Source organism: Xanthomonas prunicola, from assembly GCF_002846205.1.
Taxonomy (GTDB): Bacteria; Pseudomonadota; Gammaproteobacteria; order Xanthomonadales; family Xanthomonadaceae; genus Xanthomonas; species Xanthomonas prunicola.
Genome location: NZ_PHKV01000012.1, coordinates 1 through 57,448, shown reverse-complemented (window position 1 = coordinate 57,448; position 57,448 = coordinate 1). Strand labels below are relative to the sequence as shown.

The following is a 57,448-nucleotide window of genomic DNA, read 5'->3' as shown; positions in this document are numbered from 1 at the left end:
CGCCGCTGCCAGCGCCCGCACCGAACCCGGCCGCGCGCGCGGCACCGGCTTCGTGTCCGGCCCGGTCAGCGCCCCGGTGGACCTGGACCCCGCGCTGTCGGCGCCCGGCCAGTACGCCACCATCCTGACCCAGGAACAGCTCGACAGCTGGATCGCGCGCCTGCGCGCCGCCGGCCAGTTCGCCTTCGATACCGAAACCGACAGCCTGGACCCGCTGCAGGCCGATCTGATCGGCCTTAGCGTGGCCGCCGAGCCTGGCGAGGCGGCATATCTGCCGTTCGGCCATAACTTTCCCGGCGCCCCGATTCAGCTCGACCGCAGCCAGGCGCTGGCGCAACTGGCGCCGCTGCTCACCGATCCCGCCGTGCGCAAACTCGGCCAGCATGGCAAGTACGACCTGCACGTGATGCGCCGACATGGTGTGGAGCTGGCCGGCTACGCCGACGACACCCTGCTGGAGAGCTTCGTGCTCAATTCCGGCAGCGCCCGCCACGACATGGACAGCCTGGCCAAGCGTTACCTGGGCTATGACACGGTCAAATACGAGGACGTCTGCGGCAAGGGCGCCAAGCAGATCCCGTTCGCCCAGATCAGCCTGGACGACGCCACCCGCTACGCCGCCGAGGACGCCGACATCACCCTGCGCCTGCACCAGGTGCTCGGCCCCAGGCTGGCTGCCGAACCGGGCCTGGAGCGCGTTTACCGCGGGATCGAGATGCCGCTGGTGGAAGTGCTGGCCCGCATCGAAGCCAACGGCGTGTGCGTGGACGCGGCCGAACTGCGCCGCCAGAGCGCAGACCTGTCCAAGCGCATGCTCGCCGCCCAGCAGAAGGCCACCGAGCTGGCCGGGCGCAGCTTCAACCTGGATTCGCCCAAGCAGCTGCAGGCGCTGCTGTTCGACGAGCTCAAGCTCCCCGCCGTGGTCAAGACGCCCAAGGGCCAGCCCTCGACCAACGAAGAGGCGCTGGAAGCCATCGCCGACCAGCACGAGCTGCCGCGGGTGATCCTGGAGTACCGCGGCCTGGCCAAGCTGCGCAGCACCTATACCGACAAGCTGCCGGAGATGATCCACCCGCAGTCCGGGCGCGTGCACACCAGCTACCACCAGGCCGGCGCCGCCACCGGGCGCTTGTCATCGTCCGATCCCAACCTGCAGAACATCCCGATCCGCACCGAGGACGGCCGCCGCATCCGCCGCGCTTTCGTCGCACCGCCCGGACGCAAGCTGATCGCCTGCGACTACTCGCAGATCGAGCTGCGCATCATGGCCCACCTGTCCGGCGACCCCGGCCTGGTGGGCGCGTTCGAATCCGGCGCCGACGTGCACCGCGCCACCGCCGCCGAGGTGTTCGGCCGCACCATCGACACCGTCAGCGGCGACGAGCGCCGCGCCGCCAAGGCGATCAACTTCGGCCTGATGTACGGCATGAGCGCGTTCGGTCTGGCCCGCCAGCTCGGCATTGGCCGTGGCGAAGCGCAGGACTACATCGCGCTGTACTTCAGCCGCTACCCCGGCGTGCGCGACTTCATGGAAACCACCCGCCAGCAGGCGCGCGACAAGGGCTACGTGGAAACCGTGTTCGGCCGTCGGCTGTATCTGGACTTCATCAACGCCGGCAGCCAGGGCCAGCGTGCCGGCGCCGAGCGCGCCGCGATCAACGCGCCGATGCAGGGCACTGCCGCCGACATCATCAAGCGCGCCATGGTCAGCGTGGATGGCTGGATCGCCGACCACGCACAACGCGCGAAGATGATTTTGCAGGTGCACGACGAACTGGTATTCGAAGCCGATGTCGATTTCGTCGACACACTGCTGAGCGAAGTCACCACGCGCATGGCCGCTGCGGCTGAATTACGCGTGCCGCTGGTGGTGGATTCGGGCGTGGGCGATAACTGGGATGAGGCGCACTGACGGAGCCAATGCCGCTGCTATGCTGAATACGTAGATCAGCAATAATCCGTGTGGACATAATCCGAATTCAGCTGATTTGACGGAATGAATAAGCGCTAAATTCTACATTTTTTTAACAGTTATCTTCACGATCTATCAATGTGGAAAATGGTGTTATGTCCCTCGACGGGCGCAACGCCTGTCGGCAGATCTCTCCCATCCCCTGGAGCAGATCTCGGAGCGGAAACTCCTCCCCAAGTTTCCGTTCCCTGGCCCCGCCGACCTCCCCCTGGTCTGCGGGGCTTTTTATTTGTGTCTTCCCGGTTGTGCGCAAGCGCTGCAGCATGACGTGCGATGCTGCATGTGAGTCGGCATGCGCCGGCGCGCGGCATGCATGGAAACAGCGAGAGGCACACGCAGGCAACGCACTCGCCTGCAGCGCGCGCCAAACGGCATACCGCGTTGCAGGATAAATGCCCGCTCAATTTGCAGCGCGCGGCCATGCAGACGTCATGCTGCGATGGCGGTATGGTGGCCATATTACTCATTCAGGTTATGGCTCGTGCCGCCGCGCGCATTCGTCGATCGCCCTGCCGTCGTTGCGTTGCGATATGCCTCTGCGAGGCGCCCGACATGCGGGTGCTGATTGCCGAGGACGAACCGTCGATCGCCGACGCGGTGGTTGCGACGCTGCGCCAGCATGGCCACGTAGTGGATCACGTCGACGATGGCAGCCAGGCCGATGCGGCGCTGCGGGGCACCGACTACCAGCTGCTGGTGCTGGACTTGGGCCTGCTTGGCGACATGGATGGCGTGCGCGTGTTGCAGCGTTTGCGCGAGCGCGGGGCCACCACGCCAGTGCTGGTGATCAGTGCGCGCGAAGCCCTGCATGAACGCGTGCGCGTGCTGGATCTGGGCGCAGACGATTACCTGGTCAAGCCGTTCGCGTTGGAGGAGTTCCAGGCGCGGGTGCGCTCGGTGTTGCGGCGGGCCATCAGCCAGGGGACGCCGGAGTTGCGCCTGGGGCGCCTGCGCTTGGACCTGACTGGACGCCGCGCCTGGATCGATACGCAGGCGCTGGAGTTGACCGCACGCGAATACGGGCTGCTCGGTGCACTGGCCACGCGCGCTGATCGTGTGACCAACCGCGCCCAGTTGGTGGAAGCGCTGTGCGGTTGGGACGAAGAGATCAGCGACAACGGCCTGGATATCGCAATGCACCGACTCCGCCGCAAGCTGCACGGCAGCGGCGTGGGTATCCGCACCATCCGCGGCTTGGGGTATCTGTTGCAGGAGCGCCAGGACGGCGACGATGAGGGCTAAGCGGACCCTGGCGCGGCCCAGCCTGCGCCGACGCCTGCTGCTGTTCCTGGCGGTGCCGATGCTGGTGCTGCTGGCGATCGATGCGGCGGTGACCTATCGCATGGCGCTGGGCTATGCCAATCGCGTGCACGACAAGAATCTGGCCGACGACCTGCAGGCGCTCACTGCGCTGCTGCGGCAGTCGCCCGAACGGCGCAGCCTGTCGGCGCAAGCGCAGTTCCTGCTGCGTTACGACCCGGACGGGGCGAATTATTTCGCGGTCTTCAGCCGCCGCGAAGGGTGGCACTACGGGGATACCGGGCTGCACGGCATGCGCCAGCCGGCGCTGGGCAAACCGCCGGTGCTGTACTCGGTCGACGACGGCGTGCGCAGGCTGCGCGCGGCATCGGTGGCGATGCCTTCGCCCTACGATGCCGGCGACGTGCTGACGGTGACCATCGCCGAGTCGTTGATCGATCGCCAGCGCAGTGCGCGCAATGTGCTGTGGCTGACCTTGCCCGTGCAGACAGTGCTGATCATCGCGGTGATGGCGCTGGTGTGGCTGGGCGTCAACCATGGTCTGCGGGTGCTGCGTCCGCTGACCGAGCGCCTGGCCGCGCGCGAACAGGCATTGGCGCCGGTCAGCGGGCCGGACGTCCCGCAGGAAATCCTGCCGCTCACCCTGACCCTGGACGCGCTGTTCGTGCGCGTGCGCGATACCGTGCAGTTGCACGAGCGTTTCATCGCCGATGCCGCGCATCAGTTGCGGACTCCGCTGGCGGGGCTGCAACTGCATGCCGAGCGCGCGATGGGTGCCGATCCAGAGCAAACCCATGCGGCGCTGTTGCAGATCCAGCAGTTGACCGCGCGCGCGGCGCGCGCCGCCAGCCAGCTGCTGGCATTGAGCCGCGCGCAATCGCCGCACCATCGCGATGAGGCCTCGATGCCGGTGCCGTTGTACCGGTTGATCCCCGAGGCGGTGGCCGCGCGCGTGCCCGATGCGCTGGCCGCCGACGTGGACCTGGGCTATCAGGCCGACAGCGAAGACGCCGCTCTGGTGGTGATCGGCGATCCGCTGGGGCTGCAGGAACTGCTGGATAACCTGATCGACAACGCACTGCGGTATGCCGGCCGCGGCTGCAGCGTCACCGTGGGCCTGGTCGCGCTGGCCCACGCAGTGGTGTTGAGCGTGGAGGACGACGGCCCCGGCGTCCCGGACGTGCTGCTGGGCCGGCTGGGCGAGCGTTTCTTTCGTGTGCCGGGCATGCGCGGCGACGGTTGCGGACTGGGCCTGGCGATCGTGCAGGGCGTCGCTCAGCGCCACAGCGCGAAGCTGGTGTTCTGCCATGGGGCGCATGGCGGATTGCGCGTGGAGATCCGGTTTCCGCCGCCGCAGCGGTGAGTGCGCACTGAATGTCGCGGTCCTGGCATGGCGGCAACGAAAGCTTCAGGAAAACCTCGGATGGGATCGTGCGGTCTACGCCAGAGGGCATGTAGATGATCCATCCCAACAACGAATTCTTTCTCAGTGGCGGCCGCAGCGGTGTGCTGCTGGTCCACGGGCTGACCGGCACCCCGGCGGAAATGCGCCGTCTTGGGATCGGCTTGCACCGCGCCGGGTTCACCGTGCATGGCGTGCAGCTGGCCGGCCATTGCGGCGACATGGACGACTTGCTGGCCACCGGCTGGCGCGATTGGTATGGCAGTGTCGAACGCGCGGCCGAGGCGCTGGCGACGCAGGTGGACCAGGTGTTCGTGGCCGGGTTGTCGATGGGGGCATTGCTGGCGCTGGAGCTGGCGATCGAACGGCCGGAGCTGGTGGCCGGGGTCGGCGTCTACGGCGTCACGTTCCGCTACGACGGCTGGAATATTCCCTGGACCCGGCACCTGTCGTTCCTGCTGCCGGCGTTCAAGCTGTTCGGCATCGGGCGTCGCCGCATGTTCCTGGAGGAATCGCCGTACGGGTTGCGCGACGAGCGCCTGCGCGCGCGCATCGCGGCGGCGATGCAGGGCGGCGACAGCAGCGTCGCTGGCCTGCCTGGCAACCCCTGGCACTCGCTGGCCGAATTGCGCGCGTTGTCGGCGCGGGTGCGGCGACGCTTGCCGAAGGTGATTGCGCCCTGCCTGGTGGCGCATGCCGCCGAAGACGACGTGGCAAGCCTGCGTAACGCGCGGATGGTGCTGGACGGCGTCTCCGGCGCGACCGAGTTTCTGTTGATGGAGGATAGCTACCACATGCTGACCTTGGACCGACAACGCGGCTTGTTGACCACTGCCAGCGCGAGTTTCTTCGAGCGAGTGGTCGGCAGCGACCTGCAGCCTCAGCCGGCCACGGCATGGCGGCAACCGGCGCTGGAAGCCTCATGACGCCGGTGGCGGTGACGCTGTGGGCGGTGACGGTGGTGGTCGACACGCTGGGGCAATTGGCATTCAAGCAGGCCGCCTTCGAGCCTATCGAGGGTGACTTGCTGACGCGTTGGCGTGCCCGTTTCGCGCGTCCATGGCTGTGGATCGGGCTGGCCTGCTATGTGGTCGAATTCATGGGCTGGATCGCATTCCTCTCGTTGGTGCCGCTGTCGCAAGGGGTGCTGCTCGGGTCAATCAATATCCTGGCGCTGATGCTGGCCGGGCGGCTGCTGTACGGCGAACGCCTGACCCCGCTACGCGTGGCCGGCATGAGCTTGATCGGCCTGGGCGTGGTCATCGTGGGAGCCGGTGGATGAGGCGGCTGTATTGGATTGGCTTTCCGCTGCTGCTGTGCGTGGACAGCATGGCGCACCTGTGCTTCAAGCTGGCCGGTGCGCGCGCCCTGCCGCTGGATTTCAGCCTTGCCTGGTTGCAGCGTTTGTTCGCGCAGCCGTTTCTCTACGGCGCGGTGCTCGGTTATGTCGGGGCGTTCTTTATCTGGATGACACTGCTGGAGCGCGCTCCGATCGGGCCGGCGTTTGCCGCCTCGCATCTGGACGTGGTCGGTGTGCTGGTGTTGTCGGCGTGGTGGCTGGGTGAACCGCTGACGGCGGTGCATCTGCTTGGCGCGGCGCTGATCCTGGCCGGCGTGGCCTGCCTGGCGCGCGCTGAAGCACGGCTCCCCGCCGACGGGGACTGACGATCGCCCGCGCATCGCCAGCGCACCTCCGCAGCCGAGCATGCTTGGGCAGCGCGGACATGCGCGCAGGGCACCGGCGCATTGCCAGGCGAACGGCGCGACGATCGATGCGACATGCGGCGACCCAGGCTAACGTGATTCGCAGACGACCAAGCACCGCCGTGTGCACGCACATGCACGTTTACCTGCAGCACAGCATGTCGGCAGTGTGGTGCACGCCGGGTAGGCGTATCCCCGCTATCGCTGCGTGGAACGCACCGGCGACGCCGAGGATGTGGTCAGGCGGGGATAGGCGTCGAGCAGGGCGAGCAGGCGGCGGTTGAGTGCATTCTGGCCGGCCTGCCAGGACTGCAGCTGGGCTGGATCCGGCGGGCGCTGCCCATCGAGCGCGGAGAGCAGACGTTTGAAGCGGCTGCGGTAGCGATAGTGCGAGATCTCGCCGGTGATGTCGCTGCCAATCAGTGGGCCGGTGAGCGCATCCATGAAGCGGAGCAGTGCGGTCATGTTGAAACGCCCCTGATCCCAGTTGGTGCGCACCACGTGTTCTGCAAAGACGTCTTTGTCGATGGAGAGATAAACAGGCAAGGCGGCATCTGCGCGCGCAGCGAAGGCTGCCAGTAGCGCATCGGTTTCCTCGAAACAATGCACGGCATCTGCACAGCCGAGCAGGCGCGCCCAGCGTGTGTCCACCCCCAGGCACCAGTAATGCAGCTTGCCCTGGCGCAACGGCGACAGGTGATGTTCCAGGCAATGCTTGCTGCTGACATCGCTCGAACACATGCCCACCATATGCATGCGCGCAACCTGCGGCAGCGCGGCGACCGCGTGCACCCACGAGCCGCAATGCACGCCGAAGGGGTAGCGCATGTTGTCCGGATGGTTGTCCAGCACCACCACTTGCAGCGGTTGGCTACTGCGCTCGGCCACCCGTTGAATCAACGGCCAGCTCAGATGATGGAAGTCGCCGCTGCCCAGCAACACGGTGCCATGCGAGATCGCCAGGGCTGGCTGCAGTTGCTGTGCGAACTGACGCAGCGTGGCGTGCCTGCAGCCAAGTCGCACACGCTCCTGCCAATGCTGCAGCGGCACGATGCGTGCATCAGGCGTTGTATTGGCCGAGCCGTCCAGGTCCAGCACCAGGGGCGTGGTCATCCCAGCGCCTCGATCTGCGGCATATCCTCGACCGGGTTTTCAAAGCGATGCACGTGCCGACGCACCAGCATCCGCAGCAGTGCATTGCGCGGATATACCGCGTGCCGCATCGGACTCAGGTGCGCACCGAGTTCGCGTTTGACCTCCGGATCATCCCAGCCGGCCACGTAATGACTCAGGCCGGCACGGCGTGCGTATGCAAGATTGTGCATCCAGCTGACCGCGTAGAGGTTGTGTGCGCGCGCCTGCGGGTAAGCAAAGCCGATGAACTTGTCCACCAACATGCCGGCATGTTCGTAACAGAGGTTCCAGCCGATCAGCGCATCCTGATGATAGTAGGCGAACACGCAGCCGCCGCTGGCCGCATCGCGCAGCAGCGTGGAAAGGAAATCCGCCTCCAGCAGGTCGAAGTGCATCTGGCTCTGGGCGTAGACATTGCGGTACAGCGCATAGAACTGCGCGCACACCGATGCATCGTCGAAGCAGTCTGCGCCGGTTGGCAGCGTCTCCACGCGCAGCACCTGGCGTGAGCGCAGCTTGCGCCGGATGTTGCGTCGCCGGCCAGAGGACAGCCGTGCGAGGTAGTCGTCCTCGCTGTCGAAATCGATCGGCACCCAGGCCAACGACATGCCTTGCATCAGTACAAAACCACGTTCGGCCAAGGCTTGCGCGAACGCGGCAGCGCGCTGATTGCTTTGCAGGTCCAATAGCGGCGATTCGTACGGCAGATCCTTGACGATCAGCAGCGGCGCTCTATGCGCCTGGGCCAGCACCTCGTCGGCCAACGCATCGATGCTGACGGTCATCGGCAGCGGGGTGTACTCGGTGACGGTGGAGCCGATGAAACACGCCTGCCACTGCAGCCAGCGCTGCCAATACCGATACCCAGGCAGCGCAGCGACCTTGTCGCGCAATGCCTGGTCAGCGGTGGTGAGCAGATTCAAGTGGGTGCGGAAGAGCGGCAGTCCGCTCTCCAGCCGCTCGGCCTGGAAGCCGTGCGGAGGATGCGCAATGAAGCCGCGCAAGAGCGCCTCGGGTTCGAGTTGAGTGCAGTACTGCATGCGGCCTCCGTGAGGGATCTCTTCGCCTCAGCTGGCCTTGGCCTTGCTCAGGAGTTGATCGAGCAAGGAGATCGCCAGATCGATCTCGCCATGGGTGATGTCCAGCGATGGCGCCAGCGTGATGACGTTTTTGTACCAACCGCCGACGTCGAGCACCAAGCCGATCGGCTTGCCCTGATGGCGCAGGTCGCCGGCCAGGCCGATGTCGACCATGCGATCGAGTAGCGCCCTGTTGGGCGTGAAGCCATCGGCCTGGCAAATTTCCGCACGCAGCGCCAAGCCCAGCCCATCCACATCGCCGATCTCTGGGTGGCGTTGCTGCAGATCGCGCAAGCCGGCGAGAAAATGCGCGCCCTTCAACGGCACGGTGCGCTCATAGTCCATCTCGTAGCCCATGCGGATCACTTCCAGTCCCAGCGAGGTCCCCAAGGGATTGGAGTTGAACGTGGAGTGGGTGGAGCCGGGCGGAAAGACGGTTGGATTGATCAGTTCCTCGCGCGCCCACAAACCCGACAGCGGATTGAGGCCGTTGGTCAGCGCCTTGCCGAAGACCAGGATGTCCGGGGTCACACCGAAGTGCTCGATCGACCACAGCTTGCCGGTGCGCCAGAACCCCATCTGGATTTCATCGACCACCATCAAGATGCCGTACTGATCCAGCACCTTCTTCAGATCGCGGAAGAAGTTCGGCGGCGGAATCACGTAGCCGCCGGTGCCTTGAATCGGCTCGACATAGAACGCGGCGTATTCGGCCTGACCGACCTTGGGATCCCACACGCCGTTGTATTCGGTCTCGAACAGGCGCGCGAACTGATGCACGCAGTGGTCCGAATACTCTTCCGGGGTCATGCCCTTGGGACGCCGGAACGGGTACGGAAACGGAATGAACATCGCGCGCTCGCCGAAGTGGCCGAAACGGCGGCGGTAGCGGTAGCTGGAGGTGATGGACGAGGCGCCGAGCGTGCGGCCGTGGTAACCGCCCTCGAAAGCGAACATCAGGCTCTTGCCGTTGCGTGCATTGCGCACCAACTTCAGCGAATCCTCGATCGCCTGCGCACCGCCGACATTGAAATGCACGCGGCCATCCAAGCCGAACTTACCCTTGACGTCCTGCGCGATGGTCTTGGCCAACTGGATGCGGGTCGGGTGCAGGTACTGGCTGGCCACCTGCGGCAGCGTGTCGATCTGGTGCTTGAGGGCATTGTTCAACCGTTGGTTGGCATAGCCGAAGTTGCACGCCGAGTACCACATCTGCAGGTCCAGATACGGCACCTCGGCGGCGTCGAACATGTAGCTGCCGGCGCAGCGATGAAAGATCTTCGGCGGATCGACGTAGTGCACGGTGTCGCCGAAGGAGCTGTAGCGTGCTTCGTCGGCGAGCAGTTGGGCGTCGGCGTCGAGCGCCAGTTCGGGAGTACGCATCAGGTTCATCGCAGGATCCGTTGTTCGGGTGAAGGCGGAAGAAGAGGGAGTGCTTAGCTGCACAGCAGGGCCGGTTCGCTGAACGCCGCAGGTTCGGGGGCGAGATCGCCGTCGAGCAGGGCTGGCAGCAGCTCCAGCGCATCGGCAAAGTCGGCGATGGGGCGATGCGCGATGCCGTGCAGCCGGCAGTGGTCGATCAGACGATGTTTGGCAAAGACGTAGTCGGCGCGGCTGGCACCGCAAAAATCCGAGGTGCCGTCGCCGATCAACAGCACGCGCTGCTGCGTTCGTTCGCGCGCGCGGCAGATCTGCGCGCATTTGCAGGTGCCGGCGTTGCAACCCTGAGCTTGATAGGGCGATTGCAACGTCCATCGCCGCGGATGCTCAGTGATGCACAGGCGGTTGGCCGCGACCGGTAAATGATCGAGCGCGTGGCGTGCCAGCAGCAGTTGGATCGGATGGTCCAGGCCGTCGCTGACGATCTGCAGCGGCAAGCCGCGCGCGGCCACAGCTGCGGCAAAGCGCGCGAACGCCGGGTCGATCTGCAACCCGTCCAGATGCTGCTGCAACTGCAGCGCGCTCATGTCCAACAGCGCGACCTGACCACGCATGCATTCGGCCGAGCCGATCAAGCCCGCCTGCCAGCGCGCCTCCAGCACTTCCCATCCGGTCAGCCCAAAACGCTCCAGCAAGCTGTCGATCACATCCTGCAGTCCGATGGTCCCATCGAAATCGCACAGAACGCTCCAGGACACTCCAGCGGAAGAGGACATGCAGACACCGACAGCAGCACAAGATGGGTGCCACGGTAGGCAAGCGACCTTTCGGCCCCCTTTCCGCAAGCGAACCAAATGCGCGATGCCTGATTGGCTTCAGCAGCGGTTGGGGGCGTGCTGCCAGCCCGTGCACCGACGGCGGTGCCGTGACGGCAGACCTACGCGAGATCGATGGGCACTCGGCGCGGCTGCTTGCACTGGCCGGAGCGTGCATTCTGCTAAGGAGCACAGCGCTGTGGCGTCGAGCGATCCGCCACGGCGCCGCGCAGGCGCCAAGCAATTTGGCGCATCGATGATGCACGGTTGATCAAGCCGTCGGCAGGCAGCGCAGTTGCCCAGGACGCGCGCTGCAACGTGTCCGCCATTGCCACCGCCCTGCGTCGACGTCCGCAGCGACGTCGCGCCTGAGAGCGGCGTTGGAATCAACCCAGCCAGTCGCGTGGGATCAGGTAATCGGCCAGGCGCGCTTCGGCGCTGCCCGGCTCTGGCGTAAAGCCATACTCCCAGCGCACACGCGGCGGCAAACTCATCAGGATGCTCTCGGCGCGGCCACCGCTCTGCAATCCAAACAAGGTGCCACGGTCGTAGACCAGATTGAATTCCACATAGCGCCCGCGACGGTACAGTTGAAACTCGCGTTCGCGCTCGCCGTACGGTGTGTCCTTGCGACGCTGCACGATTGGCATGTAGGCATCCAGGAAGCCATTGCCCACCGCTTGCTGATAGGCGAAGTCGCGTTCGAACTCCTTGCCCAGGTCGTCGAAAAACAGTCCGCCCACGCCACGCGTCTCGTTGCGGTGGCGCAAGAAAAAGTACTCGTCGCACCAACGCTTGTGCGCGGCATAGCGCTCTTGGCCAAACGGCTCGCACAGCGCCTGCGCAACGCGGTGCCAGTGCTGCACGTCTTCATCGAAGGGATAGAACGGGGTCAGGTCGAAGCCGCCGCCGAACCATGCGGCCACCACCTCGCCATCGCGCTCGGCGCGGAAGTAGCGCACGTTCATGTGCGTGGTCGGGATGTACGGATTGTGTGGATGAAACACCAGCGAGACACCGCATGCACGCCAGGTTGCCCCGGCAAGCTCGGGCCGGTGCGCACTGGCCGACGGCGGCAAACGCGTGCCGGACACATCGGAAAAGCCGATACCGGCCTGCTCGAACACCGCGCCGTCGCGCAGGATGCGGGTACGGCCACCGCCGCCCTCCTCGCGCTTCCAGAGATCCTCGGCGAACCGCGCTTTCCCGTCGGCAGCTTCCACAGCAGCGCAGATCCGGTCCTGCAGGTCGGTCAGATAATCGCGTACACGGTCGAATTCGTTCATGGACCAATTCTAAGCGGTGTGCTGTACGTGGTGCATCCGCGCCAGCGCGCCCGTTTGTCGCAGTGCGATGCGGGAAATGGATGAAGGCGCTGCGATTCCTAGCGGCCCAGGAGCAGTCAAACTGGTTGGTGCGCAAAATTCAAGCGCGGCAACTAGCAATCACCCAACCGCGCGAGGCGGTGTTTTCGTTCTTTAGCAAAACCACGCGTCAATTGTCTGGTGCGGTGTTCTCGCCGCTTGCGGCATGGATGCCGCCATCGAGCCCGCAGGGACGGGTTCACGGCGTGTCCGGCGAGCGCGCAAGGAGCAGTCGAGAGGATCGGTGTGCCAGTGCAACCGACCGGCCTCATGCCCAGGGCACTAACAGCTAAGAAAACTCCGCGCGGACAGCAGGTGTGCAGAGCCGCCATGCCAATGCTGCGTGCACGCAGCCGATCGCCAGTGCACCCAGGCCGGTGAGGACCAGCGCCATCTGCTGGGTGGCCTGCAAACGCGCCTGCATTTGTGGCCACTCCGGGCTTTGCAGCACATCGGCGGGCAACAGCGTTTGTAAGCCGTCGAACAATGGCCCGATCAACGCCAGCCCGCCAAAATTAAGGAGTCCGGTCACCAGCAACACCGCCACGAAGCCCACCCGTGCCCACTCGCGCCGCCGTAGCAGCGCCCAACTCAACCAGGAGAAGGCCGCTGAGAGCACCACGCCGGCGACAGAGAGCGACATCGCGTGGTCGATCAGCCATTGCCACGAGTGGGGCAGGGTGATGCCTTCGGGCAGTCCTAACGCTGCTGCATCCGGCGTCAGCGCGATCATCGCGATCTGCACCAGATTGGCCAGCACACTGACCACTCCCAGCAACAACGAGACCCACGCCAAGGGGGTGACCAGGCCGCCGCGCTGCCGTGCCGAGGTTGGTTGCATGGCGCTCATTGCAGCGATGCGATGTGGGCGGCCACCATCGCCTGGCCGTGAGGATCCAGCGCAGGTTGCAGTTGCGCGTACCACTCAGGCACTGCGTCGGCTGGCAGGCATTCGCGCAACAGGGGGGTGCTGCGCTCAAGAAAGGCGTCGAGAAACGGCAGCCCGCGCACGTACAGGAAGTGGCTGTCGGTAATCGACATGCCGGCATACGCTTCGCGCAACCATTCCAGGTGCGGCAGCGCGTGCGCACCGTGGCCGGCGCGGGTGAGTGCGGTGAGGAAGCTGGTGCGCGCGGTGGCAGGCGAGGTCGATCGCTCCTGCGCGTTGAGGTCGTCGAAAGTCAGCAACCACTGCTCACCACGATCGATCTCGTTGCACATCACCGAGGTGGTCGCCAGCTGCAGTGCGTTGTGTGCGGTGGGCTCCAGCTCGTAGAGCGCCAGCCAGTGCGGGTAGGCCTCGCGATAGCGGTCCAGTGCGCTCAACGACAGGGCGCACAGGCGCTGCGCGTCCGCACCAAGGTGGAGCTGCGCCTGCGCAGCGTTATAGGCACCCACATGGTCGCCACGCTGAAATGCAGTCAGTGCCGGTTGCAGCGCGGGGTCGATCTCGGCCGCCGCCTCCGACGCGTCTGTGGCAGCGACAGGGGCTGCCGTCGGTTCTGTGCGCGGCGTGTTTGCCGCTGCGCTCTTGCGTCCAAATAACCGGTCCCACAGACCCATCGCGTGTCCCTTCCCTGCGCCAGTGGTGAGTGGAAGCGCCGCCATGCCGGCGGCGCACCGGTCATGTGGCGGACCGATGCAGCGGCGCACGCGCAGCAATGGCGCGTTACCGATCCTGCCCCAAGCTTAGAGCCACTTGCGTAGCAACAGGTGAGTGCAGAGCAACCAAGCTGCGTGCGTTGGCTTGCGTGTCGTGTCGCTGCGGGCTCTGTTCCTGATTGCGCAGCCGCGGCGACGGACACGTGCAACGCCTGAGCGCTGCGCGTGTGGCCCACATCCATCTGGGAGCCGACACGCGCCGTTTCACCGGGTTTAAGGCTTCACTTGCTCGTTGAACAGCTTGAGGATGCGCTTGTACTCGTCCAGCCACGAATCGGCACGTGTAAAGCCGTGGCGTTCCAATGGGTACGGCGCTACCTGCCAGTTGTCCTTGTGCAGCTCCATCAATTTCTGCGTCATGTCGACCGAGTCCTTGAAGAACACGTTGTCGTCGATCATGCCGTGGGCGATCAGCAGATGGTCGCGCAAGCCCTCGGCGTAGTTGATCGGCGAAGAGGTCTTGTAGGCCTCCGGATCGAGCTCGGGCGTGTTGAGGATGTTGGAGGTGTACTCGTGGTTGTACTGCATCCAGTCGCCGACCGGTCGCAGCGCCGCGCCGGCCTTGAAGGTGCCGGGGCTGCGGAACAGCGCCATATACGTCATGAAGCCGCCGTACGAGCCGCCATAGATGCCGACGCGTGAGCGATCGCCCTGCTTGGTGGAGACCAGCCAGTCCAACCCGTCCAGATAATCGTCCAGCTCCGGGTGGCCCATGTTGCGATAGATCGCGGTGCGCCAATCGCGGCCGTAGCCTTCGGAGGCGCGGTAGTCCAGATCCAACACGATGTAGCCCTGCTGCACCAGCAGGTTGTGGAACATCTGCTCGCGGAAATACGGCGTGTAGCGCTCGGAGACGTTCTGCAGGTACCCGGCGCCGTGCACGAACATCACGATCGGATACTGCTTGCCCGGCTCGGGATTGGTCGGCCCGTAATACTTGCCCCAGACCGTGCCGGCGCCATGTTTGGACGGCACTTGCACGTACTGCGGCGCAATCCACGGCTGCGCCTTGAATGCGGGCGTGCGCGTGTCGGTGAGCACGCTGGCCTGGCCACCGGTGGCCGGTACCACCGCCAGCTGCGGCGGCAGGTAACTGCCCGAGTAACTCACCAGCAACTGCTGCCCGTTCGGCGACAGGCTGAAGCCTTCCACGCCGTTCAATGCAGTCACTTCGGTGAGCTGGTCGTTGCGCAGGTCGAGCTTGCAGACCTCGTAATCGCCCGGCCATTTCTGGTTGCACAGGAAGAACATGCCGTTGCCATCGGCGCTGGGCACCGGCATCGACACCTCCCACTTGCCGCGCGTGCGCTGGCGCGGTTTGCCGTTGCCTTCCACGGTGTACAGCTGCGAATAGCCGGATTCTTCCGAGAGCAGCCACAGCGTGCGGTTGTCGGGCAGCCAGCCGAAATCGTTGAACTCCCAGTTGATCCAGGCGCTATCGCTCAGGCGGTGACGCGGCTGCAGCGTGGCCTTGTCCAGGTCCACGCTGGCGATCCAGCGGTCCTTGTTGTCCACCGCACGAATTTCCACCGCCACGTTGCGGCCGTCCTCGCTCCAGTGCACCGCCGGCCCGCTGCCGTCGCCATCGCTTTCCACACGTACCGCGCGGTTGCCCTTGAGTGCGTCGCGCTTGGCGGCCTTGCGCAAGGCCGCCAGCGGGTCGGTGGCAATGCCCGGCAGGGGGTCGAAGGACAGCGACTTGGCCGTGCCGGCACTGACATCCACCAGCCACAGCGCATGCGCCACCGGTGCATTGCGGCCGACGCGGGTGCGCACTTCCTGGAATTCTTCGTAACCGGATTCGGTCACGTATTTAGGCATCTTGCCGGCCTGGCCTTCTTCGGCGTTCTTGGCCTGGGTCACCACCAGCAGATGACGGCCGTCCGGCGACAACGCGCTGTCGACGATCTCCACCTCATCGCCCAGATACACCGGCGCTGCCGCACGCGTGGTATCGGCGCGTCGCCAGGCGTCTTCCTGCGTGCGCAGCGCGTCGCGTTGCTCCTTGTCGCGGCGCAAGGTCGCCAGCGTGGCCAGTTGCTGCTCGCGCAGCACATCGGCCTTGGGGGCGGCGTTGGGGTCGCGCTCGGCCTTGACCACCGCGACCTGCGCGGTGCCGCCATCGGCACGCCAGTGGTACCAGTTGTTGCCCGCGCGCCAGATCGCACCGCCGTCGCTAGCGAACTGCGGACGCGATTCGATCTCGTTGCTGCGGGTCAGCTGAGTCAGCGCGCCCGAGCGCAGATCGCGCAGGAAGATGTCGCCATTACGCGCGAACAACATGCGCTGACGGGTGGCGTCGTAACTGGGGTTTGCCGCATCCAGGCCGGCGCGCGCGGAGTCGGCCACACGTTCGGCAGTGCCGCCGCCAGTGCTCTGGCGATAGGTGTCGCGGACCGGGCTGCCGTTGCGCTTGAGCAGGTATTGCACCTGTTTGCCGTCCCATTGCCACCAGGCCTGGTCCACCGACGGCCCGATCCAGTCCGGATCGGCCATCGCCTGTTCGATGGTGAGTGGGGCGGCAGACTGCGCATGCACAGTGACGGCCAGCAGCAGAAGGGTCAACGGCAACAATCTGGGCATCGGACACGGCTGGACGCAAAGGAGAGCGCGCAAGCCTAGCAGTTCGCCTCCGTGGCGGGCCTGGGCCACAGGTCATACGTGCGTGGCTGCAGGCAGCGCGAGCCAACAACCAATTTCTCGCGATTAGCGGCCGCGACCAGGTCGAGCGCTGCGCAAGGCACGCAGCTGCAGGCGACAGCGGCGCGTGGCATCAGCCAGGCGCGAGACGACAGCGAAAAAATGAACTCCTCAACTCTACTGGGCTGGCGACGCCATGCGTGCGTGCCGGGCTGGCACAAGCGCAGACCAATCCGGGGGAACTGTCGCAGGAATATGGCAAACGTACCTGTGCAGAGGTATCGCACCACAGCCGTCCACGCCCGAAGCGAATCGACGCATCGCAGCGCCTGGCGCTGCCACGCCGATGCAGGATCCCGACCGGCGAGCAGAGGATGTGCCGTACCGCACAAGGCACGCGCCGCGCACGCAATTGCGCAAGCCATCGGCATAGCACGCGCTCGGGTCGATCAACGCGGCTTGCCGCAGAGGGAACCTCCCGACTTGCCAGCAGCGCGGGTGGCGGCCAAGCTAGCGCGCTTTTGCGACCGTCGGTTTTCATGTCCAGCCAGCCCGCTCCCGCTATTTCCCATCCGATGGCTGTTGGTGCGCTGGACCGGCCGCTGGCCTGGCGCGCGGGGCAGTCAGTCGATCTGGCCACCTTCATCGCGCATGTGCACGGTCTGGCGCAGCAGCTGCCCGCGGGCAGTCACGCGGTGAATCTGTGCGAGGACCGCTACCGTTTCATGGTGGCGTTCTATGCGTGTGCGCTGCGCGGTCAGGTGTCGCTGCTGCCATCGTCGCGCGCACCCGCCGTAGTGGGCGAAGTGCAGGCGCGCCACGTCGACGCGTATTGCCTGGGCGATCTGGAGTTGGAGCTCGCGCCGCCGCGGTATTGGCAGCTGCCGGCCGAATTGCCGCAGGCCGAGGGCCCGATTCCGCAACTGGCCGACGATGCACTGGTGGCGATCGGTTTCACCTCCGGCAGCACCGGCAGTCCGCAACCCAATCCGAAGACCTGGGGCAGTTTCCTGACCAGCACGCGCCAGGATCTGGTCGCGCTGGAAAGCCTGTGGGCGCACACCGACGCCGTGCCGCACGTGGTCGCCACGGTGCCGCCGCAGCACATGTATGGCATGGAGTTGTCGGTGCTGTTGCCGATGGTGACCACCCTGGCAGTGCACGCCGGGCGGCCGTTCTTTCCGGACGATGTGGCACGTGCGCTGGCCGATATTCCCGCGCCGCGTGTCTTGGTGACCACGCCGGTGCATCTGCGTGCATTGGTCGAATCGGGTGTGGCATTGCCGCCGCTGGCCGGCATCGTGTCGGCCACTGCACCGCTGGCGCCGGAAATTGCCGCTGCCGCCGAAGCGCGTTTCGGCGGTGAAGTGCGCGAGATGTTCGGCTCCACCGAAACGTGCGTGTTCGCCGTGCGTCGCACGGCATTGGAAGCGGCGTGGACGCCCTTGCCCGGCGTGCGGTTGGAAACGCAGGCTGCGGGCACGCTGGTGCATGCGCCGCATCTGGCCGCACCGGTGTTGCTGGCCGACATGATGGACGTGGCAGACGACGGCCGTTTTCAGGTGCGCGGCCGTCAGGCCGATCTGCTGGAAATCGCCGGAAAACGCGCATCGCTGGCCGATCTCACTCGGCGCCTGCTCGCCATTCCCGGCGTGGTCGATGGCATCATCGTGCAACTCGCGCCCGACCCCGGCCAGGCCGTCGGCCGCATCGCCGCGCTGGTGGTCGCACCCACGCTGGACGAAGCCCAGGTGCTGGCCGCACTGCGCGTCAGCGTGGATCCCGTCTTTCTGCCGCGCCGCCTGCGCAAAGTCGCCGCATTGCCACGCAACGAAACCGGCAAACTGCCGCGCGATGTGGTGCTTGGGTTGCTCAACGGCTGAGCGACCCAAGCGCGTGCGTGCAGCAGTCAGGCGAATGACGTGACGGTCAGTTTGGCGCTGACTGTCTGCAGACAGCGCGCGAAAAACGCGCAAGCAGGCGTGTTTGACGCAGGGCACTGAGCGTTGCCTCAACGTGGCAGCTCAGTCCGTGTGGGAGACGTCAGCTTAAAAGCAGTGGTGTCCCACCATTTGTCAGCAACTGTCTGATGCCTTCGGTGCTGTGCTGGAGACGCATGGCGCAAAAAACTCCCACGTCACGTCCTCCCGCATCGCCTGCTCAGTCATTGCTGCTCAACCGACTGCCGCAGATGGCCTCCGCGGCAAGGAGGTTTACCCATGCACCCCATCGATCTCCACTGCCAGCTCATCGCGGCAGATCACCGCGTGCAGCAGCAGGCGCGGGACCGCAGCGCCGAAGCGGGCGTCCAGTGCTTGCGCAACCTTGGGCAGGTCGTCGCGCTCGCGCACATAGACTTTCAGGCGGGTGCCAGCACCGAACTGCGCAGGCAGCGCAGTTGCATGCTGGCGCGCGGCGCCGAGCAACGCGTCGAAGTTGGCAAAGGTTTCTTCCAGCTGCGCCAGCAACTGGCCGGTGTGCATCGAGGCGTGGCCCACCACGGCAGCGGTGCCTGACAACAGCAATGGCATGTCGCTGCCGGCCGGCGGCAGCATGGCGCGGGCGAAGCTGGGCGGTTGCGGGCCGTACTGGCGCGGGTAGTTGTAGGCGCTGACCTGGCGCGGGTTTTCCAGCGGCGTACCGGCATTGGCGGCCGCCAGCCAGTAGATCTGGATGATGCGCTCGGCGTCGCAACGGCCCACCGCGGTGGCGGCCGGCAACTGCGCGGTGTCGAATGCGCCCAACCCGCGTGCGCGGCCCACGCAGAATTGCCGGTAACGTTCGCGGTCGCCGCTACCCAGGGTGATGGCGTCGAGGTAATTCCAGATCCGCAGTAACCGCGGCGTCTGGCTGTTGCTGACGAAGGCGGTGATTTCCGCATACGCCCTTGCGGCGGCTTCTTCGATATCGACATTCTGCTCGTCGATCTCGATCACGCCGAACTGCAGGTGCCCATCGCTGGACCAGGCGATGTTGCCATGGCGCCCGCTGCGCACCGGCGCATCGGTCCGCCACACCTCCAGCACCTCGGCCTGATACGGCTGCAACGGCACGCGCAGGTAGCGCGGGTCGTCCAGGCGCGGCGCCGCGGTGCCGAAGCCGAATACGGCCAGCACCTGCGGGTCGGCCAGCAGCACGGCAGGGTCGGTCTGGTCGACATAGTCGACCTGCAGCCGGTGATGGCGCACGGCGTGCGTGGTCTGGGCCTGGGAAGCGGTCATTGAGCGTCTCGTTGTTGCGTGTCGCGTTGCAAGGTGTCGCCCTCGAAGCCAAGCTTGGCCTGGCGTCGGCGCTGGCGCCACGACTGCCAGGCGCGCGGCATCATCGACAAAGTGGTGAGCGCGTACAGGGCGCGGAAGGCGCGCAGGCGGATGCGGACTTTGGGGCTGTCGAACACGTCGCCGGCCAGCATCGCCACCACCGCCTGTTCCACCTGCCAGGTATTTTGCGGCTGTGCGAACAAGGCGCGCATGGTGGGCGAGGTGAAGCGGTAGATGAACCACTTGAATTCATCCACGCCGCGCGTCAGTTCGCGTTGTAAGGCGCGCTGCAGTTTTGCTTCCGACTGTGGCGCGCGCAGTGCGGCATCCACCATTGCTGCGCCGCGCTCGGCGCTGTGCATGGCCAAAAACACGCCGGAGGAGAACATCGGGTCGACGAAGGTGTAGGCATCGCCCAGCATCAACCAGCGCGGCCCGGCCATGCGCGTGCATTCGTAGGCGTAATTGCCGGTGGCATGCACCGGTGCCACGCGCTCTGCACCGAGCATGCGCGCATTGAGCTCCGGATTGAGCGCCAGCGTGCGCATCAAAAAGCCCTCGCTGTCGCCCTTGCGGGTCTTCATGTACTCGGGGTAGCAGACTGCGCCCACGCTCATGATGTCGTCCGGCAGGGGAATCAGCCACATCCAGCCATGCGCATGCCGGTAGATGCTGATGTTGCCGGCATCCTCGCCCGGGCGGCGTGTCACGCCGCGGAAGTGGCTGAACAACGCGGCCGATTGGTGCTTGGCATTGGCACGTTTGAGCTTGAGGCGGGTGCCCAGAAAGGTATCGCGGCCGCTGGCATCAAGCAGATAGCGCGGGCGGAAGTGCTGCACGCCACCATCTGCCGTGCGTGCCTGCAGTACGGGCTGTTCGCCGTCGAAGACGACCTGCTCCATGCAGACCTGTTCGCGTGCATCCACGCCCACCGCACGCGCACGCTGGAACAGCACCTGGTCGAATTGCGCACGTGGCACCTGGAAGGCGAAATCGGCCTTGGCATCGAGCGCGTGCGAAAAACGGAACGTGTTGTAGCCGCCGCTGTCGTTCGGAAAATCCGCGCCACGCTTGAGCACGCTGATGGCGCGCACATCTTCGAGCACGCCCAGGCGTTCGAGAATCGGCATGTTCATCGGCAGCAACGATTCGCCGATATGAAAGCGCGGATGCTGCTCCTTCTCGAGCAGGGTGACGGACCAGCCGAGCTCGGCAAGCGCGATGGCCGCAGCGCAGCCAGCCGGGCCGCCGCCGACGATCAAGACATCCGGACACTCCGGTCCGGGAGCCGGCCCGGCTGCCGGCATGGCGGTCGGCGTGTGGCGAACAGCGTTGGAAGTCATCCTGGAACGAACCTGCAGCGGGCGAGCGTCATGCAGTCATGATAGCCTGCTCGGCCGCCCAGACAGCCTGCGGGCCGCCGGTCCATGTGTGAAGAACGCCGGCAGCACGTGCAGGTGCCGGCCGGACCGCGCGGCAGATGCTCGGATTGGCCGCGACGGCAACGTACACTACGGTCCGGCGCGACGCCCACGCACTCCGATGGTCGCCCGCGCTGCCGTCGCTTGTTCTCACTCTTGTTGCCCGACCCTGACCTGTGGAAATCCTGGATGTCCTCGCAAACCGCTGCCGAACGTGAACTGGCCGAACTCCTGGTCGAGAGTCTGAACCTGGAAGACGTCCAACCCGCCGACATCGATCCGGAGGCGCCGTTGTTCAACACCGGGCTGGGGTTGGACTCGATCGATGCGCTGGAACTGGCGCTGGCGATCAGCAAGCGCTACGGCTTCCAGCTGCGTTCGGACAACGACGAGAACCGTCGCATCTTCGCGTCGCTGCGCGCATTGTCGGCGCATGTCCAAGCCAACAAGACCGTCTGATCTGCCGACTGCGCAATCCCCCGACGCACCCGCGTGGGTGCTGGGGCTAGGCGTTCTGCTGGCGGTGGCGTATTCGCCGTTGGCCCATTGGGCCAATGCCAGCCATCGCCCGGAGGTGGCCGTCGTCGCCGGCGGTTTGCTGGTGCTGATGGTGTTGATCGAACCGATGGTTGCGCGTCGGGCCTGGGCCTGGGCGCTGGCACTGCTGCTCCTTGCCGGACTGGGCGCGTTGTGGCATTCGCCGTATGCGATGTTGGTGCTGGCGGCGCCGCCGGTGGTGTTTACCGGTTGGGTCGCCTGGTTCTTCGGGCGCAGCCTGCGGGCCGGACGCACGCCGCTGATCACGCGCATTGTGGAAGGCCTGTACGGCCAGGCCGGCATGCCGATCACCCCCGAGCAACGCCGCTACACGCGCCGCCTCACGCTGGCCTGGGCACTGCTGCTCTGCGGCCTGACCCTGGCGAATCTGGTGCTGGGCCTGTGCGCCGAACCCAGCGGCGTGCTGGCGCAGTTGGGCGATGCCTCGCCGCTGCCGATCAGCGACGCGCGCGCCTCGTTGTTCGCCAATCTGCTCTGCTATGGCGTGATTGGTGGCTTCTTCATTGGGGAATATCTATTGCGCGGCCGCTGGTTTCCGCAGCGTCCCTATCGTAATCTGCCAGACTTCTTGCGTCAGATGGCGCGGCTCGGGCCGGACTTCTGGCGCGATCTGCTGCGCTGAGTGCGTGGCCAGGGGTAGCGACGTACGTGCATATTTTCGGGGACAAGACAAAGATGCCGTTGGCAAGGATGCCGTCGCGCCTGGCGTGGACTGTGTTCAACCTGTTGCAATTGGCGTTCACGCTGGCCTTTACCGCTGGCGGGATCGTCTACGCGTTGGTATTGCTGGCGATCACGCGCGATGCCGACCGGATGCTGCGCATGGGCGGCTGGATGTGGTCGCCGGTGCTGTTCCGCGGTGCGGGCGCCAAGGTCATCGTGGAAGGGCGCGAGCGGGTGGATTGGTCCAAGAACTATCTGTTCGTGAGCAACCACCAGTCGATCATCGACATTTGCGCGCTGTTCTATGCCCTGCCGGTGCCGCTGCGCTTCTTGCTCAAGGAAGAAATGCTCAAGGTGCCGTTCGTGAACTGGTATGCGCGCGCCACCGGCATGCTGTTTCTGGACCGCGACAGCCGCAGGGCGGGGGCGCTGGTGCGCCGTCAGGCCGCCGCGCTGTTGCGCGAGGGCAAACAGTTGTGTCTGTTTCCCGAAGGCACCCGCAGCCGCACCGGCGCATTATTGCCATTCAAGGCCGGGCTACTGCAGGCCGCTATCGATGCTGGCGTGCAGGTGGTTCCGGTGGCGCTGGACGGCTGCGGCAAGGTATTGCCGGTCGATGGCCTGTTCAGGGTGCGCCCCGGCATCATCCGCGTGCGGATCGGTACGCCGATCGCGGTAACCGGGCCGGATGCGCCGGATCGCCAACAATTGACCGAGCAGGCACACAAGGCCGTGGCTGCAATGCTTCAACCCAGGATCTGAGTTCTGCGCTTATGGATTTCGTCGTGCCGCATGATCATCCCTGCCTGCCCGGGCACTTTCCGGGTCGCCCCGTGGTGCCTGGCGTGGTCGTGCTCGACCATGTGCTGCAGGCCGTGGAAGCACTGCATGGTCCGCGCGCAGCCGCACGCCTGCCGCAGGTGAAGTTCGTGCAGCCGTTGCTGCCCGGGCAGACCGCCTCGGTCACGCTGGAAGGCGATGGCCCGCGCTGGCGCTTCCGCGTGCAGCGCGACGGTGCACTGCTGGTCAGCGGCGAACTGGTGGCGGAGGCGGCGGCATGAGCAAGCACTGGAAACAGCGTCCGGAAGGCGGTGGGCGCTTTGCGTTGTGGCTGATCCGCGGTATCGCCCAGCACGGCGGGCGTAACGTGGGGCGCGCGCTGCTGTATCCGATCACGCTGTATTTCCTGCTGGTGCGTGCGCCTGAACGCGCGGCCTCGCGTGCCTATCTGGCGCGGGTGCTGGGCCGTCCGGCCACGCTGCGCGATGTGGCGCGCCACATCCACACCTTTGCGTCGACCATCCTGGACCGGGTCTACATGCTGTGCGGGCAGATGCAGCGCTTCCGCGTGGACATCAGCGGCCTGGATCAACTGCACACGCAAATGGATCGCGGTCGCGGCGTGCTGATCTTCGGCTCGCACCTGGGCAGCTTCGATGCGCTGCGCGTGCTGGCCACCGAGCGTCCGGACGTGCAGGTCAAGGTGGTGCTGGACAAGGCGCACAACCGCGCCATGACCGACCTGCTGGGTGCGCTCAACCCGCAGCTGGCTGCCAACATCATCGACGCCGGCATGGATGCAACCTCGATCGTCATGGCGATCAAGGACGCCACCGATGCAGGTGCGCTGGTGGCGCTGCTCATCGACCGCCCGCGCGAAGGCGACCCGGCGCTGCCGGCGATGTTCCTCGGCCGCAACGCGATGTTCCCGACCTCGCCCTGGCTGATCGCCGCTGCGCTCAAGGTGCCGGTGGTGCTGGCGTTCGGCTTGTATCGTGGTGGCAATCATTACGAGCTGGCATTCGAAACCTTCAGCGAAGGTCTGGACGTGCCGCGTCGTCAGCGCGCCCCCGTGCTTGCGGTACTCATGCGCGATTACGCTGCCAGGCTGGAACATTACACCTGCTACGCGCCGTACAACTGGTTCAACTTCTACGATTTCTGGAACACCCACCATGCCGATGTGCCGCACCCTGCCGTGGATGCTGATACTGCTGTTCAGCGCCGCACCGCTATGCGCCGCACCGCCTGAGACGCTGGACGTCGGGCAGGTGCTGCAGCGCCTGGCTCGCCCCGCACCAGTCAGCACCGAATTCGTCGAACTGCGGGGTTCTGCCTTGCTGAAAACGCCGTTGCGCGTGGAGGGGCACTACCGTCGCCCGGATGCGCAGACGCTGGTGCGCGAGGTGAGTGCGCCCTACCACGAAACCACCACGCTGACCGGCGACGAAGGCGTGCTGGAACGCGAAGGCAAATCGCCACGCCGTTTTTCGTTGAGCCGCGTGCCCGAACTGGCCGGCTTGAAGTCCGGCTTCGGCGCGTTGCTGTCGGGTGACCGGACGCTGCTGGAGCAGCACTATAGCGTCAACGGGCAGGGCCAGCCGCAGGCCTGGCAGCTGACGTTGCAGCCCAAGGACGCCGCCGTGGCCAAGCAGGTGCGCGAATTGCGTCTGTACGGACGCAACGACGAACTGCGCTGTATCGAAAGCGTTCCGGCCAAGGGGGACGTGCAGCGCACGCTGCTGGCCGGCGCGGCGCGCGCGGCGGCCGGCGTGACCGATACCGCCGCGCTGACCACGCTCTGCCACGGTTCGGGCGCGTGACCGCGCGCGGGATGGTTGCGCCGGTCGTCTCTGAAAACATCTCACCATTGGCAACTGGAAAGCGCATCTCGCCGATAACCGCCGATGCCGTGCGCACGGCCGGTGGGCGTTCGGCCGCTGTAGCAGGACACGCATACCATGGCGCTTGAATTGAACGCAAACCGCCGCATCGGCCTGGCGCTGCTGTGGCTGGCATTGCTGGCAGTGGCCGGATTCTGGCTGAGCGAGACGCTCAAGGTCACTGGCGACCTGCGTAAATTCATGCCCGCCCCGCGCACGCCGGCGCAAAAACTGTTGATCGAAGAGCTCGGCGAAGGCCCTGGGTCGCGGCTGCTGCTGATGGCGTTGTCCAATAGCGACCCCGTCACCTTGGCCGAGCAGTCGCAGCAACTGCAGAAAGCGCTGGCCGCACAGCCGGACCTGTTCGAACTGGTCGGCAACGGTGGCAGCGCTGGGTTGGAGGCGATTCCCAAGCGCTTGCTGCCGTATCGCTACCTGCTCAGCGACAGCTTCGACACGACCCCGCTCGACGCGCCGACGCTGCAAACCGCGTTGCAGGCACGCGTGCAGGATCTGGGCTCGCCGGCGGCGGCCATGGTGGAACCGTTGCTGCCGCGCGACCCCACGATGGAAATCCTGCATCTGGCCGAAACCCTGCAGCCGGCAACGATGCCGCAGACGCGCAATGACGTGTGGTTCGATCGTGCCGGCACCTCGGCGCTGTTGATCGTGCAGACACGCGCGGCCGGTTTCGACCCTACCGGCCAGCAACTGGCCTATGACGCCGTGCAAGCGGCTTTCGCGAAAGTCAGCAAAGGCACGTCCACGCAGTTGACGCTGACCGGGCCGGGCGCATTCGCCGTGGAAATCACCGCGCGCACCCAAGGCGAGGCGCAGTGGATCGGCACCCTGGATACGGTGGGTCTGGTGCTGTTGCTGCTGGTGGCCTACCGCAGCTGGAAGATTCCGGTCCTTGGCGTGTTGCCGCTGGCCAGCGCCGGTCTGGCCGGTTTGGGTGCTGTCGCACTGCTATTCGACGGCGTGCACGGCATCACCGTGGCGTTCGGGTTCACGCTGATCGGCGTGGTGCAGGATTATCCGATTCACCTGTTCAGCCATCAGCGCCCCGGTCTGGATCCACGCGAAAACGCGCGGCATCTGTGGCCGACGCTGGCCACCGGGGTGGTCTCCACCTGCATTGCCTATGTGACCTTCCTGTTTTCCGGTGTGGATGGCTTGCGGCAGCTGGCGGTGTTCACCATCGCCGGCCTTGCCACCGCCGCGGTCACCACGCGGTGGATGCTTCCGGCCCTGATCGATCCGGCCCCGCGCGACTATGCCGATTCGCGCCTGCTGGCTGTGCTGTGGCGGGGCGTGGCGCGCTTGCCGCGGCCACGCATCAGCCTGGCGGTGATGGCCATGGTTGGCCTTGCGGTGATCGTGTTTGCGCCGGGGCAGTTCTGGCAGAACGATCTGTCGAAGCTGACGCCGGTGCCGCCCAAGGCATTGGCGCAGGACATGCATCTGCGTCAGGAACTGGGCGCGCCGGATGTGCGTTACGTGCTGGCACTGCCGGCAGCGAACGATGAGGCGGCGTTGCAGGCCAGCGAGCAATTGCGCCCGCGCCTGGATGCATTGGTGCGCGATGGTGCGTTGCTCGGTTACGACATGGCGGCACGCTATCTGCCCAGCGCCAAGACCCAGCATGCGCGGCAGGCGGCATTGCCCGACGCCGCGCAGGCGCGTGCGTTGACCGAGACTGCCGTCGCCACCACGCCGTTCCGCAGCGATGCATTTGCGCCGTTCCTGCAGGATCTGAATGAAGCCAAGCACGCCGCACCGCTGCTGCCGAAGGATCTGATCGGCTCGCCGCTGGCGACGTCGGTCGGTGGCCTGTTGCTGGGCCGTGGCGATCGCAGCACCGCGTTGGTGTCGTTGACCGGCCTGCGCGATCCGGCGGTCCTGGCAGCTGCCGTGCAAGGCAGCGGCGCGCAATTGCTGGATCTGAAGGACGCCTCCGAATCGCTGGTGGCCGCCTATCGTGGACGCGTGCTCGGTGCGCTGGTACTGGCCGCATTGTTGCTTGCGGTGACCGTGGCGATCGCACTGCGCAGCCCGCGCCGCATCGTACGCGTGCTGCTGCCGATGGCGCTGACCACGGTGCTGATCTTGGCCATCCTTCGCGGCACCGGGGTGGAGCTCAATCTGTTCCATCTGATTGCGCTGATCCTGGCTGCCGGTCTGGGCCTGGACTACGCACTGTTCTTCGATCACGCCGGCGACGATCATGCCGACCAGCTACGCACGCTGCACGCATTGATCGTATGCAGCCTGATGACGCTGCTGGTGTTCGCGTTGTTGGCCGCTTCCAGCATTCCGGTATTGCGTGCCATCGGCAGCACGGTGGCGCTGGGCGTGTTGTTCAATTTCATTCTGGCCTTGCTGGTGTCGCGCGAACCAGCGCTGGAACGCACTGCCAATGGAGAGCCGCATGCAGGGACGTGACGCGATTGCCACGCTGATTCCGCACCAGGGCAGCATGTGCCTGTGGGAAGAAGTGATCGAGTGGGATGCGCAGCGCATCGTGCTGCGCAGTCACGCGCATCGCAGCGATGCGCATCCGTTGCGGTCCAACGGGCGCCTGCGTGCGCTACATCTGTGCGAATACGGCGCGCAGGCCATGGCCGTGCATGGTGGTCTGCTGGGCCGCGCGTCTGGCAAGCCGGTACGCCCGGGCATGCTGGTGGCGCTGCGTGGCGTGGAGTTGCACGTGAGCTATCTGGAAACGCTGCCGGAGGCGATCGACTGCCAAGCACAGGTGCTGATGCAGGGCGAGGATAGCCAGCAATACAGTTTTCGCCTGACGCATGGCGAGCACGTGCTTGCCGAAGGGCGTGCCACGGTGATGCTGGGGGCCGCGCAGTCGTAGCGCGTTTGATCCTTGTATTGGCTCGGCGTCGGCGCGATGTCCGGCTGATCTGGGGGTGGCGTTGGTGCACAACCGCATGCCCGCATCACCGCGTGATGTGCCTTCGTTTTCTCAGTCGCGCAGCGTTATCAGTCTTGAGCAGATTGCTGGCATCTGGCCCGTATGACTGGTTAGGATGATGCCCTCTTTTGTTCCCGCCGCCGCATATGCGGCTCCATCGAGACGTTCATGAGCACATCCATTCCACAACGTCGCGCACTCGTCACCGGCGGCAGCGGCGATCTTGGCGGTGCGATCTGCCGTCACCTGGCTGCGCAGGGCCGGCATGTGATCGTGCATGCCAATCGCAATTTGGCGCGTGCGCAAGAGGTGGTTGCTGCGATCGTGGCCGATGGCGGTAGCGCACAGGCAGTGACCTTCGATGTGGCTGACGCGCAGGCAAGTTCGGTGGCGTTGGAGCGCTTGCTGGAAGCCGGTCCGATCCAGATCGTGGTCAACAACGCGGGCATCCATGACGACGCGCCGATGGCGGGTATGAACGTAGAGCAGTGGCATCGCGTGATCGATGTCTCCCTGCACGGTTTCTTCCACGTGACCCAGCCGTTGTTGCTGCCGATGGCGCGCACGCGTTGGGGCCGCATCGTCAGTGTGTCGTCGGTGGCGGCCGTGTTGGGCAATCGCGGACAGACCAACTACGCCGCCGCCAAGGCAGCGTTGCACGGTGCCAGCAAGTCGCTCGCGCGCGAAATGGCCAGCCGCGGTATCGCAGTGAATGTTGTCGCGCCCGGCGTCATCGAAAGCGACATGGTCGGCGACAGTTTTGCACCGGAGGTGATCAAGCAATTGGTACCGGCCGGCCGCGTCGGCACGCCCGATGAAGTGGCTGCGCTGGTCGCCTTTCTGTGCTCGGAAGCGGCCGGCTACATCAATGGCCAAGTCATTGGCGTCAACGGTGGGATGGGCTGAGGGCGACTAACAAAACTACTGCGTAGCCGCCAGGCGGGCGCGGCCGGTGCTCGAATCCTCATGTACAACTCGTACATTCCGGTTCTGAGTGCGCCGTCCACGCCCACCTGACGACTGCTCGCTACGTTTTGGTAGCCGCCCTAAATTGCGTCGAAGTTGATGTAGCGACACTGCCCACGCATCACGGATGCCTTGGTAATGAGGACGTCATCACCAGCACGACTAAGCGTGTGGATGTATTCCAGTTTTCCTGAGGATGTCTTGAGAAAGGTGTAAACCTCGGCGGTCTTCCCCGGATAAATAACCAGAACGGATAGCGAAGTGATGCCCCGGCTCAGAAGCATTATTCGTGCTCCTTCCTCGCGAGCTGACACTATCTCCTGGCGAACATCTACATAAATCAGATCGTAATCGTCCCCATGCTTTGAGAGCTTGGTCAGACCGCCTGTGATCCTTTCATCGTTCCAGCCACTGTCTTTGGCTGTAATGACGCCTGTCTCGGCGTAATGGCCTTTTCCCTCAGGATTTGAGCACGAGGCAAGCTCTGCTGCATACGTCGGTATGTTGATTGCAACTAATGTAGCGAAACAGGCGAATTTCATTCGCGCACCCTACGTATGGCAGGTCTCACGCCGCGTCGGCATACCAGGGGGCAGTAAGAATCGGATCGCCGTTGGCATTGGCAGTCAACGCATCCAGACCGTGGTCGGGAAGGTCCGGGTAGCGTTGACGTGCCTGCTGCAGGATCTCGCGTGCCAATACCGCCATCTGCGCGACGTTGCGATGAATGCGCGCGACAAACGCGTCGTCGTCCAGCGTGTCGTTCAATGCGCCATTGAGCTCGTTGAACCAGCCGATCAGGTATTGGTCCAGCAGCCGTCCGGTGCCGGTGGTGATGCCCTGGTCAGTATTGCGCATGCCCCAGTCGTGCAGCACCTGCTGCATTGCCAGATTCATATCGCGCGCAGACAGAAAGTCGTTTTTCATGCGCGAGAGCAAACTGAGATTGGCGATGCGCCCGCTGCAGAACAGCGGTGCCAGCAACGACCAGTAGTAGGTGTAATCCCAGATCACCTTGACCGGCATGACCTGCTCGTCGCCGAACAGCGCGTACTGGTCTTGATACAGGGTCAAGGTGTTTTCGTAGAACGAGAAATACAGCTGCTCGTACAGTTCCACATACGGGCTGAGCGATTTGCCGGCACGGTCGCGGCCGATCAATTCGCAGATGTAGGTGTTGGAGATCGCGATGAAGTCGCTGCCGGGCGAATAGAACGGATCCAGGAACACGCCCGCTTCGCCGGTCAGTGCCCAGCGCTGCGGCGAGAACACCTGCTTGCAGCCGTAAGAGAAGTTGCGCAGGAACAGAAAGTCCTGCAGCTGGTAGTCGGCCTGGTCGAGCGTGGCGGCGACCCGGGGCTGATGCGTGCGCAGCCAGGTCATCGCCTTCTCATGGGTATTCATGCTCTCCATCGGATGCATGGCTGCATCGCAGACGATGCCCAGCGAATGCGCGCCCGAAGACAGCGGAATCAGCCAGAACCAGTAACCCGGCCCGCACATGTGATTGGTCGAACGCCAGCGGTCCGGCGGTGTGCAGCGCTGTAGCCAGCTGCTGTCCTGCGACCAGCCATTGGGGTCGATCAGACCTTCCACCCGCCACCACACCGCGTTGGCGTTGTGGTCGTTGTCCTGCGCCAGGCCGAGCTTGCGCTTGAGCAGGCCAGCGCGGCCGCTGGCATCCACCACCCAGCGTGCGCTCAGCGTGCCGGGCGTGCCGTCGCGTTCGAAGCGCACCGCATGGTCGGTGTCGTCTTCGGACAACTCGATGCCTTTGACGCTGCAACTGTCGACAAAGGCGATGCCCTGCGCACGCGCACGTTCACCGAGGAAATTCTCGAAGCGGCCGCGGTCGATCTGCCACGACGGCGTCGGCAGGATCTGGCTGACGCCCAGCTCGGTGCAGCGGTCGATGTCCTCGCGCTTGTCGGAGAAGAAAAAGCGGAAACCGAACTTGCGGATCTGCTCGGTCTCCAGATGCTCGCGCAGGCCCAGCACGTCGGCAAAATAATGCGCGCCGATTTCCACCGTGGATTCGCCCACCTTGAACGCCGCCTCGCGCACCGGGTGCGCACGGCGCTCCAGCACGGTGATCGCAAGCTCCGGGTCGCGTTGACGCAGCTGCAAGGCCAGACTCAGGCCGGCCAGACCACCACCGGTGATCACGACATCGGCACGCTGTGCATTCATGGGGATGGCTTGCTCTTGGTAACCGCAGGCACAGTAGCAAATTCGGCGTCGGCATCGTCGATGAGCACCGGGTTGGCGCGCACGTTGCGGTACTCGCGCCAGATGTGGCCATAAGCCCACACCTGCTTGACCACATGCGAGGTGATGTTCCACAGGTCGCGCACCAGCCGGAAATGGCTCTTGCGGAAGGTGCCCGGCGAGGTGCCGGCATAGCGGGTTTCGATCGGCACCGCGACCACGCGCGCGCCGGCCTGGCGTGCGGCTGAAATCAGCAGCTGGGCTTCGAACACGAAGCCTTCGCCGGGCACATTCGGCAGGGTGAACACCGAGGCCGGATACAGCCGCTGGCCGCTCTGGCTGTCCACCAGGCGAAAGCCGCAACCCCAGGCAATGCCCCAGTCACCAAAATCGTTGCCGATGCGGCGGATGGTGGGCTGGGTGGCGCGCTTGCGCATGCGCGCACCGACGATCACGCAGCCGGGGTGGCGGTTGGCCGCGGCCAACAAGCGCGGGAAGTCGGCCGCCTTGTGCTGCCCGTCGCCGTCCATGGTCATCACTGCGCGCATGCCCATCTGCTGCGCCTGCGCAAAGCCGCTGCGCAACGCGGCGCCCTTGCCCATGCGCTGCGGGTGACGGATCAGCGTGACCGGCATGCCGGCGATGCACTCGGCGGTGCCGTCGTCGGAGCCGTCGTCGATCACGATGACGTGCGAGCAATAGGTCAGCGCGTCGGTGACCACTTCGCGGATGCGCAGCGCCTCGTTCAACGCCGGCACCAGAATGGCGGTGTCGTCGCGGCTCAGCGGTTGCCGGCTCATCGTTGAATCTCCACGCGCAATACCCGGCCCGGGGCGGCATACAGCGCCACGCTGTGGCCATTGCCGGCCAGCAGGTCGAACAGCGGCAGCATCGGCGCCATCGCATTGCTGGCGACGTGACATGCCAGCGCGCCATCGCCAGGCGAGGGCGCACCGTCTTCCAACTGCGCGCGCAGCTGCGGCTTGCCGGCCTGGCCGGGCGTGCCCAGCACCAGCGCGCTACCGAGCAGCCCTTGGCTGGGCGCGACCCGACCCAGCGGCCCGACCGAGCGGGCGTCGTAGCTGGCCAGCAGCACTGCTTCCGCGCCGGCGGCGCGTTGTACCAGCGCTTCCAGCAGGCCCTGCGCGAAGCTGCCCAGGCTGGCGCTCATCGCGGTCGCCGGGGTCATCGCGCCGGCGCCGATGGTCCAGTAGCCGGCCGCGGCGTTATGCACCGAGTTGTGGAACTTGGTCGGCGAGATCGCCAATGGGTCGCTGGCCAGGGTGGTGCACATGTAGTCGGAGATGGCCAGATCGCCGTAGGTGGAGGTAAAGATGGACGGCAGGCTGGCCGGGTCGCGGCCAGCGGCGCTGCAGGCGGCCAGCGCCGCTTCCAGCGACACCGCCACGGTGTCCGGCGCACGGCGGCGTTCGTTGGCGGCCAGCAATTGCGGCGCCGGGCGAGCGGGGGTTTCCTGCAGCGCGCCGCCGCGCGCGAATGCGCTGGCAGCCTCCCAGTTGGGCAGCCCCTGGGTCCAGAAGCCGATGCCTTCGATGGTTGCGGTCAGCATCAGCGGGCCCGCCCGAACAGCAGCGAACAGTTGTTGCCGCCAAAGCCGAAAGAGTTGTTCATGGCGTAGTCGATCCGGGCATGGGCGTTGTCAAAGCGGATCTGCGGGCCGCAGGCCGGGTCGGGCACCTCGCTGTTGAGCGTGCCCGGCAGCACGCCGTCGCGCAGCGCCAGCAGGGCGATCACCGATTCAACGATGCCGGCCGCGCCCAGGGTGTGGCCGGTCCAGGCCTTGGTCGAGCTGGCGTGCAAGGTGCCGGGGAAGATCGCTGCCACGGCGGCGGCTTCCACGCTGTCGTTGGCCGGCGTGGCGGTGCCGTGCAGATTCAGATAGCCCACCGCAGCCGGCTCCAGACCGCCGCGGTCGAGCGCGCCACGCATTGCCAACTGCGCGCCCAGACCTTGCGGATGCGGTGCCGACATATGATGCGCGTCGCTGGATTCGCCATAGCCGTACAGCCACAGCGCTGCATCCGGGGCGGCAGCCGGGCGTTCGAGCAGCGCAAAGCCGCCGGCCTCGCCCAGGCTCAGGCCGACCCGGCGTGCGTCGAAGGGCTGGCACATTTCCGGCGCCACCACCTGCAGCGAGTTGAAGCCAAACAGCACGCTGCCGCACAAGGTGTCCACGCCGCCGACCAGCGCGGCGTCGATGACCCCGGCATCCATCAGCCGCGCCGCCTGGGCGAACACCTTGGCGCTGGACGAACACGCCGTGGCGACGGTGACGCACGGACCCCGCAAGCCGGTGGCGTGCTGCACGAAGTCGCCCAGCGAATGCGGGGTGTGCACGATCGGGCGATTCAGATCTTCGGGGAAGCGCGCGCCGTCGGCGTGTTCGACCAGCCGCGTATAGGCCTCTTCGCTGGCGCCGATGCTGGAGGTGGACGTGCCGATGATCACCGCCACGCGCTCGGCGCCGTATCGCTGCGCGGCAGCCTGCACCGCTTGCGCCATGCTGTCTTGCTGCAGGGCCAGCCAGGCCAGGCGGTTGTTGCGGCAATCCCACGCTTGCAGGGCATCGGGCAGCACCACCGCTTCTACGCCGTCGACGCGGCCGACCCAGCAGGGCAGCAGCGGCTGCGGGCCGAAATCGTTGCGACGCAGGCCGCTGCGGCGGGCGTTCAACGCGGCGGCCTGGGCGGCAAGCCCGGCGCCGAGCGCGGTGGTGGAAGTGAACGCGGTGACGGCAACCGGGGCCATCTGGGACGAATGCTGCGCTTGGCTCACGATGGTCTGGCTGGCAAAAAGTGCGGTCAGTATATCGATGGCGTGCGCCCGCCCTGTGGACAGCGCAACTGAACGTCACAGTCATGTCGCTGACGCGGCTGGGATTTTTCGCGCAAGTCGCGCTTTCGCCGTCGCCGCAATTGCGACACAATCGACGCGACACACCTCTCTTCGAGCGCGACCACGCGCGCATGCACGCCTACGTCTATAAAAGCCAACGCAAGCAGGACACCTTCGTCTATCTCGCCACGCGTGACGATTTCTCCGGTCTTCCTGCTGCCGTGCAGGCACAGCTGGCACCGTTTACGTTCGTGCTGGAGGTGGCGTTGACGCCCGAGCGCCGGCTGGCCCAGGCCGACGTAGCCACGGTGCGCGAGGCGCTGGGCAAGCACGGGTTCTATCTGCAATTGCCGAAAACGCTCGTGCTCGCAGGCGAGTGCGACTATGACTGAGCCTGCGCGTGGCGCACGGATGCGCGCCGCAGCGCTGGCCGGCGCGGCCGGCGTGGTGTTGTGCCTGCTCGGTGGCGTTGGCGGTGTGGTTGCTGCGCTGAGCCTGTGGCTGGCGCAGCCGGCCTTGGCGCTGGCGGTGTCGTGGGCGCGTGGCACGCGCACAGTGCCGAGCCAACCGCGCGCCATCGCGCAAGCGCTGCCGCCGTTACTGGCCATGTGGGGCGTGGGCCTGTTGGCGCTGGCCGCACTGATCAGCTGGCCGCTGACCGCCTTGCGCGACAGCGGCAGCCTGGCTGCCGCGCTGGCGTTGAGCGTGGCAGTCAGCGCCGCCCTGCTCGGGTTGTGGCGCACCTGGCCCTTGTGGGGCGAGGTGGAACGCGACGGTGGTGCGCTGGCGCCGCGCTGGCATGCGTTGGCGACGCAAGAATTGCATGCCTGGCGCGGCCTGCTGGCAGCCGCACTGGTGCTGGCGATGTGCACCCTGGCCGTGGTGCTGGCCTGGCCGGGCTGGTTGTCTGCTGGCCTACGCTGGGCGCTGGCGGTTGCCGCCGCTGTGCTGCTGCCGGCGGCCCACCTGCTGCTGCAACGCACCGCCGCGCCGATGCGCAGCGATGCGCCGCCGGCACGGCAGGCCGCCGATTTCTTCTCCGAAGCCGCCGCCGAACCGCGCCCGCTGGAGCCGGTGGCCCAGCATCAGCTGGTGCCCGAACTCTTTGAAGCCGCGCGCAGTGGCCGGGTGGATCGCGCGCTGCAATTGCTCGAGGCCGGTGCCGACCCGCAGGCGCTGCCGCTGCCGGAATGGCGCGATCAACGCAGCCTGCCGGCGCTGGCGGCGGTATTGCCGGATCTGCGCCTGCTGCGCGAGTTGATCGTGCGGCGCGTCGACGTCAACCAACCGCACCGCGGCATGACCCCGCTGCTGGCCGCGACCCGCGACAGCTGGCACGGCCGCCCGGATGCGGTGATGACCTTGCTGGCCAACGGTGCCGACCCGCGTTCCACCGACAACGACGGCAACACCCCCCTGCATCACGCCGTGCGCAGTTCCGACCCGGGCGTGGCCGCGCTGTTGCGCGATGCTGCCGCAGAGCTCGACGCGCTTAACAATGAAGGTCACTCGCCGCTGGCGATGGCCTGCCAGGTCGGCAACTGGCGGCTGGCCAAATTCCTGCTGGAACGCGGCGCGCATTCCGAGCCCGAGGGAGGCGCCCCGGTGCTGCTGGCCGCGGCTGGCACCGAAGAAGACGACCCGGCCGGGGTGCAATTGCTGCTCAAGCACAAGGCGCGCGTGGATGCCCGCGACCGCCAGCGCCGCAGTGCCTTGCACGAAGCTGCACTGGCCGGCCACGGCGACATCGTCGAGGCGCTGTTGTCGGCCGGGGCCAATCTGGAAGCGCGCGATCTGCTCGGCCGCACACCGTGGCTGGATGCCGCGCGGCAGGCGCGCAGCACGGTGCTGGAACGCCTGATCGCGCGCAAGGCCGATGTGCTGGCCATCGATGGCGATGGCCGCAACGCATTGATGCTTGCCTGCGCCGCCGACAACGTGTCGCCGGCGTTGATCCGCCGCCTGCTGGATTTGCAGGTGCCAGCCGATAGCGTCGATGCGCAAGGTCGACGCGCAGTGGATGTGGCCGCCGAAGCCGGACGTTGGGCGATCGTGCAGCTGCTCGATCCCGCGTACCCGTTGCCGGCCGCGGTCAGCGACGCGCAGGGCGATACGCCTGGCGTTGCCGTCCTTCCAGATCGCCCGCCGCTGGTGCTGCTGCGTGAAGGCCTGCAGTTCGGGCAGCGCGATGGCCTGGTTGCGCTGGCGCGGCTGTGTGCCCCGGAAGAACTTGGCGGCCTGCTGCACGATGCGCAGCTGGCCTTGAACGCCGAGGCGGTCGACTGGCTCCTGCGTCACGGTGCCGATGCCGAAGTGCGCGATGCCTGCGGCGATGTGCCGATGTTCGCGCTGCTCTCGCGCGGCGTGGAGGCAGTGCCGGCGCTGCAGGCGTTGCTGCGGCATGGCGTCTCCCCGGCAGGTGCCGGTGGCCTGACCCGGCTGCTCAGCGCCTGCGTGCAGCACGATGCGGCATCGCGCGGACTGGAACAATTCGCGCTGGAATTGCTCGAACGCGGCGCCGACCCGTTCGCCCCGTCGGCCGCCGGCGATCCGCCGTTGTCGCTGGCCGTGCGGCTGGGCTGGCTGCGTCTGCAGCACTGGTTGCTGGAACATGGCGTGGACCGCGAAGCGCGCGACAGTCACGGCATGACCGCCCTGCATTTGGCCACCGCACTCGGCCGCGACGCCTCGCTGAAACTGCTGGTCAAACAGGGCGCCTCGCCGGAAGCGCGCGCCGCCGACGGGCAGACCCCGCTGGGCGTGGCGCTGTCGATCGGCCGCCGTGATCTGGCCGACTGGCTGGACTGGCGCATCTGGTCGCTGCCGCGTCGCACGCTGCGCGAAGCAGATGTGCCGGCCGCCGCAATGACCGGCGATACCGATGCAGTGCGTCGCCTGATCGACCTCGGCCTGCCGGTGGACGCCGTCGACGCCCAGGGCTGCACCGCGCTGCTGCGTGCCGCTGGTGGTGGCCACCTTGGCGTGGTCACGTATCTGCTCGGCCGCGGCGCCGATCCGCAGCGTGCCGCCAACAGCGGCGCCACGCCGTTGTCGGCGGCCGTGAGCATGCGCCAGACCGAGATCGTGGCTGCATTGCTACACGCCGGCGCGCAGATCGAACACCGCCTGCCGGGCGGCGTGACCGTACTGATGCTGGCCTGCGCGCTGGGCCTGCCGGACATCGTGGCGCGCCTGCTCACCGCCGCAGCCGACGTGCACGCCACCGACAATCAGGGGCTGGCGCCGCTGCATTGCGCCGCGTTGTACGGCTTCACTGCGCGCGACAAGAACCGCCTGTTGGCTCTGCTGGACACCTTGCTGCTGGCTGGCGCCGACGCGGACTGCCTGGCTGGTGGCCGGGTCAGCCCGTTGCTGCTGTTGCTGGGCGCACGTGCCGAACCGGGCACCGCCTGCGACGAGCAAGTGGTGCTGGCCGGGGTCGAACGTCTGCTCGACGAAGATGTGTCGCTGGACGTGGCCGACCAGCGCGGCTTCGGCCCGCTGCATCTGGCCGCACTGCACGGCCTGCCGCTGCTGGTGCAGCGCCTGCTGCGGGCCGGCGCCGATGCCGACCGCCGCGATGCGCTCAACCGCACCCCGCGTGAGATCGCCATCATGCGCGGTTTCATCGATGTGGCCGGCCAGTTCGAACCGGCGCTACCGGGCGTCTCCTCGATGGCGCGCTTCCTGCGCGAAGGCCGCTGAGCCCACGCGGCGGGCAACCGTTGCGGGTGTTGTTCGTGTGCAGCCGCAACCACCTGCGCAGCCCCACCGCCGAGCGCGTGTTCGCCGACTGGCCCGGCGTGCAGGCGCAATCGGCAGGGTTGGCCGCAGACGCAGAAGTGCAGGTCACCCCGGAAATGCTGCAAGAGGCGCAGGTGGTGCTGGTGATGGAACGTCGTCACCTGCAACTGCTGCGTAAACGCTTCGCTGCGCACCTGCGCCATTGCCGGGTGATCTGTCTGCAGATTCCCGACGACTACGCGTACATGGATCCGGCGCTGATCCGTCGGCTGGAACACACGGTGCCACCGCTGCTGCGCCTGCCCGCGTAGTCGTAACCTGATCCCGACACCGTGCATGCAAGACTGCAGGTTCTTTCGTTGGAAGGAAGCGCCCCTACGATGAGCGTGCGTATCGAGGACCACGCCATGCTGGGCAATTGCCACAGCGCGGCCCTGGTCGACCACCGCGGCACCATCGACTGGCTATGTCTGCCACGATTCGATTCGGATGCGTTTTTCGCATCCTTGCTGGGCGATGAGCAGCACGGGCAATGGGCGTTATCGCCATCCGGCGACTTTCGCAGCGAACGCGCCTACCAAGACGATAGCCTGGTGTTGTGCACGCGCATGACCACCGACACCGGCACCGTGGAGCTGTTCGACTTCATGGTCGCCAGCGACGAAGGCGACAACCACCAGCATCTGGTGCGGATCGTGCGCTGCGTGCAGGGCGAGGTGCCGATGCACATGCGCCTGACCTTTCGCTTCAACTATGGCCGCACCGTGCCGTGGGTCACCGGCATCGACGGCGGCATCCGCGCCATTGCCGGCCCCGACCAACTCGCGTTGCGCTCGCCGCAGGAACTGCACGGCGAAGACATGGGCACCGAGTCGGACTTCACGCTGCGCGACGGCCAAAGCACCTGGTTCCTGCTCAGTCATGGCGCATCGCATGAGCCCACGCCACCGCAAATCGACCCGGAACAGGCGCTGCAACGTACCGCCGCGTTCTGGCACGGCTGGGCACGTCGCTGCACCGATGTCGGTCCGTGGACCGAGCAGGTGCGCCGCTCGCTGGTGGTGCTGAAAGGGCTGAGTTATCTGCCCACCGGCGGTATCGTCGCTGCGCCCACGGCCTCATTGCCGGAGCATCTGGGTGGCACGCGTAACTGGGATTATCGTTACTGCTGGCTGCGCGATTCGGTGTTCACCCTGATTGCGTTGCTGCAGGCCGGTTATCGTGATGAAGCGGCGGCCTTTCGCGGCTGGGTTCAACGCGCCATCGCCGGTTCGCCGGATCAATTGCAGGCGCTGTACGGCATCGCCGGCGAACGCCGCTTGCAGGAATGGGAAGCGTCCTGGCTGCCCGGTTATGAAAACTCCGGCCCGGTGCGCATCGGTAACGGCGCGGTGGATCAGTTTCAGCTCGATGTCTATGGTGAGTTGATCGGCGCCTTTCATTACGCGCGCGAAAAAGGTGTGGACCCGCCGTCGGACGACGATGGGTCGTCCGCGTCGCTGCTGGAAAAAATCCTGGATACGCTGGAAACGTTATGGCGCGAACCTGATGAAGGCATCTGGGAAATCCGCGACGAGCGCCGCCACTTCGTGCATTCCAAGGTAATGGCATGGTTGGCATTCGACTGCGGCGCGCGTGACGGCATCACCAATGCAGACGCTGAAAAACGCGCACGGTGGGGCCGCATTGCCGAAGAAATCCACGCCGAAGTGCTGGCAAAAGGCGTGCACCCGGACGGCCACTTCGTCCAGAGCTATGGCTCGGATCGGCTGGATGCGTCGCTGCTGCTGATCCCCATCGTGGGGTTTCTGCCGCCGGACGATCCGCGCATTGCCGCTACCGCCGATGCGATCGCGCGCGATCTGACCATCGATGGATTGGTCGAGCGCTATCGCGCCGACGACAGCGCCGACGGCCTGCCGGCCGGCGAAGGCACCTTCCTGGCCTGCAGTTTCTGGCTGGTGGAAAACTTTGCGTTGATCGGCCGCACCGATGAGGCGCGCGCATTGCTCGAACGTCTGCTCGGGCTATGCAACGACGTGGGTTTGCTCGCCGAAGAATATGACCCGCGCAGCAAACGCATGCTCGGCAACTTCCCGCAAGGGTACTCCCACGTGGCCCTGGTCAATGCGGCACTGCGCCTGCACGGACGTATGGGCGAAAAGGAAACGCATCCATGAGTGAGCAAGCAACCACCCCGCCGTGCATCATCGTGGTGTTCGGCGCACGCGGCGATCTGACCAAGCGCCTGGTGATGCCGGCGCTGTACAACCTGCGCCGCGCTGGCGCGCTGGGCGAGCAATTCGCCATCGTCGGCATGGACCATGGCGACATCAGCGAGCGCGCATGGAGGACCAACATGGGACAGTCGATGACGCAGCTGCTGAGCAGCCGCGATGCCGAATTCCAGACCGACGAATTCGATACCGGCGCCTGGGATTGGCTGCGCGAGCGCATGCATTACCTGCGCGGCGACTTCACCGACCTGGGCGCGTATCAGGCGTTGGGTGGCCTGCTGGACAAACTGCACAAGCGCTACGGCACCCAGGGCAATGTGCTGTTCTATCTGGCCACTGCTGCGCGTTTCTTCGAACCGGTGTTGCTCAACCTGGGCGAAGCCGGCCTGGTCAAGCAACGCGAGGGTGAAGGCTGGCGCCGGGTGATCGTTGAAAAACCTTTCGGCCACGATCTGCCCAGCGCCAGGCATCTCAATGCCACTGTGGCCAAGGTCCTGCACGAAGATCAGGTGTTCCGCATCGATCATTTCCTGGGCAAGGAGACGGTGCAGAATATTCTTGCGTTCCGCTTCGCCAACGGCTTGTTCGAGCCGGTGTGGAATCGCGATCGCATCGACCATGTGCAGATCACCGCGGCCGAAACCATCGGCGTGGAAGGGCGCGGGCGTTTCTACGACCCCACCGGTTGCTTGCGCGACATGGTGCCGAACCATCTGTTCCAGTTGCTGGCGATGATTGCGATGGAACCGCCGGCGGCGTTCACCACCGAGGCGATGCATCGACGTCGCGCCGAAGTCATCGAAGCGGTACGCCCGATCAAGCCCGAAGATGTGGTGCGCGGGCAATACGCCTCCGGTGCGGTCAGCCGTAGCGCGGTACCGGGCTATCGCGAAGAAGACACCGTGCCGGAAGATTCGGAAACCGAAACCTATGTGGCGATGAAGCTGCAGGTGGATACCTGGCGCTGGGCCGGCGTGCCGTTTTACTTGCGCACCGGCAAGCGCCTGCGCGAGCGCACCACCGAGATCGCGATCCGTTTCAAGCCGGCACCGCTGGCGCCATTCCGCAGCACCGAAGTGGGCGGCTACGGCCCTGACTGGCTGGTGCTGCATATCCAGCCGGATGAAGGCATCTCGCTGCAGTTCGATGTCAAACGCCCAGGCGCACAAGTGGCACTGGCGCCGGTGCGCATGGATTTCCGCTACCGCGACTGGTTTCCCAAGGAATACACCGTGGGCTACGAACGCCTGCTGCAGGACTGCATGAACGGCGAAGCCGGTCTGTTCCAGGATGCGGCGATGGTGGAAGGCGCGTGGCGCATCGTGCAGCCGATCCTGGATGCATGGAAACAACCGCCGAGCGACTTCCCCAATTACGCCGCCGGCAGCGCCGGCCCCTCGGCTGCCGACGCCTTGCTGGCCATGAACGGCGGACACGCCTGGCGCGCGCTCACCCCGGGCCGCAAGCCGCCGCCGCGCCGCGCGCCAGAAGCGCGCGCTGGTGCTGCAACGCCGGTGAAGAAAGCCGCCAGGAAAGTTGCAAAGAAGACAGGCAAGGCGCCAGCCAGGCGCACGCCGGCGGTTGCTGCCGCATCTACTGAAGGTGCAGCAGCCGCGAGCCGGAAGGTCGCCAGAAAGGCCGTCACTAAAGGCGCAAGCAAACAAGTCGCAAAAGTTGTGGCCAAGCGCGTGAGCAGTACAACGGCACGCAAGGTCGCCGCCAAAAAGTCGGGGAGCAAACCGAGCTCTGCGCGCACGCTGCGTAGCTGAGTCGCATGCGCCAGCCGCGTTGCGCGGTTGGCGCGGTTTGCTCGGATCGATAACTGGTGGCGCAACCTAAGAATTGGCTGTTTGGCTCTGCAGTGAAGGTTCAAGCCGATGACACGTCAACGCAAACGCGTCATCGCGCCATCCGCGGCGGATGCTTAATGCATCGGCCTGATTGCTGACGCGGCAAGCGCAATGGCGTAGAGCTGATAGTGATGCTGCGTTGACGCTATCTTCAACCAACTGCGTGGGCGCCATGAAGCGTCCTCCCCCTCGATCTCGCGATGACGCGCTATTTCATCATCGTCTTGTCCGACGCTGCACTGTGTCGCTGCGAATGCATCAGCACTCAGGTGTCGCGCGTGGCCGCCACCGTCTCATCATCCTCATCCACATCCGCCTTGACGTCGGCTTCGAACAGATTCATCAGATCGGCACGTGCATCACGCGAGGTCTGGATCACCTTGGCCTCGTCGTCGTAGACCAGGTGCTGGCGGCGCAGCAGGTCTTCGTCGTGCTGGCGGAAGCGTTTGACGTGATCGTGGGCGAGCGCCTCGCCCAGACCGAGCGAGGTCAGCACGCGTTCGCTCAGTTCCAGGCTGGAGGCGAAGACTTCGCGGAACGGTTCTGCGCCCAGATCCATCAATTTCCAGGCGTGTTGGCGGTTGCGTGCGCGCGCCAGCACGGTGGCTTGCGGATACAGGCGACGGATCAGTCGCACCGTCTTGATGTTGGTTTCCGGGTCGTCCACCGCGATCACGAACACCTTGATGCGCTCGGCACCGGCAGCGCGCAGCAGCTCGGGACGGGTGGGGTCGCCGTAATACAGCTGGCTGCCGAAACGGCGCAGGTCTTCTACGGTGTCGGGGTTGTGTTCCAGCGCCACGAACGGCACATGCCGTGCGGTGAGCAGGCGCGCGACCACCTGGCCGAAGCGGCCCATGCCGGCGACCAGCACCTTTGGGGTCTGCGCATCGATGGTGTCGAACGGGCGATCGGTTTTGGGTGCGCGCACGCGCAGCGGCCCGTTGAGGATGCGTTGCATGCCAAGCAGCAATAATGGCGTCAGTGCCATCGACACGCCGACGATGGCCACCAGCCGATCGTGATTGGCCGGCTCGAGCAGGCCGACGCGGTCGGCCTCGTTGAACACCACGAACGCGAATTCGCCGCCCAGCCAGAGCACGCTGCCCAGCATCAGGCTGCTGCGCAGCGGCAGTTTGGCCGCGCTGCCGATGCCGACCAGCAACGAGAACTTCACCACCAGCAAGATCGCCACGCCCGCTGCGATCAACCACGGCTCGGCCACCACGCGGTTCAGATCGATGCCCATGCCCACCGAGATGAAAAACAGGCCCAGCAGCAAGCCTTCGAACGGTTCGATCTGTGATTCCAGTTCGTGGCGGAATTCCGAATCGGCCAGCAACACGCCGGCAATGAAGGCGCCCAGGCTGGCGCTCAATCCGGCCTCCTGCATGATCCAGGCGGTGCCCAGCACCACCAGCAAGGCGCTGGCGGTGAAGACTTCCGGCATGCGCGTGCGTGCCACCACGTTGAACAGGTGCCGCAGCACAACGCGCCCGCACACGATCACCAGGGCAAGGGCTGCGATGGCCTTGGCCACGTCCTGCCATTCAAGCGCGTCGTTCTTGCTGCCGCCGAGCAGCGGGATGGCCGCCAGCAAGGGGATCGCAATCAGATCCTGGAACAGCAAAATGGCGAATGCCAGCCGGCCGTAGTCGCTGTTGAGCGCCTTGCGTTCGGCCAGCAATTGCAGGCCCACCGCCGTGGATGAGAGTGCCAGTGCTACGCCGACGATCAGCGCGCTCTTCCAACCCAGGTGGGCTGCCATCAGCAAGCCGCCCAGGATTACCGCCGTCACCAGCACCTGCGTGGCGCCGGCGCCGAACACCGAATGGCGCATCACCTTCAGGCGCGCCGGCGACAGTTCCAGCCCGATCACGAACAGCAGCATCACCACGCCGATCTCGGCCGCGCCGCTGATGCGTTCGGCATCCTGCACCACGCCCACGCCATCCGGGCCGAGCACCACGCCGGCGACCAGATAGGCCAGCACCGCACCCAGGCCGAAGCGTTTGAACACCGGCACCGCCACGATGGCGGCCAGCATCAACACCAACGCCAGTTCCAGGCCACCGCTATGCATGCGTACTCTCCGTTGAGGTGCGCATTATGCCGCGCAGGCTAACTGGCCTGCGCGCACGCATGTGCCAGTTGTGCGGTAGTGATGTCGGTTGCGATGACGCGCGATGCGACAACGCGCTTGCGTGAGTGCGATGGCCGATGCCATGGCAGGAAGCAATGCACCGGGCGTTGCGTGAAGCGGGCTGTAGCAACCACCCGTGGCCTCCAGCGCAGTGCAATGACGGCCGGTTGCTCGGCTCCGTATTGGTGCGTCGGCCGCAGCACGGGCGTTGCGGTAACGGTGCATCCGCCCCCCCAACACGCTGGCCTGGCACGGCGACGCCACGGCGCCACGCGTTCCTCGTCGGCCTGCCCACGATGGCGCGCGACACCCCGATCCGCTCCGCACTGCCGGCGTGTTCGCCGAAATCCCGCTGGCGTGCACGCTCGGTATGCGCCTGCGACGCCCGGCTTCGGGAAGCCCACTTAAGCGACCTGCGCACAGGGCATTGACCAAGCCGCCTCAGGCGCGCAGACTGCGCCGCGCCACCGCCCGGATCACCGGCCGGTACGCACCTTTGGAGCCCTTACCTATGTCCAGCGACAGTCACCCTAGACCCGGGTCGATGACCCAGCTGGCGCGCGCCTGAGGCTCAGGTTCGCTGGCTGTCATCGACGACGGTCGTCACCAGGCGAACCACCATGTACGACGAAACCCTGCGCCTTGCCGAAGGCGTCGATGCACTGACCGCACCCCTGGCCGAGCTCAACACGGCCGATGCGGTGGAATACCTCAACGCCCTCGACCGCGACGAAGCGGCACAGGTGCTGGCCGCGTTGCCACCACCACGTGCGGTGAAGGTGCTCGAGCAACCAGAATTGCGCGATGCCAGCACGCTGGTGGCGTTGCTGCCGGCCGAGCAGGCTGCCTCGCTGCTGGGGCAGATGGCCGACGACCGCGCCACCGACATCTTCCACGGTCTGGATGCCGAGCAGCGCCAGCCGTTGCTGTGGCTGCTCAGCGCCGAGGCGCGGCTGTCGATCCAGGCATTGATGCGCTACCCGCCCAACACGGCTGGCGCGCTGATGACCACCGAGTTCGTGGCGGTGCCGTCCGATTGGACGGTGGGCCGCACCCTGCAGCACATCCGCGAAGTGGAGCGCAGCCGCGAGACCGTCTACGCGATCTATCTGCTCGACCCGCACAGCCGCGTGCTGCAGCAGGTGGTGACCATGCGCCGGCTGATCACCGGCGCGCCGGAGGCGCCGATCCTGGACGTGGCGCAGGTCAATCCGCCGGTCACCGTGGACCCGGCACTGGATCAGGAAGAAGTGGCGCGGCTGATCCGTCGCCATGACCTGCTCGCCATCCCGGTGGTGGATGCGCGCGGCCACGTGCTCGGCATCGTCACCGTGGACGACGTGCTCGATGCATTGATCGCCGAATCCACCGAAGACGTGCACAAGTTCGGCGGCATGGAAGCGTTGGACAAGCCGTACATGCAAATTGGCTTCGGCCAGATGATCAAGAAGCGCGCCGGCTGGTTGAGCGTGCTGTTTCTGGGCGAAATGCTCACCGCCAGCGCGATGCAGCACTTCGAGGACGAGCTGTCCAAGGCCGTGGTGTTGACCTTGTTCATCCCGCTGATCATGAGTTCGGGGGGGAACTCCGGTTCGCAGGCCACCTCGCTGCTGATCCGCTCGTTGGCGTTGCGCGAAATCCGTCTGGGCGACTGGTGGAAAGTGGCGCTGCGCGAATTGCCTACCGGCTTGACCCTGGGCGCGATCCTGGGCGTGCTGGCGATCGTGCGCATCACCATCTGGCAGACCGCCGGCTTGTACAACTACGGCCCGCACTGGCAGATGGTGGCGTTGACCATCGGCGCCGCGCTGATCGGCATCGTCACCTTCGGTTCGCTCTCGGGCTCGATGCTGCCATTCGTGCTGCAACGGCTCGGCTTCGACCCGGCTAGCGCCTCGGCGCCCTTTGTTGCGACGTTGGTGGACGTCACTGGCTTGGTGATCTATTTCAGCATCGCTGCGCTGATCTTGAGTGGGACGCTGTTGTAGAGTCCGGGTTCCTTCCGGGCAAGGTGCTGGCGATGCGAGGCAGTGCGCTGTGGTGCGTTGTGTGGACAGGGGTGTTGTCGATCGCCATGACGCAGCCAAGCTGGGCCGAACCGGCCCAGCCCGCAGGGTGCATCTACGATCGTGCGGCGATGCTGGCACTGGATGAAGACGCCTTCGATCAGGACATGCAGGGCGGCTGGCGCACGATTGCCAACCGCCCCGGTTGTGCCGTGGCAGCTGCCGACCTGCTGCACGACTACCGCCAGGCGCACGCAATCACTGGCGGCATCGTGGTGTGGCACGAAGGTCAGATGCGTGCAGAGGCCGGGCAAACGGCGCAGGCGATCGCCCTGTTCGAAAAGTCGTACAAGCCAGCCGCCGAGGATCTCGCCGGCTGGAATGCGTATGTGGATGCGATGATCGCGTTCCTCAAACGCGACCGCGTGGGTCTGGATGCCGCACGGGCACGGCTTGCGTCGGTGCCCTATCGGCAGGCCGAGGATATGCTGCCGTTGCAGGATGGCTATATGGTGTTCCCTGCCGAGAAGGGCCGACCTGAGATGAAGATGCGCTGGCCGCCAAACCTGGATGTCGTCGATGGCCTGATCAAATGCTACGACGAACCCTATTCGGTGGCTTACGGCGCCCAGCACTGCCGCACGTCGACCTCGACATTGTCGAAGTAGGCAGGGATCGGCAGGCCGGCCGATGCGGCATGGCCGCGGCAGGCATGGCAATGCTGTAACCCTGGTGCGCTTAGCCGTTGAACACGTCACCTGTTCGACAAGGGTTTCAGCCAAATGCGCGTCAGTCGACGACGACCGCCTTCGTGCAAGGCGGCTGTGCCAAACAGTTGGTCGCAAGAAGCGCGCGTATCTGGCAGCCGCTACAGTCGCCGCCCCTTTGCCAGTGTCACCCCATGCCCTGAAACGCCAGTGCGTGTACCGTAGCGCGATGGCATTGTTTTCCCCCGTCCGATGAGTACGTACCACCTGCAGCAGGTCTTTCGTCCCAGCACCGTGGCGGTGGTGGGCGGCAGCCCGCGCGATCGCTCTGCCGGGCGGGCGGTGGTGCGCAATCTGCGCGCTGCCGGATTCCCGGGGCAGATCGGCTGGGTGAGCCCGCGCTATCGCGAGATCGACGGCGTGCGCACGGTGGCGCGGCTGACCGATCTGCCGTGGGTGCCGGACCTGGTGGTGATCACTGCGCCGGCGCGGATCGTGCCGCGCATCGTCTCCATCGCCGCGCGGCGTGGCGTGGCCGCGGCGATCATCCTCACCGCAGGCTTAGGGCGTGGCCCCGGTTCGCCGGCTGCGCGCATGGAAGCGGCCGCGCGCGCAAAAGGCATGCGCATCCTCGGCCCACACTGTCTGGGCGTGATCGCCCCGCATGCGCGGCTCAATGCCAGCATCGCCGCGCACTGCCCGCAGGCCGGCGATCTGGCGTTGATTTCCGAATCCAGCGCCATTGCCGCCGCGCTGGTGGAGTGGGGCGTGGCGCGCTCGGTCGGGTTCTCGGCGGTGGTGTCGCTGGGCGACACGCTGGATGTGGACTTCGGCGATCTGCTCGACTACTTCGCCACCGACTACCGCACCCGCGCAATTCTGCTGTACGTCGAACGCATCGGCGATGCGCGCAAGTTCATGTCGGCCGCACGCGCCGCCGCACGCGCCAAACCGGTGGTGGTGGTCAAGTCCGGCCGCCAGTTCCGCATCAACCCGAATGCGGACACCCACGCGCAGGCGCTGGCCGGTTCGGATGCGGTGTACGGCGCGGCGTTCGCACGTGCCGGCCTGTTGCGCGTGGGCGCGCTGGACGAGCTGTTCGCCGCTGCCGAAACGCTGGGCCGGCTCGGCAGTTTCCCCGGCCGGCGCCTGGCCATCCTGAGCAACGGCGGCGGGGTGGGGCAGCTGGCGGTGGATCAACTGGTGTTGCGCGGCGGCACCCTGGCCGAGTTGTCGCCCAAGACGCTGGAAAAACTCGATCAGTCGCTGCCCGAAGGCTGGTCGCGCAGCAATCCGGTCGACATCATTGTCGACGCCGATGGTGCGCGCTATGCCGCGGCGATCGAAGCGCTGCTGGACGATCCGGAAAACGACGCGCTGCTGGTGGTCAACGTGCCCACCGCGTTTACTTCTTCGGCCGATGCGGCCAAGGCGCTGACCCGCGCGCTGGACCAACGCGACCGCTATCAGCGCGAAAAACCGGTATTCGCGGTGTGGCTGGGCCAGGACGATGCAGCGATCGCCGCGCTCAACGCTGCGCGCGTGCCCACCTATGCCACCGAATCGGACGCGGTGCGCGGCTTCACCCATCTGGTGCGCTACCGAGAAGCGCAGGCGGCGTTGATGGAAACCCCGCCCAGCCTGCCGGAAGATTTCGTGGTGGATGCCGGCATCGCCCGCGCGGTGGTCGACGACGCCCTGGCCGCCGGTCGGCGCTGGCTGGACCCGGTCGCCACCAATCGCCTGCTGGCCGCCTACGGCATCCCGATCGTGCCGCTGCAGGTCGCGGCCACCGCCAACGAAGCCGCCTTGCTGGCCGACCCGCTACTGGCGGTGGGCCGCACGGTGACCTTGAAGGTGTTGTCCAGCGAGATCGCGCACAAGTCCGATGTCGATGGCGTGCGCCTGAACCTCTCCAGCGTCGCCGCGGTGCGCGAAGCGGCCACCGGCATCCTGGCGCGTGCGCGCGCTGCGCACCCCAACGCGGTGATCGAAGGGGTGATCGTGCAGCCCACCGTGCTGCGGCCCAAGGCGCGCGAACTGATCGCCGGTATTGCCGACGACCCGGTGTTCGGCCCGGCGATCGTGTTCGGGCGCGGCGGCACCGCGGTGGAGGTGATCAACGACCGCGAACTGGCGCTGCCGCCGCTGGACCTGCGCCTGGCCCACGAACTGATCGGCCGCACCCGCGTCTCGCGCATCCTCAAGGCGTATCGCGACGTGCCGGCTGCCGACGAGCGCGCGGTGGCGCTGGTGCTGGTCAAGCTGGCACAGCTGGCCGCCGACATCCCCGAAATCACCGAGCTGGACATCAACCCGCTGCTGGCGGATCGCGATGGCGTCATCGCGCTGGACGCCCGCGTGGCGGTGGCGCCGGCGCGCAAGCTGCACAAGGGCCGCGGCCATCCGCGCTTTGCGATCTTCCCGTACCCGAAGGAATGGGAGCGCCAGATCGGCCTGGGCGATGGCACGCATGTGCTGGTGCGCCCGGTGCGCCCGGAAGACGATGCGCTGTTCCGCGCGTTCTTCGCCCGCGTCACCGACGAAGACCTGCGGCTGCGCTTCTTCCAGTCGGTCAAGCATTTCAGCCACGAATTCATCGCCCGGCTGACCCAGCTCGATTACGCCCGCTCGATCGCGCTGGTGGCCATCGACCCCAAGACCGGCGACATGCTCGGTGCGGTGCGCCTGCACGCCGACGCCGACTACGAACGCGGCGAGTACGGCATCCTGATCCGCTCCGACCTCAAGGGCCACGGCATCGGCTGGCAGCTGATGCGCATCATGATCGAGTACGCGCGCTGGCTGGGCCTGAAGCAGATCGAAGGCCAGGTGCTGCGCGAGAACCGCACGATGCTGGCGATGTGTCAGAGCCTGGGCTTTGGCGTACGCCCGGATCCGGACGATGCGACCCTGATGGCGGTGACACTCCCTATAATGGGCGAGCCGCGCCCGGCCTGACCTTGCGTCACGCCGCGGTCCCCCATCCTCCACCGCACGCCGGACTGCAGGCCTCGCCCTGGCTCATTGCTCCGGCTGTCGTCTCGGCCCGCCTGGGAGTGTCAATGTTTCGCGAGTTCAGAATGTCGTTGTTGGTTGCCGCCGTTTGCCTGGGCCTTGCCGCCTGGTGGGGCCACACCACCGCAATGGGTCTGTGGCAGGCACTGTGGCTGTGCCTGGTACTGAGTGTGCTGGAGGTCTCGTTGTCGTTCGACAACGCGGTGGTCAACGCCGGCGTGCTCAAGCACATGAACGCGTTCTGGCAAAAATTGTTTCTGACCGTGGGCATCCTGATCGCCGTATTCGGCATGCGCCTGGTGTTCCCGATCGTGATCGTGTCGGTGGCCACCGGCATGGGCCTGGTGCCGGTGATGCAGATGGCGCTGAAGGAGCCGGAACGCTACAGCCAGGTGCTGACCGATAACTACCCGTCCATCGCCGCCTTCGGTGGCATGTTCCTGTTGCTGGTGTTCCTCAACTTCCTGTTCGACCAGGAGCGCAAGCTGCACTGGCTTGGCCCGGTGGAGCGGCTGGTCGGCAAGCTGGGCAAGGCCGACGCGATGTCGGTGATCGTGGCGGTGACGGTCCTGCTGTGCACCAAGCTGTTCCTGCCCGAGGCCATCTTCCAGAGCGTGCTGTTCGCCGGCCTGGGCGGCATCCTGCTGTATCTGCTGGTGGGCAGCGTGGATGCGCTGTTCGAGTCGGAAGAGAGCGAAGACGGCGGCATGGGCCCGGCCAAGCGTTCGGGGATTGCGGCTTTTTTGTATCTGGAAGTGCTGGACGCCTCGTTCTCGTTCGACGGCGTGATCGGCGCATTCGCCATCACCCGCGACGTGGTGATCATCATGCTGGGCCTGGCGATCGGCGCGATGTTCGTGCGTTCGATGACGGTCTATCTGGTGCACAAGGGCACGCTGGACGAATTCGTGTTCCTGGAGCATGGCGCGCATTACGCCATCGGCGTGCTGGCGATCATCATGCTGGTGGGCACCGTCTACCACGTGCCGGAAGTGCTGACCGGCCTGATCGGCGTGGCCTTCATCGCCGCCTCGGTGTGGTCGTCGATCCGCTACCGCAAGCGCAACCATCTCAGCCCGACCGAGATCTGATTCCCGCGCACGGGCAGCGCGCAAGGCGTCACGCCGTTTACTTGAGAGCGGCTGACAGCGCCTTCGTGGCCATCGGACGGCGCGGCTGGTCGGTGGCTTGGCTGCATTGCCTTTGCACGCCCAACCTCGCCGCTGTGGGTTTGCTGCAGGGCCCTTGCCCGCCCACCATCGCGGGACACGCCGCAAGTACGTCCTTGTAGGCTCTTACGCGGCATCCATGCCGCGTAAGGTCCCGCGACGGTGGGCGGGCAAGGACCCGTCGAGATGGTCGGTGTGCATGGTTTTCGGTAAGGCAACCGACGGACTTTCTGGTGCGGTGTCCTCGCCGATTGCGGGATCGTGTGGCGGCATGGATGCCGCCACCGAGCCCCCAGGGATGGGTTCACGGCGTGTCCCGCGAGCGGTGAGGGCGCCGCACCCTCGACCCAAAGTCGGCAGCGGCGAGTTCCTCCCATTGCCGGTGTCAAGGCAGGCGCCCCAGGCGTGCGGTGCCGCCTGAGGCAGGGATCGCACAACTGTGACCTGCTTCAGTGTCGATGGGTGTCGCAGCCAACCCAACCGGACCCAACTGATCGACAGAATTGCCGGTTTGGGCCTTGACTGCGCAGTCCAATTGGACGGGTTCGCAGCCTTGCGCCGACCGTTCGTCAGACAGTGCTTTGTGCTGTAAGGGTTTTCGGGATTTTCCTACATTTGGTGTTGACCCCTTACCGGCACCCCACTATCTTGGGGGAGTCGGTGGTTGGTCGCACAAGGCGGCCGGACCAGTGGGAGCACGTATCGCGGCGGGGCCGCGGTCGAACTGACCTCCCTGCCGCGGTCGTATCTATGACTACAGCCATCCGGGCGTTTTGCCTGGAGTCGGCGTCGTGGTCTTGTTGCGCCCCGGTTGTTTCGCCACCGACCACCACGCGACAGCACACCGCGCGGTGGCGGCCGTGGAATCTCCGGTAAGGAGATGGCTGGTGATGGCGATGCGCCGCAGACCGTGGGTCTTGCGTGCCGCTCGTCCCGCACCGTCATCGCTGTCCAGGGAATCCGGATCCGGCCGCAGCCCGTCCCCGAACGGGTTCGTGTGCCTACGCATGGAGGACGCATGACCACCAACGACACCCTTGCCGCGATCGCCGCCGGTACCGCAACACCCACCAGCGTTCCTGCCAGTGTCAGCGCGCCCCCCAGCGGCGCGCCGGAATTGACCGACCCCTCCGACATCGTGCCGCCTCCCCGCCAAGCCATTGCAATGCACGCACAGACCATCGAAGAACAAGCTGTCTCCACCTGGATCACCAAGGAAGCGGGCAATCGCAAGATTCCGTTCGAGCCGGAGCGCCTGGAGCGCGCCATCGACCAGATCCATGCCGAGTTCCCGCAGCTGGACGTGGCCGACTACAAGCGCTCGGTGTTCGGCTTCGTCGACCGCAAGGACAGCGTCAACGCTGACGACCTGGTCGACCACCTGATCCGCGAGGCCGAGGCCCGCGTCGATCTGACCACCCCGGAGTGGGAGCACTTTGCCGCGCGCCTGTACCTGCGCCGCCTGTACAAGCGCGCCAGCCGCAACCGTTTCTACGACGCCAGCCAGAAGTACGGCTCGTTCGTCGGCCTGCAGGAGAGCCTGGCCGACCGCAACGTCTATTCCAACGACATCCTGCGCCGCTACTCCAAGGACGAACTGATCGAAGCCGGCAAGATGATCGAGCCCGAGCGCGACAAGCTGTTCGCCTACAACGGCTTGTACCTGTTGGCGACGCGTTATCTGGCCACCGACAGCTCGCGCGGCGTGTTCGAACTGCCGCAGGAGCGCTGGCTGACGATTGCGCTATACCTGATGCAGGACGAGATCGGCACCGGCAAGGGCAGCCGCGAGCGCCGCATGCAGCTGGTCGGCGAGGCCTACTGGGCGCTGTCCAATCTATATATGACGGTCGCAACGCCGACGCTGGCCAATGCCGGCAAGGTCGGCGGGCAGCTGTCGAGCTGCTTCATCGACACCGTCGACGACAGCCTGCAGGGCATCTACGACTCCAACACCGACGTGGCCCGCGTGTCCAAGCACGGCGGCGGCGTGGGCGCGTACCTGGGCTATGTGCGTTCGTCGGGTTCGGCGATCCGTGGCGTGAGCAATTCCTCCGGCGGCGTGGTGCCGTGGATCAAGCAGCTCAACAACACTGCGGTGTCGGTGGATCAGCTGGGCCAGCGCAAGGGCGCCATCGCGGTCTATCTGGACATCTTCCACCGCGACATCGAGTCGTTCCTGGATCTGCGCCTGAACAACGGCGACCAGCGTCTGCGTGCGCACGACGTGTTCACCTCGGTGTGCATCCCCGACCTGTTCATGGAAGCGGTCGAGCGTCGCGGCGACTGGTACCTGTTCGATCCGCACGAAGTGAAGCGGATCAAGGGCTGGTACCTGCAGGACTTCTACGACGAGAAGAAGGGCGACGCCAACAGCAGCTTCCGTCGCAAGTACGAGGAAGTGGTCGCCGACGAGCGCATCACCCGCAAGACGGTCAAGGCGATCGAGATCTTCAAGCGCATCATGGTCAGCCAGCTGGAAACCGGCAACCCGTTCATGTTCTATCGCGATGAAGTCAATCGCAAGAACCCGAACAAGCACGAGGGCATGGTCTATTCGTCCAACCTGTGCACCGAGATCCTGCAGAACATGAGCCCCACGCGGATGATGCAGGAGATCATCAGCGGCAATCAGATCGTCACCACCAAGAAGGCCGGCGACTTCGTCGTGTGCAACCTGTCCTCGATCAACCTGGGCCGTGCGATCACCGTGCAGGCCGACCAGGCCGATCTGCTGGGCGCCGACGTGCTGGAGCGCTTGATCCCGATCCAGGTGCGCATGCTCGACAACGTGATCGATCTGAACCAGTTGCCAGTGCCGCAGGCCACCATCACCAACCAGAAGTACCGCGCCATCGGCCTGGGTACCTTCGGCTGGCACCATCTGCTCGCGCAGAAGTCCATCCACTGGAACGCCAAGGAAGCCGAGGACTACAGCGACGAGCTGTACGAGCGCATCAACTATCTGACCGTCCAGGCGAGCATGGAGCTGGCCAAGGAAAAGGGCACCTACAGCGTGTTCCGCGGCAGCGACTGGCACAACGGCGAGTACTTCCGTGCGCGCGACTACAACAGCCCGCAGTGGCTGGAGCTGTCGGCGCAGGTCGCGGTCAATGGCGTGCGCAATGCCTGGATGCTGGCGGTGGCGCCGAACATGAGCACCGCGCAGATCGCCGGTTCCACTGCCTCGATCGACCCGATCTACAGCGCGTTCTACTACGAAGAAAAGAAGGACTTCCGTCGTCCGGTCGCCGCTCCCGGCCTGTCGCTGGAAACCTGGCCGTACTACGAAAAGGGCGCCTACAAGGTCGACCAGTTCGCCAGCGTGCGTCAGAACGCGCGTCGTCAGCGCCACGTCGACCAGTCGATCAGCTTCAATTTCTACGTGCCCAGCACCATCCGCGCGAGCACGCTGCTGGACCTGCACATGACCGCCTGGCGCGAAGGCCTGAAGACCACGTACTACGTGCGTTCCAACGATATCGATATCAGTGAGTGCGAGTGGTGTTCGAGCTAAAGCGCATTCGGTAGCTAAGCGCATTCGCGCTTCGCTTCCACGGTTCGCGTTGCGAACCGTGGACCCTGCTTCACCAGCTCCCACACCCCGCGCCTTCGGCGCGCCCCCTGACTCAGGGGGCTTTTCTCCAGAACGATTGCTGCCGCCGTCCCCGCGTCACACGCGGGCGACTGCCCGGAACACGAGTAGAGACCCACATGTCCGCAACACCGCTTGAACGCATCAAGATCCTGGAGCCGCGTCACCCCAATCGCTCCACCGCCATCATCAATGGCGAGACCTCCGGCATCCTCAACTGGAACGACATCCCGTACCCGTCTTTCTATCGGGCGTACAAGGAACTGTCGACCAACTTCTGGATCCCCGACGAAGTGGACATGAAGGGCGATGCGCGCCAGTACAACGAGCTGTCGGCGCGCGAAAAGAACGCCTACGATTCGATCATCGGCTTGCTGGCCACGCTGGATTCGCCGCAGACGCGCTTCATCTACAACGTCGCCGAATACATCACCGACCCGGCCGCGCATGCCAATGCTGCGATCATCGGCCAGCAGGAAGTGATCCATAACGAGAGCTACAGCTACGTGCTGGCCTCGATCACCGGCCTGGCCGACCAGAACCGCGTGTTCGAAATCGCGCGCACGCACCCGACCATCATCAAGCGCAATGCGCCGATCATGGGCGCCTACGAAGACTTCATGCGCGACAAGACGGCCGAAACGCTGATCCGCGCGCTGATCCAGTCCTCGATCCTGGAAGGCATCAACTTCTATTCCGGCTTTGCGTATTTCTACAACCTGGTCCGCCAGAACCGCATGACCGGTACCGGCAAGATCATCAGCTTCATCAACCGCGACGAACTGGCCCACTCCAAGTTCATCAGCGAGCTGATCCGCGCCATCATCGGCGAGAACCAGGCGCTGCAGGGCGATGAGCTCACCGACTACGTGCACAAGGCCTTCGAGCACGCGATCGACCTGGAAACGGTGTGGACCGCCGAAGTGCTGGACGGCATCGACGGCATCGATGTTGACGAGATGATCCGCTACGTGAAGTACCGCGCCAACAAGATGGCCGGCATGCTCGGCATCGAGAAGCTGTACGAAGGCGCCAACGACAACGTGATGCCGTGGATCAAGGCCTACGCCGACAACTTCACCGAGACCAAGACCGACTTCTTCGAAATGCGGAATGCTTCGTACAAGAAGACCAATTCGGATAATGGGTTCGACGATCTGTGAGTCATCGGGAATAGGGAATCGGGAATGGCAAAAGCAGACAGCCGCGCGCTCTTCCGATTCCCCATTCTCCATTCCCAAATCCCCGCGACATGAACATCCTGCTGGTCCTGGCATCGTTGAGCGGCAACACGCGTGATGTGGCGCGCAGTGTCGCGCTGCACTGTGAGGCGGCCGGGCACACGGTGACCTGGCTGGAGACCGATGTGCAGCGGCTGGAACAGGTGCCGCATGCGCCGGGGCAGTACGACCTGTTCCTGTTTGGCAGCTGGACCGACAACGGTGGGCGTACGCCGTCGGAGATGAAACGTTTTATCGTCGAGTTGGTTGAAACGCTGGGCAAGCCACCGCAGGTGGCCGTGTTCGGCACAGGCGAAACGCAGTGGGGCGAGGACTATTTTTGCGGTGCGGTGCATCGCATCGCACAGTTCTTCGCCAGCCCGTTTCCGCGTTTGACCATCGAACAGATGCCCCACGGCCAGCGCGACGCGCAGGCCATCGCCGCCTGGACCGACGAGGTCCTGGCTCAATGCACACACGATCCCCATGATGCAGACCATTACCGTCACGTCGCCTGAGCACTACACCCAGATCCTGGCCGCGCACCCGCGCGCGCTGGTGGATTTCTACAAGGACAATTGCCCCGGCTGTCGCATGCTCGACATGTCGCTGGACAAGTTCGCCAACAGCGATGCCGCCGAAGGTGTGGCCTTGTTGAAGGTCAAGCTGGAAGTGGTGGGCGAGGAGTTCTTCCGCGATCTTGGCCTGCGTCAGACTCCAACACTGGCGCTGTACCGCGATGGCGCGGAAGTGGCACGTCTGCCGGGTTTCCAGTCGCCGGCGCAGGTGGAAGCGGCGGTCCGCGGCGGCCTGTGATGGTGACGGGCGCTCGGTCGATGCGAGGCGCCCGGTGAACACCACGGTCACCATCGTCGCCTGGAGCTTCCTGCTGGCGGGGCTGGGCTTGTTGACCGGTGCGGCGCTGTTGCCGGATCAGGCGCGCTGGATCCTGTTGCTGCTGGGCGTGGCGTTCGGCGGCGTGGGTGGCGGCATCCTCGGTTATCGCATCTGGCATGCGCGGCGTGCTGCATGGTTGCGCCGGCATGGCACGGTGGTGGAAGCGCGCTTGGTGTGCGTCGAACGCAATGCGTCTTTGCAGGTCAACGGCGTGCACCCGTTCCGTATCCTGGCCCAGCGCCACGATCGCACCCACAACACCTTGACCGAGTATCGCAGCGATAACCTGTGGACCGATCCGCAGCCGTTCCTGGTCGATGGACAGCTGCTGCGCATCTTCGTCGATCCGCAGCGCCCGGCGTGCTACCACATGGACTTGCGTTTCCTGCCGACGCTGCGCAGCTGATCGGGCTGGCTTCCCTTCCTTTTTCCGGTACCGCCTTCATGACCAGCGCCACACCCGTTCCACCGACCGAAGCCCGCATGGCCGAGATCGTGTTTCCCAACCACACCAATCACATGGGCACGCTGTTCGGCGGCCAGGCGCTGGCGTGGATGGACAAGGCCGCGTTTCTGGCCGCTTCGCGCTATGCGCGGCGCGCCGTGGTGACCGCGCGTTCGGACCAGGTGGATTTCAAGTTGCCGATCCGGCAGGGCCAGATGGTGGAAACCATCGCGCGGGTGGTGTCGGTGGGGCGCAGCTCGATCAAGGTGGAAGTGGAACTGATCGCCGAAGATCTGCTCAGCGGCGCGCGCGAGCTGTGCACACGCGGGCACTTCGTGATGATCGCGCTGGATGCTGACGGCAAGCCGACCTCGGTGCCGCCGCTACCAGCCGTCAGCAGCTGACGGCGCTTGGAGCAACTAACAAAACGACTGCGCTCACCGCCAGGCGCGCGCGGCCGGTGCTCGGTGCGGCATGTACC

General features: G+C 65.7%; 47 protein-coding genes and 1 other RNA gene (1 of these 48 cut by a window edge). 32 read left to right on the top strand and 16 right to left on the bottom strand.

Going from position 1 to position 57,448, the window contains the following annotated elements; genetic code table 11:
* The 6 genes from polA to XpruCFBP8353_RS20675 form a co-directional block, all read left to right on the top strand.
* On the top strand, positions 1-1,912 hold the 3' portion of the coding sequence (gene polA, locus XpruCFBP8353_RS20705; RefSeq protein WP_101364911.1) for a DNA polymerase I. It extends 890 nt beyond the left edge of the window; the window shows 1,912 of its 2,802 coding nt (coding positions 891-2,802); its start codon lies off the left edge, out of view; its stop codon occupies positions 1,910-1,912.
* 612 nt (positions 1,913-2,524) lie between these two features.
* Positions 2,525-3,214 carry a response regulator gene (locus XpruCFBP8353_RS20695; RefSeq protein WP_101364909.1) on the top strand — a complete coding sequence of 230 codons (690 nt, stop codon included), beginning with the start codon at positions 2,525-2,527 and terminating at the stop codon, positions 3,212-3,214.
* Positions 3,204-4,595 (top strand): sensor histidine kinase, encoded by a 1,392-nt coding sequence (locus XpruCFBP8353_RS20690; RefSeq protein ID WP_101364908.1) that lies wholly within the window; start codon positions 3,204-3,206, stop codon positions 4,593-4,595. Before XpruCFBP8353_RS20695 ends, XpruCFBP8353_RS20690 begins: the two co-directional genes overlap by 11 nt.
* A gap of 95 nt (positions 4,596-4,690) precedes the next feature.
* Positions 4,691-5,560: an alpha/beta hydrolase gene (locus XpruCFBP8353_RS20685; protein WP_101364907.1), complete on the top strand. Its 870-nt coding sequence runs from the start codon at positions 4,691-4,693 to the stop codon at positions 5,558-5,560.
* Entirely contained in the window at positions 5,557-5,916 is a 360-nt protein-coding gene (locus XpruCFBP8353_RS20680) for a DMT family transporter (protein WP_101364906.1), read from the top strand. Before XpruCFBP8353_RS20685 ends, XpruCFBP8353_RS20680 begins: the two co-directional genes overlap by 4 nt.
* Positions 5,913-6,299: a DMT family transporter gene (locus XpruCFBP8353_RS20675; RefSeq protein ID WP_101364905.1), complete on the top strand. Its 387-nt coding sequence runs from the start codon at positions 5,913-5,915 to the stop codon at positions 6,297-6,299. Before XpruCFBP8353_RS20680 ends, XpruCFBP8353_RS20675 begins: the two co-directional genes overlap by 4 nt.
* 237 nt (positions 6,300-6,536) lie before the next feature.
* On the opposite strand, the gene XpruCFBP8353_RS20670 is transcribed toward XpruCFBP8353_RS20675, so the two are convergent.
* From XpruCFBP8353_RS20670 to XpruCFBP8353_RS20615, 8 genes are all read right to left on the bottom strand, one after another.
* A complete protein-coding gene (locus tag XpruCFBP8353_RS20670; protein WP_101364904.1) occupies positions 6,537-7,451 on the bottom strand; it encodes an arginase family protein in 915 nt (304 codons plus the stop codon).
* The gene (locus XpruCFBP8353_RS20665; RefSeq protein WP_101364903.1) at positions 7,448-8,512 is read right to left on the bottom strand and encodes a peptidogalycan biosysnthesis protein; all 1,065 of its coding nucleotides are present in this window, start codon (positions 8,510-8,512) and stop codon (positions 7,448-7,450) included. The genes XpruCFBP8353_RS20670 and XpruCFBP8353_RS20665 overlap by 4 nt, the downstream gene beginning before the upstream one ends.
* A 27-nt stretch (positions 8,513-8,539) precedes the next feature.
* A complete protein-coding gene (locus XpruCFBP8353_RS20660; protein ID WP_101364902.1) occupies positions 8,540-9,943 on the bottom strand; it encodes an aspartate aminotransferase family protein in 1,404 nt (467 codons plus the stop codon).
* A gap of 44 nt (positions 9,944-9,987) precedes the next feature.
* Positions 9,988-10,689, bottom strand: coding sequence for an MtnX-like HAD-IB family phosphatase (locus tag XpruCFBP8353_RS20655; protein WP_101364901.1), 702 nt, complete (start codon positions 10,687-10,689; stop codon positions 9,988-9,990).
* Positions 10,690-11,132: 443 nt separating this feature from the next.
* A complete protein-coding gene (gene hemF, locus XpruCFBP8353_RS20635) occupies positions 11,133-12,032 on the bottom strand; it encodes an oxygen-dependent coproporphyrinogen oxidase (protein WP_101364900.1) in 900 nt (299 codons plus the stop codon).
* A 367-nt stretch (positions 12,033-12,399) separates the two neighbouring features.
* Positions 12,400-12,960, bottom strand: coding sequence for a hypothetical protein (locus XpruCFBP8353_RS20625; protein WP_101364898.1), 561 nt, complete (start codon positions 12,958-12,960; stop codon positions 12,400-12,402).
* Positions 12,957-13,718 carry a hypothetical protein gene (locus XpruCFBP8353_RS20620; protein ID WP_407071320.1) on the bottom strand — a complete coding sequence of 254 codons (762 nt, stop codon included), beginning with the start codon at positions 13,716-13,718 and terminating at the stop codon, positions 12,957-12,959. Before XpruCFBP8353_RS20620 ends, XpruCFBP8353_RS20625 begins: the two co-directional genes overlap by 4 nt.
* A 267-nt stretch (positions 13,719-13,985) precedes the next feature.
* A complete protein-coding gene (locus tag XpruCFBP8353_RS20615; RefSeq protein WP_101364896.1) occupies positions 13,986-16,346 on the bottom strand; it encodes a S9 family peptidase in 2,361 nt (786 codons plus the stop codon).
* Positions 16,347-16,951: 605 nt separating this feature from the next.
* Between XpruCFBP8353_RS20615 and XpruCFBP8353_RS20610 the strand changes: the two genes are divergently transcribed.
* Positions 16,952-18,295 carry an AMP-binding protein gene (locus XpruCFBP8353_RS20610; RefSeq protein WP_207759677.1) on the top strand — a complete coding sequence of 448 codons (1,344 nt, stop codon included), beginning with the start codon at positions 16,952-16,954 and terminating at the stop codon, positions 18,293-18,295.
* A gap of 330 nt (positions 18,296-18,625) precedes the next feature.
* On the opposite strand, the gene XpruCFBP8353_RS20605 is transcribed toward XpruCFBP8353_RS20610, so the two are convergent.
* Positions 18,626-19,633 carry a chorismate transformation enzyme, FkbO/Hyg5 family gene (locus tag XpruCFBP8353_RS20605; protein ID WP_162301137.1) on the bottom strand — a complete coding sequence of 336 codons (1,008 nt, stop codon included), beginning with the start codon at positions 19,631-19,633 and terminating at the stop codon, positions 18,626-18,628.
* Positions 19,630-20,979, bottom strand: a complete 1,350-nt coding sequence (locus XpruCFBP8353_RS20600; RefSeq protein WP_101364894.1) for an NAD(P)/FAD-dependent oxidoreductase — start codon at positions 20,977-20,979, stop codon at positions 19,630-19,632. The genes XpruCFBP8353_RS20605 and XpruCFBP8353_RS20600 overlap by 4 nt, the downstream gene beginning before the upstream one ends.
* Before the next feature lie 303 nt (positions 20,980-21,282).
* Between XpruCFBP8353_RS20600 and xanC the strand changes: the two genes are divergently transcribed.
* The 10 genes from xanC (at position 21,283) to XpruCFBP8353_RS20550 (ending at position 28,949) form a co-directional block, all read left to right on the top strand.
* Complete coding sequence (xanC, locus tag XpruCFBP8353_RS20595; RefSeq protein WP_005914783.1) at positions 21,283-21,552, top strand: xanthomonadin biosynthesis acyl carrier protein XanC; 270 nt, start codon at positions 21,283-21,285, stop codon at positions 21,550-21,552.
* Between the two features lie 37 nt (positions 21,553-21,589).
* Positions 21,590-22,273: a COG4648 family protein gene (locus XpruCFBP8353_RS20590; protein ID WP_162301138.1), complete on the top strand. Its 684-nt coding sequence runs from the start codon at positions 21,590-21,592 to the stop codon at positions 22,271-22,273.
* Positions 22,274-22,326: 53 nt separating this feature from the next.
* Positions 22,327-23,076, top strand: coding sequence for a lysophospholipid acyltransferase family protein (locus tag XpruCFBP8353_RS20585; protein WP_101364892.1), 750 nt, complete (start codon positions 22,327-22,329; stop codon positions 23,074-23,076).
* 71 nt (positions 23,077-23,147) lie between these two features.
* A complete protein-coding gene (locus tag XpruCFBP8353_RS20580) occupies positions 23,148-23,375 on the top strand; it encodes a hypothetical protein (RefSeq protein WP_228313491.1) in 228 nt (75 codons plus the stop codon).
* Complete coding sequence (locus tag XpruCFBP8353_RS20575; protein ID WP_101364890.1) at positions 23,372-24,346, top strand: LpxL/LpxP family acyltransferase; 975 nt, start codon at positions 23,372-23,374, stop codon at positions 24,344-24,346. The genes XpruCFBP8353_RS20580 and XpruCFBP8353_RS20575 overlap by 4 nt, the downstream gene beginning before the upstream one ends.
* The gene (locus tag XpruCFBP8353_RS20570; RefSeq protein WP_101364889.1) at positions 24,270-24,917 is read left to right on the top strand and encodes a LolA-related protein; all 648 of its coding nucleotides are present in this window, start codon (positions 24,270-24,272) and stop codon (positions 24,915-24,917) included. Before XpruCFBP8353_RS20575 ends, XpruCFBP8353_RS20570 begins: the two co-directional genes overlap by 77 nt.
* A 138-nt stretch (positions 24,918-25,055) precedes the next feature.
* Entirely contained in the window at positions 25,056-27,422 is a 2,367-nt protein-coding gene (locus XpruCFBP8353_RS20565; protein WP_101364888.1) for an MMPL family transporter, read from the top strand.
* Positions 27,409-27,846 (top strand): hotdog family protein, encoded by a 438-nt coding sequence (locus XpruCFBP8353_RS20560; protein ID WP_101364925.1) that lies wholly within the window; start codon positions 27,409-27,411, stop codon positions 27,844-27,846. The genes XpruCFBP8353_RS20565 and XpruCFBP8353_RS20560 overlap by 14 nt, the downstream gene beginning before the upstream one ends.
* A gap of 228 nt (positions 27,847-28,074) precedes the next feature.
* Entirely contained in the window at positions 28,075-28,812 is a 738-nt protein-coding gene (fabG, locus tag XpruCFBP8353_RS20555; RefSeq protein WP_101364887.1) for a 3-oxoacyl-ACP reductase FabG, read from the top strand.
* A 60-nt stretch (positions 28,813-28,872) separates the two neighbouring features.
* Positions 28,873-28,949: non-coding RNA, sX9 sRNA (locus tag XpruCFBP8353_RS20550), on the top strand.
* A 3-nt stretch (positions 28,950-28,952) separates the two neighbouring features.
* Here XpruCFBP8353_RS20550 and XpruCFBP8353_RS20545 read toward each other — a convergent pair.
* The 5 genes from XpruCFBP8353_RS20545 to XpruCFBP8353_RS20525 are packed head-to-tail and all read right to left on the bottom strand — an operon-like array spanning position 28,953 to position 33,849.
* Entirely contained in the window at positions 28,953-29,414 is a 462-nt protein-coding gene (locus XpruCFBP8353_RS20545) for a hypothetical protein (RefSeq protein ID WP_101364886.1), read from the bottom strand.
* Positions 29,415-29,439: 25 nt separating this feature from the next.
* Complete coding sequence (locus tag XpruCFBP8353_RS20540) at positions 29,440-31,062, bottom strand: NAD(P)/FAD-dependent oxidoreductase (RefSeq protein WP_101364885.1); 1,623 nt, start codon at positions 31,060-31,062, stop codon at positions 29,440-29,442.
* A complete protein-coding gene (locus XpruCFBP8353_RS20535) occupies positions 31,059-31,880 on the bottom strand; it encodes a glycosyltransferase family 2 protein (RefSeq protein ID WP_101364884.1) in 822 nt (273 codons plus the stop codon). Before XpruCFBP8353_RS20535 ends, XpruCFBP8353_RS20540 begins: the two co-directional genes overlap by 4 nt.
* Positions 31,877-32,650: a beta-ketoacyl synthase chain length factor gene (locus XpruCFBP8353_RS20530; RefSeq protein ID WP_101364883.1), complete on the bottom strand. Its 774-nt coding sequence runs from the start codon at positions 32,648-32,650 to the stop codon at positions 31,877-31,879. The genes XpruCFBP8353_RS20535 and XpruCFBP8353_RS20530 overlap by 4 nt, the downstream gene beginning before the upstream one ends.
* Positions 32,650-33,849 (bottom strand): beta-ketoacyl-[acyl-carrier-protein] synthase family protein, encoded by a 1,200-nt coding sequence (locus XpruCFBP8353_RS20525; RefSeq protein WP_101364882.1) that lies wholly within the window; start codon positions 33,847-33,849, stop codon positions 32,650-32,652. The genes XpruCFBP8353_RS20530 and XpruCFBP8353_RS20525 overlap by 1 nt, the downstream gene beginning before the upstream one ends.
* Before the next feature lie 218 nt (positions 33,850-34,067).
* Here XpruCFBP8353_RS20525 and XpruCFBP8353_RS20520 point away from each other — a divergent pair, with 218 nt between their 5' ends.
* The 5 genes from XpruCFBP8353_RS20520 (at position 34,068) to zwf (ending at position 41,686) form a co-directional block, all read left to right on the top strand.
* Positions 34,068-34,328 (top strand): YcgL domain-containing protein, encoded by a 261-nt coding sequence (locus XpruCFBP8353_RS20520; RefSeq protein WP_101364924.1) that lies wholly within the window; start codon positions 34,068-34,070, stop codon positions 34,326-34,328.
* On the top strand, positions 34,321-37,641 hold the full coding sequence (locus XpruCFBP8353_RS20515; protein WP_101364881.1) for an ankyrin repeat domain-containing protein: 3,321 nt from the start codon (positions 34,321-34,323) through the stop codon (positions 37,639-37,641). Before XpruCFBP8353_RS20520 ends, XpruCFBP8353_RS20515 begins: the two co-directional genes overlap by 8 nt.
* A 26-nt stretch (positions 37,642-37,667) precedes the next feature.
* A complete protein-coding gene (locus tag XpruCFBP8353_RS20510) occupies positions 37,668-37,991 on the top strand; it encodes a low molecular weight protein tyrosine phosphatase family protein (protein ID WP_101364880.1) in 324 nt (107 codons plus the stop codon).
* Positions 37,992-38,060: 69 nt separating this feature from the next.
* Positions 38,061-39,860 (top strand): glycoside hydrolase family 15 protein, encoded by a 1,800-nt coding sequence (locus tag XpruCFBP8353_RS20505; protein ID WP_101364879.1) that lies wholly within the window; start codon positions 38,061-38,063, stop codon positions 39,858-39,860.
* Positions 39,857-41,686 carry a glucose-6-phosphate dehydrogenase gene (gene zwf / locus XpruCFBP8353_RS20500; RefSeq protein ID WP_101364878.1) on the top strand — a complete coding sequence of 610 codons (1,830 nt, stop codon included), beginning with the start codon at positions 39,857-39,859 and terminating at the stop codon, positions 41,684-41,686. The genes XpruCFBP8353_RS20505 and zwf overlap by 4 nt, the downstream gene beginning before the upstream one ends.
* Before the next feature lie 346 nt (positions 41,687-42,032).
* Here zwf and XpruCFBP8353_RS20495 read toward each other — a convergent pair whose 3' ends face one another.
* Positions 42,033-43,850: a monovalent cation:proton antiporter-2 (CPA2) family protein gene (locus tag XpruCFBP8353_RS20495; protein ID WP_101364877.1), complete on the bottom strand. Its 1,818-nt coding sequence runs from the start codon at positions 43,848-43,850 to the stop codon at positions 42,033-42,035.
* 680 nt (positions 43,851-44,530) lie between these two features.
* Between XpruCFBP8353_RS20495 and mgtE the strand changes: the two genes are divergently transcribed.
* The 10 genes from mgtE (at position 44,531) to XpruCFBP8353_RS20430 (ending at position 57,371) form a co-directional block, all read left to right on the top strand.
* Positions 44,531-45,898 carry a magnesium transporter gene (gene mgtE, locus XpruCFBP8353_RS20485; RefSeq protein WP_101364875.1) on the top strand — a complete coding sequence of 456 codons (1,368 nt, stop codon included), beginning with the start codon at positions 44,531-44,533 and terminating at the stop codon, positions 45,896-45,898.
* 71 nt (positions 45,899-45,969) lie between these two features.
* Positions 45,970-46,584 carry a hypothetical protein gene (locus XpruCFBP8353_RS20480; RefSeq protein WP_101364874.1) on the top strand — a complete coding sequence of 205 codons (615 nt, stop codon included), beginning with the start codon at positions 45,970-45,972 and terminating at the stop codon, positions 46,582-46,584.
* Positions 46,585-46,875: 291 nt separating this feature from the next.
* Positions 46,876-49,584 (top strand): bifunctional acetate--CoA ligase family protein/GNAT family N-acetyltransferase, encoded by a 2,709-nt coding sequence (locus tag XpruCFBP8353_RS20475; protein ID WP_101364873.1) that lies wholly within the window; start codon positions 46,876-46,878, stop codon positions 49,582-49,584.
* Positions 49,585-49,688: 104 nt separating this feature from the next.
* The gene (locus XpruCFBP8353_RS20470) at positions 49,689-50,732 is read left to right on the top strand and encodes a DUF475 domain-containing protein (RefSeq protein WP_101364872.1); all 1,044 of its coding nucleotides are present in this window, start codon (positions 49,689-49,691) and stop codon (positions 50,730-50,732) included.
* Between the two features lie 1,096 nt (positions 50,733-51,828).
* Entirely contained in the window at positions 51,829-54,327 is a 2,499-nt protein-coding gene (locus XpruCFBP8353_RS20460; RefSeq protein ID WP_101364870.1) for a ribonucleoside-diphosphate reductase subunit alpha, read from the top strand.
* 197 nt (positions 54,328-54,524) lie between these two features.
* A complete protein-coding gene (locus tag XpruCFBP8353_RS20450) occupies positions 54,525-55,568 on the top strand; it encodes a ribonucleotide-diphosphate reductase subunit beta (protein ID WP_101364868.1) in 1,044 nt (347 codons plus the stop codon).
* An 89-nt stretch (positions 55,569-55,657) separates the two neighbouring features.
* Positions 55,658-56,143, top strand: a complete 486-nt coding sequence (locus tag XpruCFBP8353_RS20445; RefSeq protein ID WP_101364867.1) for a flavodoxin — start codon at positions 55,658-55,660, stop codon at positions 56,141-56,143.
* Positions 56,115-56,441: a thioredoxin family protein gene (locus XpruCFBP8353_RS20440; RefSeq protein ID WP_101364866.1), complete on the top strand. Its 327-nt coding sequence runs from the start codon at positions 56,115-56,117 to the stop codon at positions 56,439-56,441. Before XpruCFBP8353_RS20445 ends, XpruCFBP8353_RS20440 begins: the two co-directional genes overlap by 29 nt.
* A gap of 34 nt (positions 56,442-56,475) precedes the next feature.
* Entirely contained in the window at positions 56,476-56,928 is a 453-nt protein-coding gene (locus tag XpruCFBP8353_RS20435; RefSeq protein WP_101364865.1) for a hypothetical protein, read from the top strand.
* Between the two features lie 38 nt (positions 56,929-56,966).
* Positions 56,967-57,371, top strand: a complete 405-nt coding sequence (locus XpruCFBP8353_RS20430; protein ID WP_101364864.1) for an acyl-CoA thioesterase — start codon at positions 56,967-56,969, stop codon at positions 57,369-57,371.
* The last annotated feature ends 77 nt before the right edge of the window (positions 57,372-57,448 follow it).

Excerpts from the sequence above, each read along its gene's own strand:
- XpruCFBP8353_RS20695 (WP_101364909.1), top strand. The coding sequence starts at position 2,525 with ATGCGGGTGCTGATTGCCGAGGACGAACCGTCGATCGCCGACGCGGTG.
- XpruCFBP8353_RS20690 (WP_101364908.1), top strand. The coding sequence starts at position 3,204 with ATGAGGGCTAAGCGGACCCTGGCGCGGCCCAGCCTGCGCCGACGCCTG.
- XpruCFBP8353_RS20685 (WP_101364907.1), top strand. The coding sequence starts at position 4,691 with ATGATCCATCCCAACAACGAATTCTTTCTCAGTGGCGGCCGCAGCGGT.
- XpruCFBP8353_RS20680 (WP_101364906.1), top strand. The coding sequence starts at position 5,557 with ATGACGCCGGTGGCGGTGACGCTGTGGGCGGTGACGGTGGTGGTCGAC.
- XpruCFBP8353_RS20675 (WP_101364905.1), top strand. The coding sequence starts at position 5,913 with ATGAGGCGGCTGTATTGGATTGGCTTTCCGCTGCTGCTGTGCGTGGAC.
- XpruCFBP8353_RS20670 (WP_101364904.1), bottom strand. The coding sequence starts at position 7,451 with ATGACCACGCCCCTGGTGCTGGACCTGGACGGCTCGGCCAATACAACG.
- XpruCFBP8353_RS20665 (WP_101364903.1), bottom strand. The coding sequence starts at position 8,512 with ATGCAGTACTGCACTCAACTCGAACCCGAGGCGCTCTTGCGCGGCTTC.
- XpruCFBP8353_RS20660 (WP_101364902.1), bottom strand. The coding sequence starts at position 9,943 with ATGAACCTGATGCGTACTCCCGAACTGGCGCTCGACGCCGACGCCCAA.
- hemF (WP_101364900.1), bottom strand. The coding sequence starts at position 12,032 with ATGAACGAATTCGACCGTGTACGCGATTATCTGACCGACCTGCAGGAC.
- XpruCFBP8353_RS20625 (WP_101364898.1), bottom strand. The coding sequence starts at position 12,960 with ATGAGCGCCATGCAACCAACCTCGGCACGGCAGCGCGGCGGCCTGGTC.
- XpruCFBP8353_RS20620 (WP_407071320.1), bottom strand. The coding sequence starts at position 13,718 with ATGGCGGCGCTTCCACTCACCACTGGCGCAGGGAAGGGACACGCGATG.
- XpruCFBP8353_RS20610 (WP_207759677.1), top strand. The coding sequence starts at position 16,952 with ATGTCCAGCCAGCCCGCTCCCGCTATTTCCCATCCGATGGCTGTTGGT.
- XpruCFBP8353_RS20605 (WP_162301137.1), bottom strand. The coding sequence starts at position 19,633 with ATGACCGCTTCCCAGGCCCAGACCACGCACGCCGTGCGCCATCACCGG.
- XpruCFBP8353_RS20600 (WP_101364894.1), bottom strand. The coding sequence starts at position 20,979 with ATGCCGGCAGCCGGGCCGGCTCCCGGACCGGAGTGTCCGGATGTCTTG.
- xanC (WP_005914783.1), top strand. The coding sequence starts at position 21,283 with ATGTCCTCGCAAACCGCTGCCGAACGTGAACTGGCCGAACTCCTGGTC.
- XpruCFBP8353_RS20585 (WP_101364892.1), top strand. The coding sequence starts at position 22,327 with ATGCCGTTGGCAAGGATGCCGTCGCGCCTGGCGTGGACTGTGTTCAAC.
- XpruCFBP8353_RS20575 (WP_101364890.1), top strand. The coding sequence starts at position 23,372 with ATGAGCAAGCACTGGAAACAGCGTCCGGAAGGCGGTGGGCGCTTTGCG.
- XpruCFBP8353_RS20570 (WP_101364889.1), top strand. The coding sequence starts at position 24,270 with ATGCCGATGTGCCGCACCCTGCCGTGGATGCTGATACTGCTGTTCAGC.
- XpruCFBP8353_RS20565 (WP_101364888.1), top strand. The coding sequence starts at position 25,056 with ATGGCGCTTGAATTGAACGCAAACCGCCGCATCGGCCTGGCGCTGCTG.
- XpruCFBP8353_RS20560 (WP_101364925.1), top strand. The coding sequence starts at position 27,409 with ATGCAGGGACGTGACGCGATTGCCACGCTGATTCCGCACCAGGGCAGC.
- fabG (WP_101364887.1), top strand. The coding sequence starts at position 28,075 with ATGAGCACATCCATTCCACAACGTCGCGCACTCGTCACCGGCGGCAGC.
- XpruCFBP8353_RS20545 (WP_101364886.1), bottom strand. The coding sequence starts at position 29,414 with ATGAAATTCGCCTGTTTCGCTACATTAGTTGCAATCAACATACCGACG.
- XpruCFBP8353_RS20540 (WP_101364885.1), bottom strand. The coding sequence starts at position 31,062 with ATGAATGCACAGCGTGCCGATGTCGTGATCACCGGTGGTGGTCTGGCC.
- XpruCFBP8353_RS20535 (WP_101364884.1), bottom strand. The coding sequence starts at position 31,880 with ATGAGCCGGCAACCGCTGAGCCGCGACGACACCGCCATTCTGGTGCCG.
- XpruCFBP8353_RS20530 (WP_101364883.1), bottom strand. The coding sequence starts at position 32,650 with ATGCTGACCGCAACCATCGAAGGCATCGGCTTCTGGACCCAGGGGCTG.
- XpruCFBP8353_RS20525 (WP_101364882.1), bottom strand. The coding sequence starts at position 33,849 with ATGGCCCCGGTTGCCGTCACCGCGTTCACTTCCACCACCGCGCTCGGC.
- XpruCFBP8353_RS20520 (WP_101364924.1), top strand. The coding sequence starts at position 34,068 with ATGCACGCCTACGTCTATAAAAGCCAACGCAAGCAGGACACCTTCGTC.
- XpruCFBP8353_RS20515 (WP_101364881.1), top strand. The coding sequence starts at position 34,321 with ATGACTGAGCCTGCGCGTGGCGCACGGATGCGCGCCGCAGCGCTGGCC.
- XpruCFBP8353_RS20505 (WP_101364879.1), top strand. The coding sequence starts at position 38,061 with ATGAGCGTGCGTATCGAGGACCACGCCATGCTGGGCAATTGCCACAGC.
- zwf (WP_101364878.1), top strand. The coding sequence starts at position 39,857 with ATGAGTGAGCAAGCAACCACCCCGCCGTGCATCATCGTGGTGTTCGGC.
- XpruCFBP8353_RS20495 (WP_101364877.1), bottom strand. The coding sequence starts at position 43,850 with ATGCATAGCGGTGGCCTGGAACTGGCGTTGGTGTTGATGCTGGCCGCC.
- mgtE (WP_101364875.1), top strand. The coding sequence starts at position 44,531 with ATGTACGACGAAACCCTGCGCCTTGCCGAAGGCGTCGATGCACTGACC.
- XpruCFBP8353_RS20475 (WP_101364873.1), top strand. The coding sequence starts at position 46,876 with ATGAGTACGTACCACCTGCAGCAGGTCTTTCGTCCCAGCACCGTGGCG.
- XpruCFBP8353_RS20470 (WP_101364872.1), top strand. The coding sequence starts at position 49,689 with ATGTTTCGCGAGTTCAGAATGTCGTTGTTGGTTGCCGCCGTTTGCCTG.
- XpruCFBP8353_RS20460 (WP_101364870.1), top strand. The coding sequence starts at position 51,829 with ATGACCACCAACGACACCCTTGCCGCGATCGCCGCCGGTACCGCAACA.
- XpruCFBP8353_RS20450 (WP_101364868.1), top strand. The coding sequence starts at position 54,525 with ATGTCCGCAACACCGCTTGAACGCATCAAGATCCTGGAGCCGCGTCAC.
- XpruCFBP8353_RS20445 (WP_101364867.1), top strand. The coding sequence starts at position 55,658 with ATGAACATCCTGCTGGTCCTGGCATCGTTGAGCGGCAACACGCGTGAT.
- XpruCFBP8353_RS20440 (WP_101364866.1), top strand. The coding sequence starts at position 56,115 with ATGCAGACCATTACCGTCACGTCGCCTGAGCACTACACCCAGATCCTG.
- XpruCFBP8353_RS20430 (WP_101364864.1), top strand. The coding sequence starts at position 56,967 with ATGACCAGCGCCACACCCGTTCCACCGACCGAAGCCCGCATGGCCGAG.